The sequence below is a fragment of the Xanthobacter dioxanivorans genome (genome assembly GCF_016807805.1).
GTDB classification, from domain to species: domain Bacteria; phylum Pseudomonadota; class Alphaproteobacteria; order Rhizobiales; family Xanthobacteraceae; genus Xanthobacter; species Xanthobacter dioxanivorans.
This window is the reverse complement of sequence record NZ_CP063362.1, coordinates 6060115-6115020: the sequence shown is the minus strand read 5'-3', so window position 1 is coordinate 6115020 and position 54906 is coordinate 6060115. Positions and strand designations below refer to the sequence as shown.

At 64.8% G+C, this 54906-nt stretch carries 56 protein-coding genes and 10 pseudogenes (1 of these 66 only partly in view); 33 read left to right on the top strand and 33 right to left on the bottom strand.

The window, feature by feature from the left end:
- From EZH22_RS33195 to EZH22_RS28585, 7 genes and pseudogenes are all read right to left on the bottom strand, one after another.
- Positions 1-1033: the 5' portion of an acyl-CoA dehydrogenase family protein gene (locus tag EZH22_RS33195; RefSeq protein WP_203193684.1), read on the bottom strand. Its footprint begins 164 nt before the window's first position; only the first 1033 of its 1197 coding nucleotides appear in the window; its start codon is at positions 1031-1033; its stop codon lies off the left edge, out of view.
- Between the two features lie 105 nt (positions 1034-1138).
- Positions 1139-2266 (bottom strand): acyl-CoA dehydrogenase family protein, encoded by a 1128-nt coding sequence (locus EZH22_RS28600; RefSeq protein ID WP_203193683.1) that lies wholly within the window; start codon positions 2264-2266, stop codon positions 1139-1141.
- A 115-nt stretch (positions 2267-2381) separates the two neighbouring features.
- Positions 2382-2987, bottom strand: a pseudogene (locus EZH22_RS28595) (MmgE/PrpD family protein); the annotation flags it as partial.
- Positions 2984-3124, bottom strand: coding sequence for a hypothetical protein (locus EZH22_RS33190; RefSeq protein WP_231711203.1), 141 nt, complete (start codon positions 3122-3124; stop codon positions 2984-2986). The gene EZH22_RS33190 and the pseudogene EZH22_RS28595, both read right to left, overlap by 4 nt.
- 1 nt (position 3125) lies before the next feature.
- Positions 3126-3626 (bottom strand): aldolase/citrate lyase family protein, encoded by a 501-nt coding sequence (locus tag EZH22_RS33185; protein ID WP_269902921.1) that lies wholly within the window; start codon positions 3624-3626, stop codon positions 3126-3128.
- On the bottom strand, positions 3539-3949 hold the full coding sequence (locus EZH22_RS33180) for an aldolase/citrate lyase family protein (protein ID WP_269902899.1): 411 nt from the start codon (positions 3947-3949) through the stop codon (positions 3539-3541). Before EZH22_RS33180 ends, EZH22_RS33185 begins: the two co-directional genes overlap by 88 nt.
- A gap of 141 nt (positions 3950-4090) precedes the next feature.
- A complete protein-coding gene (locus tag EZH22_RS28585) occupies positions 4091-5146 on the bottom strand; it encodes an IclR family transcriptional regulator (protein WP_203193681.1) in 1056 nt (351 codons plus the stop codon).
- 85 nt (positions 5147-5231) lie between these two features.
- Between EZH22_RS28585 and EZH22_RS28580 the strand changes: the two genes are divergently transcribed.
- The 9 genes from EZH22_RS28580 to EZH22_RS28540 are packed head-to-tail and all read left to right on the top strand — an operon-like array spanning position 5232 to position 13923.
- Positions 5232-5606: a Zn-ribbon domain-containing OB-fold protein gene (locus tag EZH22_RS28580; protein ID WP_203193680.1), complete on the top strand. Its 375-nt coding sequence runs from the start codon at positions 5232-5234 to the stop codon at positions 5604-5606.
- A 1-nt stretch (position 5607) separates the two neighbouring features.
- Positions 5608-6759 (top strand): thiolase, encoded by a 1152-nt coding sequence (locus tag EZH22_RS28575; protein WP_203193679.1) that lies wholly within the window; start codon positions 5608-5610, stop codon positions 6757-6759.
- Positions 6756-8876 carry an acetate--CoA ligase family protein gene (locus EZH22_RS28570; protein WP_203193678.1) on the top strand — a complete coding sequence of 707 codons (2121 nt, stop codon included), beginning with the start codon at positions 6756-6758 and terminating at the stop codon, positions 8874-8876. The genes EZH22_RS28575 and EZH22_RS28570 overlap by 4 nt, the downstream gene beginning before the upstream one ends.
- Positions 8873-9718 carry a MaoC/PaaZ C-terminal domain-containing protein gene (locus EZH22_RS28565; RefSeq protein WP_231711202.1) on the top strand — a complete coding sequence of 282 codons (846 nt, stop codon included), beginning with the start codon at positions 8873-8875 and terminating at the stop codon, positions 9716-9718. Before EZH22_RS28570 ends, EZH22_RS28565 begins: the two co-directional genes overlap by 4 nt.
- A 25-nt stretch (positions 9719-9743) precedes the next feature.
- Positions 9744-10802 carry an acyl-CoA dehydrogenase family protein gene (locus EZH22_RS28560; protein ID WP_203193677.1) on the top strand — a complete coding sequence of 353 codons (1059 nt, stop codon included), beginning with the start codon at positions 9744-9746 and terminating at the stop codon, positions 10800-10802.
- 17 nt (positions 10803-10819) lie between these two features.
- Positions 10820-11389: an enoyl-CoA hydratase/isomerase family protein gene (locus EZH22_RS28555; protein ID WP_203193676.1), complete on the top strand. Its 570-nt coding sequence runs from the start codon at positions 10820-10822 to the stop codon at positions 11387-11389.
- Complete coding sequence (locus tag EZH22_RS28550; protein ID WP_203193675.1) at positions 11386-12582, top strand: acyl-CoA dehydrogenase family protein; 1197 nt, start codon at positions 11386-11388, stop codon at positions 12580-12582. The genes EZH22_RS28555 and EZH22_RS28550 overlap by 4 nt, the downstream gene beginning before the upstream one ends.
- Before the next feature lie 5 nt (positions 12583-12587).
- A complete protein-coding gene (locus EZH22_RS28545; RefSeq protein WP_203193674.1) occupies positions 12588-13511 on the top strand; it encodes an SDR family NAD(P)-dependent oxidoreductase in 924 nt (307 codons plus the stop codon).
- Between the two features lie 7 nt (positions 13512-13518).
- Positions 13519-13923 carry a hypothetical protein gene (locus tag EZH22_RS28540; protein WP_203193673.1) on the top strand — a complete coding sequence of 135 codons (405 nt, stop codon included), beginning with the start codon at positions 13519-13521 and terminating at the stop codon, positions 13921-13923.
- Here EZH22_RS28540 and EZH22_RS28535 read toward each other — a convergent pair.
- Together EZH22_RS28535 and EZH22_RS28530 are read right to left on the bottom strand one after the other, a co-directional pair.
- Positions 13839-15057: pseudogene (locus EZH22_RS28535) on the bottom strand (IS701 family transposase). The gene EZH22_RS28540 and the pseudogene EZH22_RS28535 sit on opposite strands and share 85 nt — an antisense overlap.
- Positions 14997-15734, bottom strand: coding sequence for an MmgE/PrpD family protein (locus EZH22_RS28530; protein WP_408647655.1), 738 nt, complete (start codon positions 15732-15734; stop codon positions 14997-14999). The pseudogene EZH22_RS28535 and the gene EZH22_RS28530 overlap by 61 nt, the downstream one beginning before the upstream one ends.
- A 29-nt stretch (positions 15735-15763) precedes the next feature.
- On the opposite strand from EZH22_RS28530, the gene EZH22_RS28525 reads away from it, so the two are divergent.
- From EZH22_RS28525 to EZH22_RS32150, 11 genes and pseudogenes are all read left to right on the top strand, one after another.
- Positions 15764-15973, top strand: coding sequence for a hypothetical protein (locus EZH22_RS28525; RefSeq protein ID WP_203193672.1), 210 nt, complete (start codon positions 15764-15766; stop codon positions 15971-15973).
- A 139-nt stretch (positions 15974-16112) separates the two neighbouring features.
- Positions 16113-16757 (top strand): TetR/AcrR family transcriptional regulator, encoded by a 645-nt coding sequence (locus EZH22_RS28520; protein WP_203193671.1) that lies wholly within the window; start codon positions 16113-16115, stop codon positions 16755-16757.
- Positions 16758-16760: 3 nt separating this feature from the next.
- Positions 16761-18359: an acyl-CoA carboxylase subunit beta gene (locus tag EZH22_RS28515; RefSeq protein ID WP_203193670.1), complete on the top strand. Its 1599-nt coding sequence runs from the start codon at positions 16761-16763 to the stop codon at positions 18357-18359.
- A gap of 9 nt (positions 18360-18368) precedes the next feature.
- The gene (locus EZH22_RS28510; RefSeq protein ID WP_203193669.1) at positions 18369-19166 is read left to right on the top strand and encodes a crotonase/enoyl-CoA hydratase family protein; all 798 of its coding nucleotides are present in this window, start codon (positions 18369-18371) and stop codon (positions 19164-19166) included.
- Positions 19151-20035, top strand: a complete 885-nt coding sequence (locus tag EZH22_RS32165; RefSeq protein ID WP_269902898.1) for a biotin carboxylase N-terminal domain-containing protein — start codon at positions 19151-19153, stop codon at positions 20033-20035. The genes EZH22_RS28510 and EZH22_RS32165 overlap by 16 nt, the downstream gene beginning before the upstream one ends.
- A complete protein-coding gene (locus EZH22_RS32160; protein WP_269902897.1) occupies positions 19927-21006 on the top strand; it encodes an ATP-binding protein in 1080 nt (359 codons plus the stop codon). Before EZH22_RS32165 ends, EZH22_RS32160 begins: the two co-directional genes overlap by 109 nt.
- A complete protein-coding gene (locus tag EZH22_RS32155) occupies positions 21003-21164 on the top strand; it encodes an acetyl-CoA carboxylase biotin carboxyl carrier protein subunit (protein ID WP_231711200.1) in 162 nt (53 codons plus the stop codon). The genes EZH22_RS32160 and EZH22_RS32155 overlap by 4 nt, the downstream gene beginning before the upstream one ends.
- Positions 21161-22297, top strand: coding sequence for an acyl-CoA dehydrogenase family protein (locus tag EZH22_RS28500; RefSeq protein WP_203193668.1), 1137 nt, complete (start codon positions 21161-21163; stop codon positions 22295-22297). Before EZH22_RS32155 ends, EZH22_RS28500 begins: the two co-directional genes overlap by 4 nt.
- Positions 22298-22401: 104 nt before the next feature.
- Entirely contained in the window at positions 22402-23007 is a 606-nt protein-coding gene (locus tag EZH22_RS28495; protein WP_203193667.1) for a biotin transporter BioY, read from the top strand.
- A gap of 264 nt (positions 23008-23271) precedes the next feature.
- The gene (locus EZH22_RS28490; protein ID WP_203193666.1) at positions 23272-23451 is read left to right on the top strand and encodes a CoA transferase; all 180 of its coding nucleotides are present in this window, start codon (positions 23272-23274) and stop codon (positions 23449-23451) included.
- 33 nt (positions 23452-23484) lie between these two features.
- A pseudogene (locus EZH22_RS32150) lies at positions 23485-24480 on the top strand (IS630 family transposase); the annotation flags it as partial.
- A 133-nt stretch (positions 24481-24613) separates the two neighbouring features.
- Here EZH22_RS32150 and istB read toward each other — a convergent pair.
- A complete protein-coding gene (gene istB, locus EZH22_RS28475) occupies positions 24614-25366 on the bottom strand; it encodes an IS21-like element helper ATPase IstB (protein WP_203193664.1) in 753 nt (250 codons plus the stop codon).
- A 13-nt stretch (positions 25367-25379) separates the two neighbouring features.
- Positions 25380-26693: an IS21 family transposase gene (gene istA / locus EZH22_RS28470; protein ID WP_231711199.1), complete on the bottom strand. Its 1314-nt coding sequence runs from the start codon at positions 26691-26693 to the stop codon at positions 25380-25382.
- Between the two features lie 6 nt (positions 26694-26699).
- Between istA and EZH22_RS33045 the strand changes: the two are divergent.
- Both EZH22_RS33045 and EZH22_RS33040 read left to right on the top strand, forming a co-directional pair.
- Positions 26700-26855: pseudogene (locus EZH22_RS33045) on the top strand (IS630 family transposase); the annotation flags it as partial.
- 110 nt (positions 26856-26965) lie between these two features.
- Positions 26966-27068: pseudogene (locus EZH22_RS33040) on the top strand (IS630 family transposase); the annotation flags it as partial.
- On the opposite strand, the pseudogene EZH22_RS28465 reads toward EZH22_RS33040, so the two are convergent.
- From EZH22_RS28465 to EZH22_RS32140, 14 genes and pseudogenes are all read right to left on the bottom strand, one after another.
- Positions 27055-27235: pseudogene (locus tag EZH22_RS28465) on the bottom strand (IS1380 family transposase); the annotation flags it as partial. The pseudogenes EZH22_RS33040 and EZH22_RS28465 sit on opposite strands and share 14 nt — an antisense overlap.
- Positions 27236-28000: 765 nt before the next feature.
- A complete protein-coding gene (gene virB11 / locus EZH22_RS28460) occupies positions 28001-29014 on the bottom strand; it encodes a P-type DNA transfer ATPase VirB11 (RefSeq protein ID WP_203193663.1) in 1014 nt (337 codons plus the stop codon).
- A 14-nt stretch (positions 29015-29028) separates the two neighbouring features.
- The gene (gene virB10 / locus EZH22_RS28455; protein ID WP_203193662.1) at positions 29029-30198 is read right to left on the bottom strand and encodes a type IV secretion system protein VirB10; all 1170 of its coding nucleotides are present in this window, start codon (positions 30196-30198) and stop codon (positions 29029-29031) included.
- A gap of 9 nt (positions 30199-30207) precedes the next feature.
- On the bottom strand, positions 30208-31068 hold the full coding sequence (virB9, locus tag EZH22_RS28450) for a P-type conjugative transfer protein VirB9 (RefSeq protein WP_203193661.1): 861 nt from the start codon (positions 31066-31068) through the stop codon (positions 30208-30210).
- A complete protein-coding gene (locus tag EZH22_RS28445) occupies positions 31065-31736 on the bottom strand; it encodes a virB8 family protein (RefSeq protein ID WP_203193660.1) in 672 nt (223 codons plus the stop codon). Before EZH22_RS28445 ends, virB9 begins: the two co-directional genes overlap by 4 nt.
- A complete protein-coding gene (locus EZH22_RS32145) occupies positions 31736-32017 on the bottom strand; it encodes a hypothetical protein (protein ID WP_231711198.1) in 282 nt (93 codons plus the stop codon). The genes EZH22_RS28445 and EZH22_RS32145 overlap by 1 nt, the downstream gene beginning before the upstream one ends.
- A gap of 39 nt (positions 32018-32056) precedes the next feature.
- Positions 32057-32989: a type IV secretion system protein gene (locus EZH22_RS28440; RefSeq protein WP_203193659.1), complete on the bottom strand. Its 933-nt coding sequence runs from the start codon at positions 32987-32989 to the stop codon at positions 32057-32059.
- A 3-nt stretch (positions 32990-32992) separates the two neighbouring features.
- Positions 32993-33214 carry an EexN family lipoprotein gene (locus EZH22_RS28435; protein WP_231711197.1) on the bottom strand — a complete coding sequence of 74 codons (222 nt, stop codon included), beginning with the start codon at positions 33212-33214 and terminating at the stop codon, positions 32993-32995.
- An 8-nt stretch (positions 33215-33222) separates the two neighbouring features.
- A complete protein-coding gene (gene virB5, locus EZH22_RS28430; RefSeq protein WP_203193657.1) occupies positions 33223-33918 on the bottom strand; it encodes a P-type DNA transfer protein VirB5 in 696 nt (231 codons plus the stop codon).
- On the bottom strand, positions 33918-36284 hold the full coding sequence (locus EZH22_RS28425; RefSeq protein WP_203193656.1) for a VirB4 family type IV secretion/conjugal transfer ATPase: 2367 nt from the start codon (positions 36282-36284) through the stop codon (positions 33918-33920). The genes virB5 and EZH22_RS28425 overlap by 1 nt, the downstream gene beginning before the upstream one ends.
- Positions 36277-36615 carry a type IV secretion system protein VirB3 gene (locus EZH22_RS28420; protein WP_203193655.1) on the bottom strand — a complete coding sequence of 113 codons (339 nt, stop codon included), beginning with the start codon at positions 36613-36615 and terminating at the stop codon, positions 36277-36279. Before EZH22_RS28420 ends, EZH22_RS28425 begins: the two co-directional genes overlap by 8 nt.
- A 5-nt stretch (positions 36616-36620) precedes the next feature.
- Entirely contained in the window at positions 36621-36923 is a 303-nt protein-coding gene (locus EZH22_RS28415; protein ID WP_203193654.1) for a TrbC/VirB2 family protein, read from the bottom strand.
- Positions 36924-36928: 5 nt separating this feature from the next.
- A complete protein-coding gene (locus EZH22_RS28410) occupies positions 36929-37591 on the bottom strand; it encodes a lytic transglycosylase domain-containing protein (protein WP_203193653.1) in 663 nt (220 codons plus the stop codon).
- Positions 37592-37594: 3 nt separating this feature from the next.
- Positions 37595-38110, bottom strand: coding sequence for a hypothetical protein (locus tag EZH22_RS32140; RefSeq protein ID WP_231711196.1), 516 nt, complete (start codon positions 38108-38110; stop codon positions 37595-37597).
- An 89-nt stretch (positions 38111-38199) separates the two neighbouring features.
- Between EZH22_RS32140 and EZH22_RS28405 the strand changes: the two genes are divergently transcribed.
- Together EZH22_RS28405 and EZH22_RS28400 are read left to right on the top strand one after the other, a co-directional pair.
- Entirely contained in the window at positions 38200-38553 is a 354-nt protein-coding gene (locus EZH22_RS28405) for a MarR family transcriptional regulator (protein ID WP_203193652.1), read from the top strand.
- Positions 38554-39032: 479 nt separating this feature from the next.
- Positions 39033-39947 carry a protein-L-isoaspartate O-methyltransferase family protein gene (locus tag EZH22_RS28400; RefSeq protein WP_408647654.1) on the top strand — a complete coding sequence of 305 codons (915 nt, stop codon included), beginning with the start codon at positions 39033-39035 and terminating at the stop codon, positions 39945-39947.
- Between the two features lie 5 nt (positions 39948-39952).
- On the opposite strand, the gene EZH22_RS28395 is transcribed toward EZH22_RS28400, so the two are convergent.
- The gene (locus tag EZH22_RS28395) at positions 39953-40246 is read right to left on the bottom strand and encodes a hypothetical protein (protein ID WP_203193651.1); all 294 of its coding nucleotides are present in this window, start codon (positions 40244-40246) and stop codon (positions 39953-39955) included.
- A gap of 137 nt (positions 40247-40383) precedes the next feature.
- Positions 40384-40650 (bottom strand): type II toxin-antitoxin system prevent-host-death family antitoxin, encoded by a 267-nt coding sequence (locus EZH22_RS28390; RefSeq protein WP_203193650.1) that lies wholly within the window; start codon positions 40648-40650, stop codon positions 40384-40386.
- 354 nt (positions 40651-41004) lie between these two features.
- On the opposite strand from EZH22_RS28390, the gene EZH22_RS28385 reads away from it, so the two are divergent.
- The 5 genes and pseudogenes from EZH22_RS28385 (at position 41005) to repC (EZH22_RS28365) (ending at position 46657) form a co-directional block, all read left to right on the top strand.
- Complete coding sequence (locus EZH22_RS28385) at positions 41005-42030, top strand: IS110 family RNA-guided transposase (RefSeq protein WP_203193649.1); 1026 nt, start codon at positions 41005-41007, stop codon at positions 42028-42030.
- A gap of 335 nt (positions 42031-42365) precedes the next feature.
- Positions 42366-42644 (top strand): annotated as a pseudogene (locus EZH22_RS28380) (hypothetical protein); the annotation flags it as partial.
- Between the two features lie 394 nt (positions 42645-43038).
- Positions 43039-44202, top strand: a complete 1164-nt coding sequence (gene repA, locus EZH22_RS28375; protein WP_203193648.1) for a plasmid partitioning protein RepA — start codon at positions 43039-43041, stop codon at positions 44200-44202.
- Entirely contained in the window at positions 44199-45206 is a 1008-nt protein-coding gene (gene repB / locus EZH22_RS28370) for a plasmid partitioning protein RepB (protein ID WP_203193647.1), read from the top strand. The genes repA and repB overlap by 4 nt, the downstream gene beginning before the upstream one ends.
- A gap of 179 nt (positions 45207-45385) precedes the next feature.
- A complete protein-coding gene (gene repC / locus EZH22_RS28365; protein ID WP_203193646.1) occupies positions 45386-46657 on the top strand; it encodes a plasmid replication protein RepC in 1272 nt (423 codons plus the stop codon).
- 61 nt (positions 46658-46718) lie between these two features.
- Here the strand turns inward: repC (EZH22_RS28365) and EZH22_RS28360 are convergent, their stop codons facing one another.
- Genes EZH22_RS28360 through EZH22_RS28350 form a run of 3 tightly spaced genes read right to left on the bottom strand, consistent with a single transcriptional unit; the run spans position 46719 to position 48450 of the window.
- Positions 46719-47810 (bottom strand): site-specific integrase, encoded by a 1092-nt coding sequence (locus tag EZH22_RS28360; RefSeq protein WP_203193645.1) that lies wholly within the window; start codon positions 47808-47810, stop codon positions 46719-46721.
- On the bottom strand, positions 47810-48208 hold the full coding sequence (locus EZH22_RS28355) for a type II toxin-antitoxin system VapC family toxin (protein ID WP_041577981.1): 399 nt from the start codon (positions 48206-48208) through the stop codon (positions 47810-47812). The genes EZH22_RS28360 and EZH22_RS28355 overlap by 1 nt, the downstream gene beginning before the upstream one ends.
- On the bottom strand, positions 48208-48450 hold the full coding sequence (locus EZH22_RS28350) for a type II toxin-antitoxin system VapB family antitoxin (protein ID WP_041577992.1): 243 nt from the start codon (positions 48448-48450) through the stop codon (positions 48208-48210). The genes EZH22_RS28355 and EZH22_RS28350 overlap by 1 nt, the downstream gene beginning before the upstream one ends.
- A gap of 157 nt (positions 48451-48607) precedes the next feature.
- Here EZH22_RS28350 and EZH22_RS28345 point away from each other — a divergent pair, with 157 nt between their 5' ends.
- Positions 48608-49744: an ISAs1 family transposase gene (locus EZH22_RS28345; protein ID WP_203193644.1), complete on the top strand. Its 1137-nt coding sequence runs from the start codon at positions 48608-48610 to the stop codon at positions 49742-49744.
- Between the two features lie 85 nt (positions 49745-49829).
- Complete coding sequence (gene repC, locus EZH22_RS28335) at positions 49830-50624, top strand: plasmid replication protein RepC (protein WP_333473646.1); 795 nt, start codon at positions 49830-49832, stop codon at positions 50622-50624.
- 89 nt (positions 50625-50713) lie between these two features.
- Here repC (EZH22_RS28335) and EZH22_RS28330 read toward each other — a convergent pair whose 3' ends face one another.
- From EZH22_RS28330 to EZH22_RS32710, 3 genes and pseudogenes are all read right to left on the bottom strand, one after another.
- A complete protein-coding gene (locus tag EZH22_RS28330; protein ID WP_203193643.1) occupies positions 50714-51883 on the bottom strand; it encodes an ATP-binding protein in 1170 nt (389 codons plus the stop codon).
- A gap of 104 nt (positions 51884-51987) precedes the next feature.
- Positions 51988-53072: pseudogene (locus tag EZH22_RS28325) on the bottom strand (tyrosine-type recombinase/integrase).
- Complete coding sequence (locus EZH22_RS32710) at positions 53072-53428, bottom strand: PIN domain-containing protein (protein WP_333473645.1); 357 nt, start codon at positions 53426-53428, stop codon at positions 53072-53074. The pseudogene EZH22_RS28325 and the gene EZH22_RS32710 overlap by 1 nt, the downstream one beginning before the upstream one ends.
- Here EZH22_RS32710 and EZH22_RS28315 point away from each other — a divergent pair.
- A pseudogene (locus tag EZH22_RS28315) lies at positions 53312-54166 on the top strand (TniB family NTP-binding protein); the annotation flags it as partial. The gene EZH22_RS32710 and the pseudogene EZH22_RS28315 overlap by 117 nt on opposite strands.
- 40 nt (positions 54167-54206) lie before the next feature.
- Positions 54207-54572: pseudogene (locus EZH22_RS33035) on the top strand (TniQ family protein); the annotation flags it as partial.
- Positions 54573-54906: the final 334 nt, after the last annotated feature.

Below are 54906 nucleotides of genomic sequence, written 5' to 3'. Positions count from 1 at the left end.
TCGCTGCCGCAGCCTTGAAGATTGCCGCGGCCGTCAGCTTGTGGATCTCGCCACGCCCCCCTTCGCCTTGTTCAAGCCCCTCGCACATGGCGGCGGTGCGCAGCGACAGGCTGCGAGCGGCCTCGATCGCGGTATACATCTCGGCCAGCATGGCCTGCGCCATCTGGAAATTGGCGATCGCCTTGCCGAACTGCTGGCGCGTCTTGGCATAGTCGATGGATATCTCCAATGCCCGGCGCGCGATGCCCATCGCGTTGAAGCAGACGATGGCGCGTTCAAGATCGAGCCCGGACATCGTCACCGCCACACCGCCGTCCAGTCTGCCCACCATGTTTGCCGCCGGCACCCGGCAATCCTCGAACACCAGCTCGCCCGGGCGAGCCGCGGAACCCCATCTTGTTGAGCTTCTGCGCCACCTTGAAGCCAGGATTGTCGGTCTCGACGATGAAAGCCGAGATACCCTTGTCGCCCTTTTCGGGCGAGGTCTTGGCATAGACCAGCACGATATCGGCGATCGGGCCGTTGGTGATGAAGATCTTGAGCCGTTGAGCACGTAGTGGTCGCCGTCCTTCCGGGCGGTCGTCCGCATCGAACCGAGCGCATCCGATCCCGCGCCCGGTTCCGTCAGGCCCAGGGCGCCGATCAGCGAGCCATCGCAGAGGCCTGGCAGATACTTCCGCCGCAGATCGTCATTGGCGTTGCGGTAGATGTTGTTGACGCAAAGATTGTCGTGGGCCACGTGGCTCAGACCGATCGCGGCGGAGACGCGCGACAGTTCCTCGGTGATGATGCAGGCCGAGGTGAAATCGAGCCCTGCGCCGCCATACTCCGGCGAGACGTTCAGCCCCAGATAGCCCATCTCCCCCAGCTTGGGAAAAACCCAGGCAGGCAGGTCATCGGTGTCGTCCATCTCGGCGTTCAGGTGGTGAAACTCGGAAAAGAAGAACTTGTAGGCCTGATCGGCCAGCGCCTGCTGCTCTTCTGTCAGGTAATGGGTCGGCAGGTCGGGGACGTTGAGCAATCGCTCGTTCATAGCTGGTGTCCTCGCTCAGGCGCGCAGAAGTTCTTCGGCAATGATAATTTTTCGCACCTCGCTGGTGCCTGCACCGATTTCCAGCAGCTTGTTGGCGCGGTAGAATTAGTTGATCTCGGTATCCTGCATGTAGCCCGAGCCGCCATGGATATGGCACGCTTCGGTCACGGCCTTGTTGAAAGCTTCGCCAGCGTAAAGGCAGGCTGCGGCGGTGAGCTTATGGATCTCGCCGCGTCCGCCGCCTCCCCTGGGCAGGCCGACGCAAGCCGCGAGCGCGCGATAGCCGAAGGCGCGGGCGGTTTCGACCTCGATGTAGATTTCCGCGAGCTTCGACTGCACCATCTGAAATTGGGCTATGGGCTTGCCGAACTGTTCGCGGATCCTGGCGTAGTCGAGCGCCAGCTCCAGAGCCCTTTCGGCCATCCCCACGCAAATCGAAGCGACCATCGCGCGCTCCAAGTCGAGCCCGCTCATCACCACCGAAACACCGCTGTTCTCGACCCCGATCATGGCCGAGGCGGGCACGCGGCAATCCTCGAACACCAGTTCGCCTGTGGGAGAGCCGCGGAAGCCCATCTTGTCGAGCTTCTGCGCCACCTTGAAGCCGGGATTGTCAGTCTCGACGATAAAGGCAGATATTCCCTTGGCGCCCTTTGACCTATCAGTTTTTGCATAAACCAGGATGACATCCGCGATCGGGCCGTTGGTAATGTAGATCTTTGAGCCGTTGATCACATAGTCGTTGCCGTCGCGCACGGCGCTCGTGGCCATCGAGCCCAGCGCGTCCGAGCCCGCGCCGGGCTCGGTCAGCCCAAGTGCGCCGACCAGCTTCCCCGAGCACAGGCCGGGAACGTATTTCCGCACCTGCTCTTCCGATCCGTTCCTGAGGATGTTGTTGAGGCACAAATTGTCGTGCGCGCCGTGCGAAAGTCCGACGGCCGGGTTCCATTTCGAGATGGTCTCTGACACCAGGGCCTCGGTAAATTCGTTCTGGCCGCTGCCGCCCAACTCCTCGGGCGCAGTAATGCCGAGCAGTCCGAGTTCGCCCATCTGCCGAAACAAGTCGTCGGGCCACCATTCTTCCGCATCCATCTTGTCTTGCAATGGATGAAGAATCTCGCGCGCAACCCGATCCACATGATCAACGATCTGCCGTTGTTCGGGCGTCAGCAAATAGTTGGCCTTTATGGCCTCGAGCGCGGCCATGCCTGGCCCGGCCTGGACGTTCATCATCGATCCTCCCGATGGCTGCGCGACTTGCCTATTGATCAGAATCAAACATACGTTAGAAAACGTTTCAAGTGGTGTCGAGCTGCGTGTGTCTTTTTTGGCATGCGCTTGGGAGGAAAGACTCGCTCGCGCCCACGAAATCCTCGCGGGCGAGCGACGCGGCGATCAGCCCGTTCATGGCGGCGGCGAGCCTAACGATCCGACCGGCGCCAGCGGTCGCGCCGAAGACGCCCGCGGTCGCCGTGGGATGGAAGCCGCGGGCATAGTGGACGGTCGGATCAAGCGCGTTGGCGACACGCAGCATCACCTCATACCCCGCCACGAGAGCGACGAGCAGGTCGCGGCCGCTGGCGCCGGGCATCTCGGCGGCCGCCAGGGCCGCCGGCATCACGGGCGCGCTCGGATGGGTCGAGCTCTCCGAATGGGTGTCGTTGAAATGCAGCGAGTGGCCGAGCATGCCGTTGATAAGGGCAGCGGTAGCGGGCGGATATCGGCGGTTGAGACCGAAAACGGCGGACTGCCCGGGCCCGTCCAGGCCGAGACGCCACACCACGCCCAAGAGCGACGGCGTCGAGTTCGCCTCCGCCCCCGCCCGCACGATGTTGCCGATGAAATCAATGGTCAGATCGTGCGCCCTCTGGGGCACCTCCGGCGGCAGGTCACCATACCTGATAGAGGCGGCGAACTCGGCCAGCTGCTGCGTAATTCCCTGGGCGCTCTTCATTTCGCACCTGCGTCGGCTCTGCGCATGATCTGTTCGGCGCGCTTGATGACGGGAGGGTCCACCATCGCCCCATCGACCTTCACCGCGCCGCCAGTAGCTGACGCCGTGGCGGCGAGGATGGTGCGTGGCCACGCCATTTCATCGGCGCCCGGGCGCGAAGGCTTGGCGCGCGCCGGGAACCTGCGCCGGATGAATGAGAAGCTTGCCGCCCATCCCGAGAGCACGGGCATGGCGGCAATCACCGGAAAGGGCTTCGGCATCGTTGATGGCGTCGGTCACACCATCGAGCGGCGCCGGCCGGTCTGTCGGGCGCGACGCCACAACGAGGAGCGAGCGGGCCAAAAGCAGGCTCTCACGCACATGATCGGCGCCGATGTCGGCTGCGCAATCGATGGAGCCGAAATCGATGGAGCCGAACGCCAGCCGCGTGGCGGCTTCGGCAATGGCATCGATGGCACGCAGGCCCCATACCGTCTCAATGAGGGCGAGAACCGGATGGCCGCTCGCCTTTGCGGCGTGCGCGACGCCGGCCGCAGTCTCCGCCTTGGGCATCATGATCGCCGCGAGCAGCAGCGCGGCGCAGGCGGCAAGGTCGGCCTCATGCCAGGGCGTGCCCGCGGCATTGACCCGTACCAGCACGGGCACCGCAAACGCCGACGAGGTAAAGCGTTCCGAAGCGCCTCGCGCGCCTCGCCCTTGGCCTCAGCCGGCACGGCATCTTCAAGATCGATGATAATGGCGTCGGCGCCTGCCGCAGCGGCCTTGGCACAGCGGTCGGGGGCGGTGACCGGGCACGAAAAGCGGCCGCCCGACCGCGTCGAGCGTCGATTGAGACACCGTGTCCTCCCAGTTTTGCGCCGTGGCGCTGACCAACAAGACAGCGCGGACCGCCTGGGCTGGTCGAGGCTCGCCAGCTCGCGCTCGAGCGCCCTTCCGCGGGAGATCTTCTTGCGAAACGCCACGGATCCGTCGGCACGGGCACCGTGAGCTGACAGACGTTCTTTGCCAGATTCCACCAGATGATGCTCTCTTTTCCATGGACACCTTTCCTGATGTCCAGCCGGACCTAACTAATGACCGACAGGAAATGGACATCGCGTCAGTTAACCCTTTGATTTTCCGTAGAGGTTGGCGGAAATCCGGATCGTGGCCTCATGCAGCTCGCGTGCGAGCGCCTGAAGCTCTGCTTCCGTCATCTGCCCCGTGACAGCGATGCCGCTTATTCCGAAGCGGGGCTGTCCGTCATGGTCGGCGATGACGGCGGCGGCGATGTCCAGGCCCTTGAAAAGATGGCCGCGATCGAAGGCGAAGCCGGTTTTCCGGGCATCGGCCACATCCGCCCAATATTCCTCGAAGCGCGGCGGATTTTCCCAGCGCAGCGGCTGGAAGCGGCGCTCTAGCTCAGATTTTGAAAGCTCGCGCGTGGCCGCGATGCAGCGGCCGACCGCCCCCACGAAGGCCGGAAGACGTGAGCCGACCGCCATGTCCACATGCACGACCTTGCCTTCCACCACCCGGTCCACCAGCACGATGCGGTTGTGGGGGGTGACTTTCCAAAGCCCGATCAGCGCCCGGTGCCGGCTCGCGAGCTCCTGGAGGGAAGGGTGCAGCAGGTCGATCTGGTTCACCCCGAGCAAAGGCACGGAAAACTCCAGAAGGCCGAGACCGGGACTGTATTCCTTCGAGGCCGGGTTGAAGGCGATCAAGCCTTCCTTGGCCAGCGTGCGCAAGATGTTGAAGGTGGTGGAGACGTGGATGCCACTTTGGCGGGCGATGTACGCGACGCCGGCCGGCGCATGATGATGGGTGAGGAAGCGCAGAATCGAAACGGCATTTTCCACTGCGCCTACATATTTCTGCAGGCTGCGTGGCGTGTCTTCGCCCGTCGGCTGCTGGGTGGCCGCGTCTGCCTTGGTCACTGCGCGCTCCGTTCGCCTTTTACCGGTCAAACCATAGAGCGGATGCGGATCGTTCGGAAGCAGGCAATTTTTCTCGTTGCAGAAAGTAATTCGCCATGCAAAAAATTTCTGACCAAACGAGAACGGTATGGCATGGGCAGGGTGCGACGTCGGGAAGGGCCGATCGCGCGGTGATGGCAGGTTCTCCCTCGCGGCAGGCCGGTGTGCACGGCGACCGCCGGAACATCGGCTCCTGGACATGCGAAAGAAGAGGAATTGACGGGCTAGCGCTGCGCGCGAGGCGAATTCAGCCGCGGCAGCCCTGGCCCATGAAGGAGGAAAAGGGATGGACGAGACGTCCGCTGCAACAGAAGTGGCCGGGCCGCAGGTGACCTACGAACGATTCCTGGCCGGCGGGCACTTCATGATCCAGCGTGCCCGCAAGACGGGAGAATACGTCTTCTATCCGAAGGTGATGTCTCCGTCCGGCGAGACCGATCTCGAATGGGTCGAGGCCTCCGGCAACGGCACGGTCTACGCGATCACGGTCAACCGCAAGCGCGAGGGCTCCTACAACATCGCGCTCGTCGATCTCGATGAGGGCCCGCGCATGGTGACCACCATCGTCGGCGTCGAGACGCTGCCCATCGGTACCCGCGTGAAGGCGCGTGTGGAGACGGGGGAAACCCCGCGCGTCGTGTTCGAGCCGCGGGAGAAGTGAGATGAGCCATCCCATTCGCGGAAAGACCGCCATTGTCGGCATGGGCACCGCTGGTGTGGGCGAGGCGCCCGGCTTCTCGGCCATCGAGCTTCTCGGCCTCTCCGTCCGCGCCGCGCTGGATGATTGCGGCCTGAAACTCTCAGACATCGACGCGGTGTTCGCCGCCACCAGCGGCCACGCCTTCGCCTCCATGAGCGTGACCGAATATCTCGGGCTGAAGCCGAAATATTTCGACAGCACCAATATCGGCGGCTCCAGCTTCGAGATGCACCTGCTCCAGGCCTCCCTGGCGCTGGAGGCGGGGCTCTGCGAGGTCGCGCTGATCTGCTACGGCTCCAACCAGCGCACCGCCGGCGGCCGCCTCGTCTCCATGTCCGAGCCGCAATGGCACGAGACGCCCTATTCGCCGCGTCATCCCATCACGGCCTATGCGCTCGCCACCAGCCGGCATATGCATCAGTACGGCACCACCCGCGAGATGCTCGCCGATGTGGCGGTGTCCGCCCGCCAGTGGGCCAACCTCAACCCGGACGCCTTCGCGCGCGGCCCCCTCGCCCGCGAGGACGTGCTCGCAAAGCGCATGGTCTCCGACCCGCTCACCTCCGGTGATTGCTGCCTGGTGACCGATGGCGCCGCCGCCTGCATCCTGGTGCGGGCCGACCGGGCCAAGGACTTCCCCAAGGCGCCGGTTTATTTTCTCGGCGCCGCAGGCGCGAACTGGCATCGCTCGATCCAGGCCATGCCGGACCTGACCGTCACCGCCGCCAGTGAGAGCGGGCCGCGCGCCTTCGAGATGGCCGGCCTCTCTCACGCCGACATCGACCTCGTGATGCTCTACGACGCCTTCACGATCAACACGATCCTGTTCCTTGAGGATCTCGGCTTCTGCCCCAAGGGCGAGGGTGGGCGCTTCGTTCAGGACGGGCGCATCGCGCCGGGTGGGACGCTCGCGGTCAACACCAACGGCGGCGGGCTGTCCTGCGTCCATCCCGGCATGTACGGCATGTTCCTCATTGCCGAGGGCGTGGTCCAGATCCGCAAGGAAGCGGGCGAGCGTCAGCTCAAGAAGGCTGACGTCGCCCTTCTGCACGGCAATGGCGGGACGTTGTCGAGCCAGGTCACGGCCTTCCTCGGCTCGGCGGCGACGCTGTGAACGTGACCACCCCCGAGACCTACGGATTCGCCGCCCTCCGCGCGCTGCTGGCGCCCCGCTCGGTGGCGATCATCGGCGCCTCCGCCGATCCCTCACGGATCGGCGGGCGGCCCATCGCCGCCATGCTGAGCGCCGGCTATAAGGGCCGCATCCTGCCGGTCAATCCCAGCCGGGCGGAGGTGCAGGGCCTTGCCTGCTACGCCTCCGTCGCCGACCTGCCGGAGGTGCCCGATGCCGGCATCGTCGCCGTTGCGGCGAAGCAGGTGCCGGAGGTGGTGGCCGCCCTCGGCGAGAAGGGCTGCCGCTCGATCACCTTGTTCTCCGCAGGCTTTGCGGAGAACGGCGCGGATGGCGAGAAGGCCCAGGACGAGGTCCTCGCCATTGCCCGCCGCCACGGCATGCGTGTGCTCGGCCCGAACACGCTCGGGGTCTTCAATGTGGGCCTCGGCTACTACGGCACCTTCTCCTCGTCGCTGGAGATGGCCTTTCCCCTGGCCGGCAATATCGGCATTGCCAGCCAGTCGGGAGCCTATGGGGCCCACATGGCGGCCTTGGCGCGCTTGCGCGGCATCGGCGCCTCCGTGCTCATCACCACGGGCAACGAGGCCGACGTGACGGTCGCCGACGCCATCGGCTGGATGGCGGGCAGCGACGAGGTGGACGTCATCTGCGCCTATCAGGAAGGCTTCCGCGACGGGCCGCGCATGATCGCCGCCCTCGATGCCGCCAGAGCGGCGGGAAAGCCGGTCTTCATGCTGAAGTCCGGCAGGAGCCGGCTCGGCGCGTCGGCTGCGGCGTCCCACACCGCCTCGCTCACCGGCGACGACAAGGTCGCGGGAGCGGTCCTCGCCGAGCACGGCGTGATCCGCGTGCGCGACACCGAGGAGATGCTGGATTTCGCCTATGCGGCCCATCAGCGGATCTATCCCGTCGGCAACAGCCTCGGCCTCATCACTGTCAGCGGCGGGGCGGGCATCATCGCCTCCGACGAGGCGGAGGCCGCCGGCCTGCCCATGCCGGCCATGCCGGACGAGGCGCAGGCGCGGCTGAGGGCGCTTCTGCCCTACGGCACGCCGACCAATCCGCTCGATTGCACCGCCCAGGCGCTGAACGATCTTTCCCTGTTCGAAGCCTTCACCCGCGCGGCGCTGAAGGATGGCGGCTACCGCTCGATCCTGTGCTTCCTCACTTATGTGGCGGGCGGACCGAGCCTTGCGCCGCGTCTTTTGGACACATTGCGCAAGATCCGCGGCGAGTTTCCCGATCGGCTCCTGGCGCTGTGCATCATGGCGGATGAGAAAATCACCCGCGCTTATCAGGATGCGGGCTTCCTGACCTTCGATGATCCGAGCCGGGCCGTGCGCGCCATCGCCACCATGGGGCGGGTGGGCGACATGCTGGCCGCCAAGCCGAAGGCTCTGCCCACGCCGCCTCAGGTCACGCTGCCTGCGACGCCGCCGGACGAGCACGGGGCCAAGGCGTTGCTCGCCGAGGCCGGCATCGCCGCCGCCCCGGAGCGAGTCGTGCATTCGGCCGATCAGGCCGCGGCCGCAGCCGCCGCGCTCGGTTTTCCCGTGGTGCTGAAGATTGTCTCGCCTGACGTCGTCCACAAGTCGGACATTGGCGGCGTGCGGCTCAACCTCGGCGATGCCGACCAGGTACGCGCCGCTTATGCCGGCATCATGGAAGCTGTCGGCAAGGCGGCGCCGAAGGCACGCATCGCCGGCATGCTGGTGGCTCGCCAGCTCACCGGCGGGGTGGAGTGCCTCATGGGGATCAACCGCGATCCGGCGTTCGGCCCGGTGGCGGTGTTCGGGCTCGGCGGCATCTTCGCGGAGCTTCTCGACGACGTGGCCATCCGCCCCTGCCCGTTCGACGTGGAAACGGCGCGGGAGATGATCCTCTCTATCAAGGCGGCGGGCATCCTCACCGGTGCGCGGGGCCGGGCCCCGGCCGATCTCGATGCCCTGGCCGGCATGCTCTCAAAGCTTTCGGCGCTCGCGGCCGCGGCAGGTCCCAGGCTGCGGGCCATCGACCTCAACCCCGTATTGGCCCTGCCCGATGGCGCCTATGCGCTCGACGCGGTCATCGAGATCGAAGGGGAGGATCGCCCGTGATCGACTACGACAAGCTGATGGCCTACGACATCCCGGAGGTCCGCCAGAGCTACGGCCCGCGGGAGTGCGCTTTCTATGCGCTCTCCATCGGTGTCGGGCAGGACCCCATGGATCGGGCCGACCTCAGCTTCGTCGGGGCGGGCCCATTGACCCCGTTTCCGACCCTGCCCCTGGTGCTCGGGCATCCTGGCTTCTGGCTCTCCAATCCCGACACGGGCGTCGATGCGGTCCGCCTCGTCCATGGCGGGCAGGGCATCACGCTCCATGCGCCCCTGCCTTCCGAGGGCACGGTGGTGGGCAAGACCCGCGTTGTCGGCATCATCGACAAGGGCGAAGGGCGCGGCGCGCTGCTCTATAGCGAGAAGCAGCTGCGCGATGCCGATACGGGCGCGCTCTACGCCACGACCCGCTCCACCACCTTCCTGCGCGGCGATGGCGGCTTCGGCGGCCCGGCCGGACCGGTGAAGGCCTTCCACATCGTGCCGGACACCGCGCCCGAGATCGTCCACGAGACCGTGACCCGGCCCGAGCAGGCGCTCTGGTATCGCTGGAACGGCGACAACAATCCCCTACATCTCGATCCAGACGTGGCCGCCAAGGCCGGCTTCGAGCGTCCGATCCTACATGGACTGTGCAGCCTCGGCATCGCTGCCCATGGGCTGGTCGCCACCCTGTGCGAGGGCGATCCGCAGCGGCTGAAGGGGCTCGATGCGCGGTTCACGGCAACGGTGACGCCGGGCGAGACCCTGAGGACGGAGATCTGGGGCGATGGCTCCTTCCGCACCCGCGCCGTGGAGCGCGACGTGGTTGTGATCGGCAATGGCCTCGCCCAGGTGGCATGAGCCAGCTCGAACAGGGAGGACAGGGATGGGCGCCACATTCGCGCTGGACGAGGACAGGCTCGAAGGGCTGCGCCTTCTGGTGGAGAGCGCGGCGGGCATCACGTCGCGGGATGGCGATCTGAAGAAGGTGCGCGCCCTGCGCTTCACCCGGCCGGGTATCGACCGGACCCGCTGGGCCGAGATCGCCGCCATGGGCTGGCTCGGCCTGCGCCTGCCCGAGGAGGCCGGCGGCATCGGGCTCGGCATGGCCGAATATGCCGCCCTTGCGGTCGAGGTAGGGGCGGCCTTGCTGCCCGAGCCCTTGATCGAGGCCGAGCTCGCGCTCGACCTGATGGGGAAGAACGCCCCTGCCGAAGCGATCGCGGGCGATCTTTTGGTGCTGCCGGCCTGGCAGGACGGGCCAGAGGGCCTGACGGTGGCCGGCCGGATCACCGAAGCCGGCGGGCGGATCAGCGCGACACGCGCCTTCGTGCCCATGGCGGAAGCCGCCGACGCATTCCTCATCGCCGGCCCCGATGCCTGCTTCCTGGTGGACGGGAAGGCGCCTGGCCTCAGGGTCACGTCCGAGGACACGCTCGACGGCGGCCACACCGGCATGCTGACCCTCGACAATGTGGAGGCGAAACGCCTTCCGGCGCCCGACCCCAAGGCGTTCGAGGCGGCGGCGCTGGCCACCGCGGCCGCCCTCTTCGGCATCATGGAGCGGGCCTTTGCCATCACGCTGGACTATCTGAAGACCCGCGTGCAGTTTGGCCAGCCCATCGGCAGCTTTCAGGCCCTTCAGCACCGCGCCGTCGATCTGGAGATCGAGATCTGCCTCACCCGGGCGGCGCTGCGCGATGCTGTCGCGGCCATGGATGCGGGGGAGGACTGCCGCCGCATCGTCTCCCGTGCCAAGGCGCGGGCGGCGGATGCCGCCATGCTGATTGCGCGCCAGGCCATCCAGCTTCACGGCGCCATCGGCTACACCGACGAGGCCGATATCGGCCTGTTCCTGCGCCGCGCCATGGTGCTCGCGCCGCGCTACGGCAACGCCGCCTTCCATCGCAAAAGATACCGTAGCCTGACGGAGGGCCGGCCATGAGCGGACTTGCAGCATCCTTGGAGGACGGCATCCGCATCCTCACCATCAAAGAGCCGGAGCGGCGCAACCCTCTCGACCGTCCGGCGCGGTTTTCCAACCCGTTCGTCTCAGACGTCGAGAGCTGGGTGGAAGGTGGCGGCCGTGCCATCGCGCTGGCCTGCGAGATCGCGGTCACGGCCGCAAGCACCCACCTCGCATCGCCCTTCGGCAAGATCGGGATGATCCCCGACATCGGGCTGCGGGTCATGCATTCTGCCCGCATTGAAGCGGGCCGGGCGCAGCCCGTCTTCCCCAACGCGTCGACCGTCGAGGCGAAGGAAGGCGCAAGGCTCGGCTTCGTGAACGAGCCGGTGCCGGACCGCCAAGCGCTGGCCAAGGCGCAGGTCATGGCGCAGGACTTGGCCCGCGCGGTAGCCGCCGCACCCCGGCCGCGGGCGCCCATCAAGGACTGCGTTGCTCAAGCGGTGGATCGCGCGCTCAACTTCGAAGGCCTTCCCCAGCCGACGCTCGTGTTCAGTGCCGATGTCATGGAGGGCCGCAGGGCCTTCGTCGACAAGCGCACCTGTCTCCCGGGGAGAATGACATGACCGATGCCGCTCACGCAGCTTCCGCCGCGCCGCATGCTGACCTCAACCCACTTAGCGACGCAGAATTCCGCAAGACCGTGGGCGACTGGATCGCCGCCAACTATCCGCCGGAGCTGCGCAGCCCCAGAAAGCGCCTGCACGCGGCGGAGGCGATGCCTTGGTACACTCGCCTTTCAGCGCAAGGCTGGCTGTGCCCAGGCTGGCCGCGCGAATTTGGCGGCATGGGCCTTTCGCCCGCAAAGCACCTGATCATGATCGAGGAGATGGAGCGCTACGGCTGCGCTCGCCTGCCGGACTGCGGGATCACCATGGTGGGGCCGCTGCTGATTGCCCATGGCAGCGAGGCGCAGCGCGCCTACCATCTACCGCGCATTCTCTCCGGCGAGATCATCTGGTGCCAAGGCTACAGCGAGCCGAACGCTGGCTCCGACCTTGCCGCGCTCAGGACGAGCGCCGTGCGCGAGGGCGACGAATGGGTGCTGAACGGCCAAAAGACATGGACGACGCTGGGCACCGACGCCAACTGGATCTTCGTGCTCGCCCGCACCGACCCGCAGGCGGCTAAGCAGAAGGGCATCAGCTTCTTCCTCGTGCCCATGAACACGTCGGGCCTCTCCACCCGGCCCATCATCAACATTGACCTGCATGACGAGTTTGCCGAGGTGTTCTTCGACAAAGTGCGCGTTCCCGCCGATGCCATCGTCGGCACCGTGAATGCCGGCTGGACGATGGCCAAGAACCTGCTCGGTTTCGAGCGGTTGTTCCTCGGCTCGCCCAAGCAGTCCGAGGGCGCGCTCGACCATCTGGAGCGGCTTACCGCCCATCTGGGCAAAAGCGAGGACTGTGCGGCCATGATCACCGCCCTCAGGATGGAATTGGAGGACCACAAGTCCTTCTACGCCACCTTTGCCGATCAGGTGCGCCGCGGCATCGCCCTCGGGCCTGACGTGTCGATGCTGAAAATCAATCAGACGGCGCTCTATCAGAAGATCTCCGACCGTATCCTGGAGCTGGCTGGCGATCTCGGCACGCTGGCCGGCGCCCTGCCGGGGGAGCCGATGCTCTATCCGGGCAGCGTGTTCCTTCAAGCGCGTCCCTGCACGATCTATGGCGGCTCGTCCGAGATCCAGCGCAACATCATTGCCAAGCAGGTGCTCGGACTTGGAAAACAATTCAACGCATCAGGGAAATAATAAGTATGACCGTAGATCTGGGGCTTGAAGGCAAGGTTGCCGTGGTCACCGGTGCGGGCGGCGGCATCGGCCGTGGCATCGCGCTCGAATTCGCCAAGGCGGGCGCGAAGGTGGTCATCAACGATATCGGCGTGTCCCTGGGCGGCACGGGCGAGCGCTCCGCCGCCCCCGCCGAGGAGACCAAAGCCATGATCGAGGCCCTCGGCGGCGCGGCGATCATCTCGAGTGAAAGCGTCTCGGAATGGCCGGCGGCCAAGCGCACCATCGAGATGACGCTGGATCATTTCGGCCAGGTGGACGTGCTGGTGAACAATGCCGGCATCCTGCGCGACGTCATTTTTCACAAGATGGAGCCGTCCGACTGGGAAGCGGTGATCAACGTCCACCTGAACGGCACCTTCTACATGAGCCGTGCCGCCGCCGAGCCATTTCGTGTCCAGGGGCGTGGCGCCTTCGTGCACATGACGAGCACCTCCGGCCTGATCGGCAATTTCGGCCAGGCCAACTATGCCGCCGCCAAGCTGGGGATTGTGGGCCTGTCAAAGTCCATCGCCCTCGACATGGCCCGTTTCGGCGTGCGCTCCAACTGCGTCGCCCCCTTCGCCTGGAGCCGCATGACGAGTTCCATCCCCGCCAACACGCCAGAGGAGCAGGCCCGTGTGGAGCGCCTGAAGCGCATGACGCCGGAGACCAACGCGCCACTGGTGGTCTTCCTCGCCTCCGCGGCGGCGGAAGGGGTGACGGGCCAGGTGTTCGCGGCGCGCCTCAACGAATTGTTCCTGTTCAACCCTATGCGTCCCATCCGCAGCGTCCATCACGACGAGGGCTGGACGCCGGCCCTGGTCGCCGAACGCGCTTTGCCCGCTTTCAAGGCCAGCTTCGCGCCCATGGAGCGCTCCGGCGACGTCTTCGCGTGGGATCCAATCTGAGGATGAAGTGGACGATACCGTCAGAGTAGAGGAAATCCGGCCAGCCAGAGAGCGGGCGGCGGAGGCGCCGATCTGCCTCGCCGTCATCATCTGGCTGGCCCGCGTCGTTTTCCGTCACTCCGTCACTCCGTCACGACGGCGCCCGGAGGCGCAGCTTTGCTCGCCTTCCTTGGGCTCACTTGGTAACGGCTCGGTCACGCTCGTGCCGATGGCGCTTTCCACCCTCGCCTTCGTCGGCGCGATCTGGCGGGGCGTGTCGGCCGAAGTGTTTTTTTGCCGCCACCGACCGGGCGCTGTTCCTTTCAACGCCGGCACGCAGGGGCTATTTCATCGACCTGTTATCCGGCATGATGCCGACGGTGTCTTTCTCGTCCGGCTTTTCTCTTTAGGCGGCACAGCATTGGCATGGTGACGGATGACGGCCATCATGGCGAAGGCGAGCATGACGAGCGAGACATGCCGATGCCAGCCATGCCAGGAGCGCGTCTCGTTGTGATCGAGCCCGAGCTCGTTCTTGGTGGTCTCGAAGCTGTCTTCGATCGCCCAGCGATGGCCTTCCACCGACACCAGCTTTTCCATGGGCGTGCCCTTGGGGCACCAGGTCGAGAAGAAGGCCAGATCGCCATCGGCGATGTTGCGGCGGATCAAGAGGCCGCGCGTCCATTCGCCGGAAAGGGCCTCGCTATATTCTCCGCCATCCAGATCGGCCAGTTCGACATAGGCCCAGCCATGCAGGCGCGCCTTTGGTGCCATCGCCCGCCGACAGGCGCCGCCATGCGGTCTTGGGAAGAGCTTGTGTGATCGCCGCTGCAGTCCCGCGCACGAACTGCTCCTTGCCCCAGGAGTTGAACACATGATTGGCGGCAACGCCCAGGACATAGCCCTTGCCGGCTTTGCGCAGCGCCATCTCGATGTCGCCGACGCCATAGACGCTGTCCGCCGCGACAAAGCCGAACGGCACACCGGCGGCGATGGCGCGCAGGATCATACTGCGCGCGATCTGCGGCTTGGTGGCAAAGCGCACATCCTCGGGCACATGCGCCGCCTTCAGGCGCTTGCGATCGTCCGTCCATTCTTTCGGCAGATACAGCGCCCGGTCGATGAAGGCATGGCCGTGGCGCGAGACATAGGCGGCGAACACGCCGATCTGGCAGTTTGTGATCTTGCCGGCCGAGCCCGTGTACTGGCGCGCAACGCCGCACGACGCTTTGCCCTGCTTCAGAAAACCTGTTTCGTCGATGACAAGAACCGCGTCCGCGTCGGCAAGCGTTTCCAATGCGTAGTCGCGCACGATGTCGCGCAGTGCATCGGCATCCCATCGACCACGGCCCAGCAGCGCCTGCTGGCGCCACGGGCCGCGATCGCCCGCCGCCTCCGCGCGCATCCAGCCCGTCTTGCGCGGCTCATTGCCCAAAAGTCCGTCCAGAAACTGTCCCGCCGATGCCGCAACCCGTTCCTGGCCGAACAAAGGGCGTATCCGCACCTTCACATCCCGCAGCGATGTCGCCCATAATTCCAGCGTCGTCTCGATCGATGCTCCCGCCATCCATGACCTCCCGAATCATGGCGGCCTATGGATTCAGAACTCGTGCCAAAAACAACTGTAGTGCCGTCGCCGAAGACGCCCGCGGTCGCCGTGGGATGGAAGCCGCGGGCATAGTGGACGGTCGGATCAAGCGCGTTGGCGACACGCAGCATCACCTCATACCCCGCCACGAGAGCGACGAGCAGGTCGCGGCCGCTGGCGCCGGGCATCTCGGCGGCCGCCAGGGCCGCCGGCATCACGGGCGCGCTCGGATGGGTCGAGCTCTCCGAATGGGTGTCGTTGAAATGCAGCGAGTGGCCGAGCATGCCGTTGATAAGGGCAGCGGTAGCGGGCGGATATCGGCGGTTGAGACCGAAAACGGCGGACTGCCCGGGCCCGTCCAGGCCGAGACGCCACACCACGCCCAAGAGCGACGGCGTCGAGTTCGCCTCCGCCCCCGCCCGCACGATGTTGCCGATGAAATCAATGGTCAGATCGTGCGCCCTCTGGGGCACCTCCGGCGGCAGGTCACCATACCTGATAGAGGCGGCGAACTCGGCCAGCTGCTGCGTAATTCCCTGGGCGCTCTTCATTTCGCACCTGCGTCGGCTCTGCGCATGATCTGTTCGGCGCGCTTGATGACGGGAGGGTCCACCATCGCCCCATCGACCTTCACCGCGCCGCCAGTAGCCGAGCATCCGGCCCATCGGCTCGACGAACCGCTGCCGTGGAACTGGCGCGCGCTATCGACCACCGCAATCGCGGCCTGACGATGCAGGTCAACAAGGTCCACCCCGTCCGGACCTTGGCGCTCGTTACACGAGATCTCGGTGAGGACGCGGACTGGCTTGCTGATATCGCCATCGACATGGAGCCGGAGGACGGCCTGATTCACCATCTGACCTATGCGGTCGCAAGCCCGTATGGCGGGGTTTGAACACCGCGGACTTTGTGGCCGGGCGGTACGGATACCGGCTGTTCCCCCAAAAGACTGACGGAGAATAAGCCACTTGAAGCACTGTTGACACTTCCATGGAAAGTGGCCTAACAAGTGTTAGTTATGCAGGGAGCTTAAGTTGGATCCTTCCGTGGCCGAACGCGCTTCAAGAACAATTTCAGCGGCTTCCTTTCGCAGCCCGGTCGGGCGCGCCGGCATATTGGATGTCGCGGCGCGGCTTTTTCGCGAACAGGGCTATGGCCCGGTTTCGCTCAGAAAGATCGCCGAGGCGGCAGGCATCAAGGCGGGTAGCATCTATTATCATTTCGGCTCTAAGGACGAGATTGTCGTGGCCATTCTGGATGCGGGCATCAGGGCCGTCCACGACAAGATGCGCCAAGCTGTTTTGGAGCAACCCGATGACGCCACCGCCGCCACCATTCTGCGGGCCGCGATCAGGGCACATCTGCGCGCATTGCTGGATGTCAGTGACTATTCTTCAGCCAATGTGCGGATTTTCGGGCAGGTGCCGCAATCTGTCCGCGATGCCAATCTGCCAACGCGCCGGGCCTATGAGGCCGAGTGGGACAAGCTGTTGACCCGGCTTCAGAAGGACGGAGCCTTGCGGCGCAAAGTCGATATCCGCCGTCTGCGCCTGATGCTTATCGGCGCGCTGAATGCAATGCTTGAGTGGTTCGACCCCGAACGCGGCAGCGTCGAGGCGCTGGCCTCGGCATATGCCGACGTCTTTCTCAATGGAATTTTGGAACAGAGGGAAGTCTGATTCATGACTTTACTCACGTCGGCCATATCGACCGGTTCGGAAACCTTCAGGGGCAATCTCACTGCACAGACAGCCCGCGTCGAGACATTGCGTGCGCGGATCGCCGCAGCAACCGCAGGCGGGCGCTCCGAGATGGTCGAACGCCACCGCAGCCGCGGCAAGCTTCTGGTCCGCGAACGAATCGACCTGCTGGTCGATCCCGGCACCGCCTTCATGGAGCTTTCTTCGCTGGCGGCCTACGGACAATATGGTGGAGACGTGCCCGGCGCCGGGATCGTCACCGGCATTGGCATCGTGCACGGTCTGCCGTGCATGATCATCGCCAATGATGCGACGGTGAAAGGCGGAACATTCTACCACGAAACCGTCAAGAAGCACATCCGCGCGCAGGAGATCGCGGCGGAAAACCGTCTGCCGTGTCTATACCTCGTCGATTGCGGCGGCGCTTATCTGCCAGAGCAGGACAGGGTGTTCCCCGATGCCCGGCATTTCGGCAATTCCTTCTACCGCCAGACCAACATGTCGGCCTCCGGCCTGCCGCAGATCTCGGCTGTATTCGGCGGCTGCACGGCGGGAGGCGCCTACATTCCGGCACTCTCGGACGAGGTCATCATGGTGCGCGGCAATGCGCGCATCCATCTTGGCGGCCCTTCCATCGTCAAGGTGGCGATCAATGAAGAGGTGGACGGCGAAACGCTGGGCGGGGCCGAGATGCATACCCGCATCTCGGGCGTCAGCGACCATCTGGCCGAAGACGAATATCACGCGCTGGCGCTGATGCGCGACATCGTCGGAAATCTCGGCCTGACGCGAGCGATGGCCCCGGATGCGCCCGCCGCCGCGCCCCTAAACGATCCCGAGGAGCTGTTGGGGATTATCAGCGCCGATCGCAAGCAGCCTTACGACGTGCGAGAGCTTCTGGTGCGCATGATCGATGCCGGCGAATTCCGCGAATTCAAACCGAGCTGGGGCGAGACACTCGTCTGCGGCACCGCCCGCATCCACGGCTACCGCGTCGGAATCCTCGGCAACAACGGCGCGCTTCTCTCCGACAGCTCGCTCAAGGGCGCGCATTTCGTGTCGATGTGCGACCAGCGCAACATTCCGCTTCTGTTCCTGCACAACATTTCCGGCTTCATGGTCGGCACCGAGGCCGAGCGCGGCGGCATCGCCAAGGACAGCGCCAAGCTGGTCTACGCCATGTCGGTGGCCAAGGTGCCCCGGCTGTCGGTCATCGTGGGCGGCTCCTACGGGGCCGGCAATTACGGCATGTGCGGCCGGGGGTTCGCGCCGCGCTTTCTCTTCGCCTGGCCCACAGCGGCGTTGGCCACCATGTCGGCCGACATCGCCTCGAATGTGATGCTGGAACTGCGGCGCGCGAAGGGGGGAAATCCGGCGAAAATGCAGGTCGATCTGGAACGGATCGAGGCCGAGGTGCGCGCGCAATATGCCAAACAGTCCGACCCCTATTACGCCACCTCGCGGCTCTGGGACGACGGCCTGATCGAGCCCGGCCAGACCCGCGACATCCTCGGCCTGTGCCTCGCGATTGTGACCTCGGTTCCGGCTGCGGGGCGTCGCACGCCCGTCTTCAGAATGTAAGGATAGACAATGGCTTACGATCGCTATGACACGCCGCGGATCGAGCTCGACTCGCGCGGCGTCGCCACCGTGATGCTCAACCGCCCCGACAAGCACAATTCGCTCAACGCGGCGCTGATCTCAGACCTTACCGATGCGGCGACGGCGCTCGCCGAGGACCGGGCGGTGCGCATCGTGGTGCTGACCGGGGCAGGCAGGAGCTTCTGTGCTGGGGGCGACTTCAACTGGTTCGCCTCGAACGTGCAGAAGAGCCGCGCCGAACGGGTGGAACAGAGCGCTTCGCTCGCTCGGCTCTTGCGCCGGCTCGATACCCTGCCCAAGCCGCTGATCGGGCGCATCAACGGGCCGGCCTATGGCGGGGGCGTCGGCCTGATATCGGTGTGCGACTACACGATCGGCACCGAGGGCGCGACGTTCGGCCTGACCGAGGTGCGGCTCGGCCTCCTGCCCGCCAACATCTCGCCTTACGTGGTGGCGCGCATCGGCGAGGCGGCCGCGCGCGAGACGATGCTGTCGGGCGCCCTGTTCGACACGGCGCGGGCTGAACGGATCCGACTATTGACCGAGGTGGTCGCGCCGGATGCGCTGGATGCGGCGGTGGAGCGCGTTGTCCATGCCCATCTGCAGGCCGCGCCCGGCGCGGTGGCCGACACCAAACGGCTGATCGCTTATGTCGCGAGCCACGGGATCGAAGACAGCATGATCTATACTGCCGACCGTCTCGCCGATGCTTGGGAGACCGAGGAAGGCATCGAGGGGATCAACAGCTTCCTGAACAAGGGTAAGCCCTCATGGCGGGTGAGTTGAGCTTCACCCGCGTGCTGATCGCCAACCGGGGCGAGATCGCCCGCCGGATTCAGCGCGCCTGCCGCAAGCTGGGGCTGGAAAGCGTGGCCGTCTTCTCCGAGGCTGACCGCGACGGGCCCTTCGTCGCCGAAGCCGATTATGCCGTCTGCATCGGTCCGGCCGCTCCGGCCCAAAGCTATCTGAACATCGACGCCATCCTTGCGGCCGCCCGCGCCACCGGGGCAGGCGCCATTCACCCAGGCTATGGGTTTTTGTCGGAGAATGCCGAATTCGCTGGGCGCGTGGAAGAAGCCGGACTGGTCTTCATCGGGCCTTCGCCCGAGGCCATTGCCTATATGGGGTCGAAAATCGAGGCCAAGGCCGCGGCCGCGGCCGCCGGCGTGCCGGTGCTGCCCGGTTATCACGGCGCCGACCAGTCCGACGACCGGCTTCTCAAGGAGGCGCAGGCGCTCGGCGTGCCCTTCCTGGTCAAGGCTAGCGCCGGCGGAGGCGGGCGCGGAATGCGGCTGGTCACCGATCCCGGCGCGGCGGGCGAGGCCATCGCCGCCGCGCGGGCCGAGGCGAAGAGCGCCTTTGGCGATCCGGCGGTGTTTTTGGAACGCTACACGCCGCGCGCGCGCCACGTCGAGGTGCAGGTGCTGGGCGACGCGCATGGCCATGTGCTGCATCTGGGCGATCGCGACTGCTCGCTCCAGCGCAACCACCAGAAGCTGATCGAAGAAGCGCCCGCCCCGGGTATCCCGACGCTTTGCGCTCGGGCATGCGCTATGCCGCCGTGCGGCTGGCGCGGGCCATTGGCTACCTCTCGGCGGGCACGGTGGAATATCTGTACGACCCCGCGAGGGCCGAATTCTACTTCCTCGAGATGAACACCCGCCTTCAGGTGGAGCATCCCGTGACCGAGGCCATCACCGGTATCGCTCTGGTGGAATGGCAGTTGCGCATCGCGCGCGGCGAGGCGCTGGATTTGGTTCAGGAGGACGTTTCATTTGACGGCCACGCCATCGAGGTTCGCATTGCCGCGGAGAACCCGGCCGAGAATTTCCGCCCTGAAACCGGGACGATCACGCTCTGGGCGCCGCCGGGGACCGTGCGGCTCGACAGCGGCGTGGAAGAAGGATCGGTCGTGGGACATCACTACGATTCGATGCTTGCCAAGTTGATTGTCCACGGTGCGGACCGTGACGAGGCGATCCGCCAGGCGGTCGCGGCGCTCGATGACTTTGCGGTCGGCGGAGTGGGCGTGAACCTGGCGTTTCAGCGAGCGCTGATTACACATGCCGACTTCGTCGCCGTGGCACACTATACCGCCAGCCTGGCCGAGATGTTCCCCTGCGGCTGGACCGCCCCCGTACCGGAGGACGAAACCCGCGCTCTGGCCGCGCTGGCCCTGCACCTGCATCTTGCCCCCAAGCCAGACACTCCTTGGCAGAGCCTTGGTGCCTGGCGGCTGACAGAGGCTGCGGGTCGGCCTGCCGCCGCCTATTACTCGAGCGATGACGCCGATGCGCCGATCAGGGTCGTGGGGCGGGGCGCGCGGCTAAAGGTGATAATGCCCGACGGCACCGCCCTTGGCGTCGAGGTTGCGCGCCTCGCCGCGCGGCGTCTGATCGGGCGGATGGACGGCGCGCCCTTCGCCCGGCGAGCCCACGTGCTGCGGTCGGGCGAGCGCTGGCAGGTGCACCTTTCCGCGCCAGCTGGCATGACGATGGTGCCACTTCGTACGCTCGAGGACCGGCACCTGCAACGCGCCTCAGGCGCCGCGGGCGGCGCCGACACGCTGAGAGCTCCCATGCCCGGCGCAGTGGTCGAGATCCGCGTGGCCCCGGCGAGCGGGTGAGCAAGGGCGAGACGCTGGTGGTGCTCGAAGCGATGAAACTGTTGCAAAGCCTGCCCGCGCCCGTCGCGGGCCTAGTAGCCGAGATCTGCTGCGCGCCGGGCGACACGGTCGCCGGCGGCGCGCCCCTGGTGAGACTCGATCCGGAGGACAAGACATGACCCGACATGAGACCGTCGACGCGGCCACCGGCCCGTTCGACGACGATATCCAAATGATCCGAGCTCAGCTGCGGCGCTTCATCGAAACCGAGGTGGAGCCCAAGGGCGAAGCCTGGGAAGAGAAGGGCATGGTTCCGCGCGAGGTGCTACGCCAGATGGGCGGGCTCGGCATTCTCGGCATGCGCTATAACGAACAGTATGGCGGCGCCGGGCTCGACGTTATGTCGAGCGTGATGCTGGCCGAGGAAGTCGGCCGGTCCACCTTCGGCGGGTTCTCGGCCACAGTGCTGGTGCATACGGATATGGCCTCGCCGCATCTGGAAAACGCCGGCACACCCGAGCAGAAGGCGCGCTGGATGCCCGGCATCACTGCGGGCGAGACGATCACCGCCGTCGCCGTGACCGAACCCGACGCCGGCTCGGACGTGGCCGGCATCCGCAGCCGAGCAGTAAAGGACGGCTCCGACTGGGTGCTGAACGGCACCAAGATGTTCATCACCAACGGTGTGCACGCCGATCTCTACTTCGTCGGCGCCAAGACCGACCCCGACGCCAAGGGCTCGCGCGGGATCACCATGTTCGCGGTCGAGAAGGGCACGAAGGGACTTTCAGTGGGCCGCGCGCTGAGCAAGACCGGCTGGCTCTGCTCCGACACGGCCGAGCTGATTTTCGACGAGGTGCGGGTGCCGGCCGAGAACGTGCTGGGCGAGGTGAACAGAGGCTTCTACGCGGTGATGAAAAATTTCCAGAACGAACGCATCGTTCTGGGCGCGCTGGCCTGCGCCGAGGCGCAGACCGCGCTCGACATGACGGTGGCCCATGTCAAGCAGCGCAAGGCTTTCGGCGGCGTTTTGTGGAACAAGCAGGTCGTCCGCCAGCGTCTTGCGGACCGCCAGACACGGATCGAGGCGGGCCGGCAGCTCGTCTATCACGCCGCGCGGCTCGACGCGGCTGGCGTTGAATGCGTGCGCGAGGTGTCGATGGTGAAGGCTTATTGCGGCGAGTTGGTCAACAGCGTGCTCTATGATTGTGTGCAGTTCCAAGGCGGCATGGGCTACATGCGCGAAAACCCGGTCGAGCGCATGTCGCGCGACGTTCGTGTGCAGGCTATCGGCGGGGGGCGACCGAGGTGATGCTCGAAGAAGTCGCCAAGCGCATGTGAGCCGCCAGTTGAGCCCCAACCTCTGAAAGAAACCTCTCTAAGATCCCAATCCAAAGCATGAATGGAGCCAGCAAGATGTATATCAAGATGGCATTCGTGGAACGGAATATCGTCGCAACATTGCTCGGCGAGGCGCTTATCCTGATCGCCGGTACGATACTTTTGACGGCGTCTGCGAAGGCGCAAGTTCCGTTCTATCCAGTTCCAATGACCTTGCAGACCCTGGTGGTCGTCGGGCTTGGCCTGTTCCTCGGGCCTGTCCGCGGTTCTGGCATTGTCATTGCCTATATCCTGCAGGGGCTGGCAGGCTTTCCGGTCTTCGCGGGCACGCCACCGGCGCCTTCTGGCCTGGCATATGTTGCCGGGCCGACGGGCGGCTACCTTGCGGGCTTTGCGATATCGGCCATTGCGGCTGGATGGCTGGCAAGAAACGGATATGCCAAGACAATCCTGGGCGCGGTCACAGTTGCCGTCGTCGCAACTGCGCTGATCTACGCTCCAGGGCTTGCGTGGCTGGGTGTCTTCACCGGCTACGAGGAGCGCCTCCTCGCGGCCGGCTTCTATCCGTTTCTGTTGGGTGACTTGGTCAAATCGGCCATCGCCGGTCTGCTCTTCATTGCCGCATCCACGGTCGTTCCGGGACTTGGACACATATCGGGAAAAAAGCCCGAGAAGAAATAATGGAGTATCCCTTCTCGGTCGCGAACGATGCGGACACCAAAGACGGTGTCCGCGTTTCGAGGGCGATGCTTTTCGCCTTGGCGTCCTGGCCGAAATGCCGCTGCACGGCTTCCTTCAGCCGGGGAGGTGACCCATCGAGCGAACGGGCGGTCCGGGTCGCCCGCTTCGCCCCGTCACTTTCTTGCGGCCTTCGCGTAGACTTCCTCCTTCAATCTAACATATGTTAGATTATGCTTGCTGCCGTGACGATCAGGGAGGGCTGACATGGCGATGCCGCTCGGCGATATTCGGATCATTGAACTTGGCCATGTGATCGCAGGGCCGCTGGCGGCAGCACTTCTTACGGATTTCGGTGCCGAGGTGATCAAGATCGAAGCCCCCGGCCGGGGTGACATGATGCGCGAACTTTGGCCTAATACCAAGCTCGCGGGTCGTGACTCTTGAGGGCTTGCCAGTGGCATCGGGCGCTGATTCAAGATGGCAAACGGATTGGAGTTTGCCATGCCCATCGCGCTTCGCACCGACTTCGACGCCATCGCGGTAAGGGCCGCCGCCAGACGGTCGAAGGATGGTGCGCAAGCCCGGCGCTTGCTCGCGCTGGCCGCGATCTATGAGGGGGCGAGCCGGACGGAGGCAGCGCGGATCGGCGGGGTCACGTTGCAGATCGTGCGGGACTGGGTGATGAAGTTCAACGCGGCGGGTCCTGACGGGCTGATCGACCGAAAGGCGCCAGGGCCGCAGTCGCTGTTGAAAGCTGCTCATCGCGCGGCGCTGGTCGAGGCGATCGAGCGAGGCCCCATACCCGCCGTTCACGGGGTCGTGCGTTGGCGGATCATCGATCTGGCACAGATGCTCTGGGACGACTTCTCGCTATCGGTATCGCGGCCGACGCTGAGCCGCGAGCTACGCGCGCTCGGCTACCGCAAACTTTCGGCCCGGCCCCGGCCCCATGCCCAGGATCCGGACGCGATCGAAGCCTTCAAAAAGGGGGCTTTGCCGCCGAGCTGGACAAGGTCAGGGCGTCTCTCCCGCGAGGCACTCCCATAGAGATACCAGGACGAGGCCCGGATCGGGCAGAAGAACAAGATCACGAGGCGATGGGCGAAGCGAGGAACGCGGCCCTGCGCACCGCACGACCAGCGCACCAGATCCGCATACATCTTCGGCGCGATATGCCCGCAGGAGGGAAAGGCCGCCGGCCTCGTTCTGCCGTTCTGCAACACCGACGCCATGAACCTGCACCTGGCGGAGATCGCCCTGCATATCGCCCCCGGCGCTCACGCCGTGCTGCTCATGGACCAGGCTGGCTGGCACCTGACGCCGAAGCTCGAGCTGCCTACCAACATCTCGATCGTCGCGATCCCATCGAAAAGCCCGGAGCTCAACCCGCAGGAGAACGTGTGGCAGTTCATGCGCGACAACTGGCTGTCGAACCGCGTGTTCGGCTCCTACGACGAGATCGTCGACCATTGCTCCGACTGCGGATACCGACGAAGCCGGCCATGCATTCCAATCTCAAGCCGGCCGGGTATTCCGATTTGAAGCCGGCCACCCTTGGCGTCATTCGCATGGGTCTATGGGATGATGTTTTGCGGTTCGGCGGAGGTCAAGCGGCGGGGTGAGCGATGGTGCTCTGCTTGGTCTTTCGCAGGCTCTCGCCCTTGAGGTCGATTCGGTAGGCGTTGTGGACGAGCCGGTCGAGGATGGCGTCGGCGATGGTGGGATTGCCGATGAGCTCGTACCAGCGATCGACGGGCAGCTGGCTGGTTACGATGATCGAGCGCGCCTCGTATCGATCCTCGACGATTTCGAGCAGGTCGCGACGCTGCTCGGCATCGAGGGGCTCGGGTCCCCAGTCGTCGAGGATGAGCAGATCGAGGCGGGCGATGGCGCGCAGCATTCGGGTGTAGCGCCCGTCGCCACGCGCCAGCGCCAGGGCTGCCAGGAGACGCGGCACGCGGTGATAGGCGACGGAGAAGTCTTCCCGGCAGGCCTTGTGGCCCAGCGCGCAGGAGAGCCAGCTCTTGCCGACTCCGCAGGGGCCGGTGATCAGGAGATTGTGCCGTGAGCGGATCCAGTCGCCGGCGGCGAGCTTGAGGAAGAGCGCGCGGTCGAGCCCGCGGACAGCGCGATAATCGACGTCCTCGACGCTGGCGGCATGACGCAATCTGGCGGCGCGGGCGCGGCTTTCGAAGCGCTTCTGCTGGCGCTGCGTCTTCTCCTGTTCGAGCAGCAGCGCGAGCCATTCGGCATGTTCGAGACGGCTGGCCTCGGGCTGGGCCTCGAGATCGCGGAAGCCCTTGGCCATGCCGTGGAGCCCGAGGCTGGTGAGCAGATCGAGGGTGGGATGGATCAGCATGATGGTCGTTCCTTCAATGGAAGTAGCCGGGGCCGCGGAGATTGGGGTGGTCGATGACGACGTCGTCCGTCGGCGTTTTGCGATCGGTCCTGTTGGCGATGATCGCGCTGATGCTCTTGTAGGTGAGCGCGCCGATGGCGACGGCGCGGGCGGCGACGATCTCGGCGCGTTCGGGCGCGATATCCTTGAACAGGCGCAGGATGCCCAGGCAGGTGCGGAAGCCCTGTTCGGGATGGGGCCGGTTGGCCAGGATGGCGATGACGAGCCCCTCGGTGTTGGGGCCGATCGAGGCGCCCCAGCGCCGGAAGCGCTCGGGCGTCCACTCGGCGTAGCGCCGATGCGCGCTGGGCATGTGATCGGGATCTGTGCCATGCCGGCGCCCGCCATGGCGACGCTGGTGGGCGGCGATGCGCTGGCCCCGGTGGAACAGTTCGATCGTCCGGGTCGTGGCGCGGATATCGACCTGCTCGCGGATCAGGCCATGGGGCACCGAGTAGAAGAAGCCGTCGAACTCGACATGATAATCGAGGGAAACCCGCGCCAGGCGCCATTCCGCGAACTGGTAGTCGGCGTCCGGTAGCAGCGCCAGCACGGGCCGTTCGACGGTCTCGAACAGATGCCGGCGGCTGACGCCGAGCCTGCGCATGACGTGGGCGTTGATGCGCTCCACCATGGCGGCGATCGCGGCGTTCGCCTCGGCCAGCGAGAAGAAGGTCTGCCGGCGCAGCCGCCCGAGGATATAGCTCTGGGCGAAGCGCACGCCGGCCTCGACCTTCGCCTTGTCGCGGGGCTTGCGCGGGCGGGCCGGAAGAACGCCGACGCCGTAATGGGCGGCCATCATCCCGTAGCTGCGGTTGATCTCGGGATCGTAGAACGAGGCTCTCTGGACGCCGGACTTCAGGTTATCGGGCACGACGAGGCGCGGCACGCCGCCGAGGAAGCGGAACATCCGGACATGGGCCTCGATCCAGTCGGGCAGCGTCTGCGTCCAGGTCGCCTCGGCATAGGTGTAGTTCGAGGCGCCCAGCACGGCGACGAAGATCTCGGCCTCCCGCACGACGCCGGTGGTCCGATCGACGATCGAGAGCTTCTTGCCGGAGTAGTCGACGAAGACCTTGTCGCCGGCTGGATGATCCTGGCGCATGGTCGGTGACAGGCGGCGTTCGAACTCCCGGAACAGGTCGCAGAAGCGGCTGTAGCCATAGCCGTCGGGATGAGCGTCGCGGTACTCCTCCCAGAGCACCATCAGGTTGACGCCGGGCCGCTTCAGCTCGCAGGCGAGAGAGGCCCAGTCCGGCTCGACGCGGCGGCGGAAGCCGCTCTTCACGCCGGCATGCTGGCGGCGATTGCATCTGGTCTGACACATCGTCAGGCCGGCGAGCGGTCGCGGTGAGCGCAGCCAGCGTCAGCCGCTGGCGCAAGCTGGAGCGCGAGCAGGGCGATCCCACCCCTGGGGCGCTGGGCGGCGACAGGCGCTCGCAGGGCATCGAGCGGCATGGTGCGGCTATCCTGGACATCGTCGCGGCCAACCGGGACGTCACGCTTGCCGAGATCAAGACCGCGCTGGAGGCAAGGGGCGTGAGCACCAGCATCGGCGGGCTCTGGCGGTTCTTCGACCGGCACAAGATCACGCTCAAAAAAGTCGGCGCACGCCAGCGAGCAGGATCACGCCGACATCCTGAAGCACCGCGAGGACTGGTTCGCCGATCGGGAAAGGCGCGGGCCAGCCGCTCGGCGATCCCAGACGGCGCTCGGCCATCGCCAGCAGCGTGACGCTGCCGTCCGAAGTGAGGCGGCCGCCGTCGAAATCGGCTGTTTCTTGTGCGCGACGGCTGGAAACGAGAGCGGCAGTATCGTAGCGTCGGTCATGGCGAGCGTGGCTGGCGCGATGCGCTGAAACCTATGGAGTGAGCAACCAAAGCCTACGCCCGTATCAGGCCTTTACGCCACAGTCGCCAGCCTCAAAGCACACGCCTTATGAATAGGACGGGCTAGGCGCTTTGCAAAAGCTCACGTGGACCAGCACGTTTTTTCCAACTGGATACCGCCTGGGTCGTCTCGTGAAGCTCCCGGGTAGACATGATCAAATGGATGAAAACGAGTAAAATCACAGCGAAATGGCGGAGATATTGTAGTGTATCGTGTCATTTCAGAAGCATTTATTACAAGCAAGGATCCGAAATCCATTATAATTACGCTATCTACCCAACTTGTGTCATTATGTTCAATGACGACATCGCCAGATGAGTGGATCATGAAATTTGATACAGGCCGAGCTATCATGAAGACAAATGTAAATATGCTTATGATGCGGGTCGAGGCCGCTGATCTAATCGGATCATATTCGATCAAGACAGTCATAGAGGGGCACTTATTGGAGAGTGATGGCTTCACACAAAAAACGTTGTTATGGGTGGCAGCTAGGGCTGAGCCATTTGCCTCGTTGGAAGATTACACCACCGTGATTAGGGCGCGCGCAAGGTCTCTTTGACAGCGACGGCACTAATGGCATCGCTGAGTAATTCATGTATTCGAATACACCTTGGTCCCTAATGAGTACATGCACGAACAGCGCTAATTTTGTACTGAGAGTGGTAAAGCAACTCGTGCCCACTCACCGTTCCCCAGCGGAGTCTACCCGTTCGCGTCGCTATCTTGGTGGGGGTCGAAATAGATCTCCGTCACCCGAAATTTCCCGCTTATGCGTTTACACTGAACGATGACGTCGATTGCGATCTTCAGAAGATCCCGGATGTCGCTTCGGTCGAGGTCATGCCCGCCGTCTGATTCCTTCACCAGCAGCGTGAGCTGCTCGAGCGCCAATCGAGCCGAATCCGCGTGCACAGTGGTGATCGAGCCGGGATGGCCGGAATTGACATTGCGGATGTAGTAGAAGGCGGTGCCGTCGCGGAGTTCCTGCAGCAGGACGCGGTCCGGGCGCATGCGCAGGGAAGCCTCCAACAGCTCCTTCGCTCCGATCTTGGCGAGCCCCTGCCCGTCCTTCGAATAAAACAGCCGCACATGGTTATCTTGCGGGATCACGAGCTCGGGCGTGTCCTCGATGGTGATGAGCCTCTCGTCTTCCGGGATGTGCCGGATCAGAGCCTTCGAGAGCGTCGTCTTGCCTGACCTCGTCGCACCCGAAATGATGATGTTCTTCCGGGCGAGCACCGCCTCCCGCAGGAACGGCATGTAGCTGCCGGCTTGATATAGATCGAGCAGCCTGGCGTCGGCTGCCGAGAGTTCGTCGGCGACCGGGCTGACTTCCGAGAAAAGGCCGGCGGTTTCGAGATCGTCCAGCGTCAGCGTGACCGCGGAGGGATTGCGGAGCGTGATGCTCACCGTGCCTTTGGGGGTGGCGGGCGGGATGACGATCTGGATGCGGTGCTCGTCGGGCAGGGTGGCCGAGAGCAGGGGATGGGACTCATCGATGGACTGGTGTGAATAGCTCGCCACGGCGCGCGCAAGGCGCATCAGCTTCTCGAATGTGAGATCCGGCGCTTCGTGCGTGCGCCAGCCGCCGGGACCTTCGGTGAGGACGACGCCCGGGCGGTTGATGACGATCTCGTAGAGCGTCTCGTCGCGGAGGAATTGCGCGAGGGGGAAAAGCAGGTCGCGAACGACGCCGACATCTGCCCCTTCCGTCACCCCCCTCCCCTCGCCTATTTCGTGACGAGCTTGGAGCGCCGGCTCAAGTCTCCGAGCACGCCGCGGTCGTAGATCGTCTTGCGCGGCTCGATGACGCGCAGGCCGTAAACACCCGAGAAATCGAGGTCCCGGGCGACGAAGATCGACACCAACTCGCCCTGGTGCTTCTCCAGCGTCGGCGGGATGTTGATGGATTGCTCGACCGCGATGGCGGCCGCCTGCTGTCCGGCATTGGCGCTGTTCTGGACCTGGATGTCGCCCTGCTGGAGCTGGCCTTGGGCGTAGTTGGCGGCATCGCCGACAATCGAAAGCAGGAGAGCGCTGCCAAAGCGCTCCCACCAATGCGTGTCGACATAGCCGTCCATGCCGGCCCGGCCCAAGGCGTCGGTCGCTGGCGAGGCAAGCGTGATGATCACGCCTTTCGGTGTCTTCGCCCGATTCCACAGCACGAAAAGCCGAGCCTGCCCGCGGCGTAGGCCGCCACGGTACTCGCCCACGACCTGCGTGCCCTTCTCCATCATGACAACGCGGCCGTTGTCCGAGAGCACGTCGCGATTGATGACGCAACTGGCAAAGCCGGGCTGATCCGAGGACAAGGCGGTCTCGAGGACGCACGGGATCGACGTGCCCATGGCGATGATAAAGTCCCGGTTGCCCAGGGTGCCCGCCCGTGACCCCTCAAGGTGGGTCGGCGTCATCATGCGGCCGAAGCGCTGGTCCTCGTTCTCTCCGGGCCCATTGAACCCCCCTCCCCTGCCGTTCAGAGGCACATAGTTGGAGCTGGCGTCAGCTGGAACGCCGGAAGCTTGTTGCCGGTTCTGTGGCCCCCGCTGTGCGCCGAACGCCATCACGGGGGCGCGGCGGGCGGCATCGAGCAACGGGTCTTCCGCAGGCGCGGCTTGCGGGACGACGACCGGTGTTGGCAACTGCACCTGCGGCGCGGCGGGCGGGGCCGCCGGCTGGCGGGCGGGTTCAAAATCCGTCGCCTGCCGGATGACGACGCGCTCCGGCTTCTCATTCTCGGTCTGCGGCCCTCGGTCTCGCATTGACCAAAGCGCGAAGGCAACAAATGCGATGACGGCCAGCACCACCGCGCCGCGCTTCAGCAGCGGGTTGTCCTGCCGTCGGCCGGTGACCGCCTGCCCGCGCTCTCCCGGCACGCCGCTTTCGATTTCGTCCGCCATCGCCCGCCCCTATTGCGCCCTGGGCGCCGCTTGTGGCTTCACGACCCGCTCGACCGAGGGAGATGTCGTGTTGGTGCCCGGGTTGATCCCGACCTGGTCATAGGCCTCGTTGAAGATGCAGAGCACATCACCGCCGCGTCGCAGGATGAACTTGCGGCTGATGGCCTGAACGAGCACCAGGCCGCCCTCGACAGATTTCGGCACGAGGCTCTCGGTCCCGTCCGAGTTCTCCATGTAGATCGCCGGCATCTCCTGATTGCCGGTGAAGGCAAAGGTCGTGAGCTTGCCGTTGTCGTAGACCGCTTCGGGCTCGAGGGCGGCCGAGCCCTGCGCCGAATAGCGCCAGTTTCGCGGGCCATATTGCTCGTGGAAGGTGAGCACCTTGTCGGCATAGCCGGCCCGGGCTGCCTGCGCCCGCGCAGCTGCTTCCTGGCGCCTGCGCTCCGCCTCGTCGGCCGGATAGCGGAACTTCACATAGAAGTAGGTGGGCTGACCCGAGGCGACCGAGCCGTCGCGTACGGTGAGCTCCATCTGATAGCTGCGGGTCGATCCATCGCGCCGCGTCGTCACCACAGAGATGTTCGTCACCGGCTGGTTCTCACGCGGCTTCAGGAACAGGATGTTTCCGGCGGGTGCGACCTCCCAGGCCACCGTGTTGCCGAGCGCCACATGAGCGATTTCCTCGTCCACGGCGAACTCGACCTGAACCGACGAGCGCAGCGAGCCGACGATCTTTGTGATGTTGTAAGGCTCGTAATCGACGAAGCGGACCCGGTTGTCCTGAGGCGCACTGGTGGGCGTCTCCAGTGCATACGCGGACGTCACAAGGCAGACCCAGGCCAGGACGGAGACGAGAGCGGGGCGCTTCAATTGATGGCCTCCGGATCGGCCCGGTATTCGCTCACGACGAACCCGAGGGGATTGACCAGGCGATCCGTCGAGGACATGGGCGCGTTGACATAGGCGAAGGTCAGCGTCGCCACCCAGTGGGTGGTGCGCACATCCTCTCCGCGGGTGACCGTGCGGATGTAGCGGACCGACACCACATGCGGATTGATCAACGAGATCGAGACGATGCTGATCCGGGCGGTGGCGTTGCGCCCATAGATATTCTGCGGCGACTCCGGATTGCTCCCGCGATAGAGCGCGGCGAAGCGCTGCTGCTCCGCCTGGGTGGACAGCAGGGAAACGGTGCGGAAATTCTCTTCCGCCTCGCTCCAGACATAGCTCTCCCGAGCCCGAACGTATCGAGCAGCAAAGTATTTGGTGACGGCCTCGTCATAGGTTCCCGCGGTCGAGGTCAGCGCTGAAACCACGTCGACAATGCCCGTCGAGTTATCTACCCGGACGACAAAGGGCTGCACCGTCTTCAGCGGCGTCAGGCCCGCGACGGCGGCGATGGCTGTGGCCGCGAGAATGCTAGCGACGATTGCCACGAACCAGGCGATCCGCACCGAGCGCTCCGCCCTAATCAAGCGATCCTGGTCGAAGCGCCGCGCCTTGTCGAAGTAGCTCTTGAGGCTATCGTTCGTCACCATCACCCCTGCCCCGCGCAAGATCGATACGAATGGGCGATGTCGAGATGCGCGAATGGCCCAGCCGACGACGGCGATGCCTCTTCGGTGAATGCTGTGGCACCGCCTGCGGCTGCGGGCACGGCCTCGGATTGGCGTTTGGGGCTGCCGCTCTCCTCCCACTGCCACATGGCCCGGTTGAGCGGCCGGCGGGCGTAGCCGCCGCATTTCGGCAAGGGATAGGACAGCGATGCGCATCCGCTGAGGACAGACGCCACGCCAAGCAATAGGAACACACGCAACATCCAACACCCGTCTTTGAATTCTGATCTCGGCAAATCGTGTCAGCTTGCTCCGCCCGATCGGGCGCTGCCGCCAGCGGCGCGGATGCCGCGGCCGATGGCGCGTGCGGCGCGTCTTGTGCTCCGGGCGACCGTGCTCTCATGGGCATCGCGGGCGGTGCCGTAGCCATAGGTCAGTGAAGCCCCGCCTGCCGCCAGCGCGGACGCGATCCCCGGGAGCTGGTAGAAGACGTACAGCGAGGCGAGCGCGATGGCCCCGAGCGCGATCGGCCGCATCAGCACGTCGGCATAGGAGTCCATGGTCGCGAACGTGGCATCGAGGCAGGTCACCAGCAGCGCCCCGACTGCGATGACGAGGACCTGCAGGATGACGAAGTTGGCCATCTGGCCGATCCACGCCTCGGTGAACCGGCGGGTCGACTGGAACATGGCCAGGGCGACGAAGATCGGACCTATGGCCAGGACGATCGCGAGCGCGACCCGCGCATAAAGCGACACCACATAGCCGATCGCAGCGACGATGAAGGTCATGACGATGACCACCAGCCCGGCGGCGCCGGTCAAGACGTCGACGGGCCAAGACCCTTTCGCCCAGATGTCGTTCGCTGATTTCTGGCCCTTGTCGAGGAGGGAATCGAAAGCCGAGGCGCTCGGCGCCGACCCCGTGTTGAGAGCCCCGGAGATCTCGGTGGGCAGGTCCTCGAAGAACACCTTCGTGACGTAAGTCTGATAGTTGGACGCGTTCTGCACGAGCATCAGGATGATGGCCAGCTTCATCGCCCGGAACGCGAACTCCATGATGGGCTCGGGGATCGAGCCGCGCAGGACGAGGAAGCCGTAGATGACAACGTAGAGCGTCAGGGCGACGGTCAGCGGCCCCGTCACCCAGGAGGCGATGCCCGAAGTCCCCGAGCTGATGAAGTTCTCGAGCGGGGCCTTGAACTGGTCGTCGAGGAACGAGAAGACCTGGTACATGCCCTACCCTCCGAGCGCCTTGTTCATCCGCTGGAGGCGGGCTTTGCCGTTGGCTTCGGTCGCATTCTTGCAGTTCGGCGTCTCGGCGAGCGTGCCCGGATTCTCCTGGCACTTCGCCAGCTGCGCGGCGCGCAGGGCGTCGTCGCCGAGATAGTCGCTGACCGTGCGGGTCCCCTCCCCCGGCTCAAGGCACCCGGCAAGAGGAAGCATCAGGAACAGGGCCACGATCCTCCTCATGGCAGCGCCGCCCTCATCGTATCGACGCGCCGGCGCCAGTCCTCGGCCTTGCGCTGGTCGTCCACCTGGGCCTGGGCCTGCTGCACCATGCGCAGGCCCTGCATGCGCACCACATCGATCTGAAGGAACGCCGCCTCCGCCTGAAGCCGCGCCTGCAGATCGGCTACGTCCTTCGAGGTGCCGGCCGACGAGATCTGCTGCCGGAGCTGATCGATTCCCTCGATCCGCTTCGTGGCTGCATCGTAAATCTGCTGGCCAAGGCTCATCTGGCCGGCGTTCTTGTTTTGGATTCGGGACAGCTCCTGCGCGTAGAAATCATTCGCGCTGGTCTGATAGGTGGAATTGGACTGCAGGAACTTCGAGGCGGAATCCCCGAAGGCGCCTGAGCCCGCACCGTTCAGCAGGCTTTCGATCGCATTAAAATCCTGGGGCAGCGCCTTGCGGATCGAGGGGTCGTTGAGCACGCTGGCGACGTCGGCCATGTTCGTCAGCTTGTTCAACGAGCCATAGAGCTGCTGCGCCTGCTGGAGCTGCTGGTTCAAGGTGTCGAGCTGGGATTTGAGCTGCGCGATGCTCTCCAGCTGCTTGGCCAGGGCCGCCTGGTCGATCACCGGAATGCCCTGCGCGTGGGCCGAACTGGCGGAGATGAGAAGCGCGGCCGCGGTCGCCAGCAGCGTGGTTCGTTTTGCCATCAGCCGGGGCTCCTTCTTTGCTGAAACAGTGCGAGCCAGTCCTCCCGGCCGCTGCCGACCTCCGCTCGGATCGCGTCCGCCAGCTCGACATTGGCGGTGCGGCCGGAGAGGACGGCGAGCTCGTCGTCGAAGCCGGTGAGGTTCAGCTCGGCAACGACGCTGTTGTGCCCCTGCTTGACGATGAAGCGACGGCTGTCCGGGGACAGCTCGCGCGCGATGAGCTGATATTCCCGCTCGGTGAGCTTGAAGCCTTCCACGTAATCGGCGTGGCTGCCGCGTGGGTTCGGCATGAAGATCTGGGTCGGGCACTGCTCGATGATGGTGTGGGCGATCGGCGAGGCGATGGCGTCGCGCGGGCTCTGCGTCGCGAATAGCATTAGGCCGCCCTGCTTCCGGATGGTCTTGAGCTTGTTCTGGGCGAGGTCGCGAAACCCCTCGTCCAGCAGTGCCTTCCAGAACTCGTCGATGACGATGATGATGCGGCGCCCGTCGATCAGCTGCTCCACCCGGTGAAACAGATAAGCCATGAGCGGCGTGCGGATCTCCTCGTTGTCGAGGAAGTCCGTCATGTCGTAGCCGAGGAACTTGGCACCGATGCCGATGTCGTCGGTCTCATTGTCGAAGACCCAGCCCAGCGGCCCTCCCCTCTCCCACCGCCGCAGCCGAGCGGCGATCCCCTCAGGGTCGGTGTTGTTGAGGAAGGTACGGAGCGCGCCGATGGTGCGTCGCTGGATAGGCAGGTCCGCGAGCCCATCGATGGCGCCCGCAATGTCGCGCAGCTCGCTGACCGAGAGCTCGCGCGATCTGATCCCCACGAGCTTTGCGATCCATTGCGCGAGGAACACCTTGTTCCCTGGTGTGAGCTCGAGTCCCTTCAGCGGCGCGCAGCCGGTCGGCGTTCCGTTCTTCAGAGGCAGATACGTCCCGCCTGCGGCCCGCACGAAGAGATCGGCGCCACGGTCCTTGTCGAAAAACACCATGTGAGGATCGTGCTTCTCGAGCTGCGAGAGCATGAAGTTCAGGATAACGGTCTTGCCGGATCCAGAGGGGCCGCACACGAAGGTGTTGCCGACGTCGCCGTGGTGGAAGTTGAAATAGAACGGCGAGCCGGAGGCCGTCTTGAGCATGGCGACGGCCGGCCCCCACTCATTGCCGTCCTTCCTGCCCACCGGATAGGAATGAAAGGGTGACAGCGCAGCGAAGTTGCGCGACGTGATCGCGCCAGAGCGGGCCCGGTAGCGGAAGTTGCCCGGCAGCTGTGCCCACCAGGCGGCTTCGAGACCGAGATCCTCGCGCGCCACAACGGCCCCACCGTTGGTCAGGTGAGAACGGGCCTTCGCGAGGTTGTCGGTGAGGCCCTTCACCGACGTGGCGAAGACCGACAGCGTGAGGTGATGTTCGCCCAGCACGAAGCGGTTGGATTCCAGATCATCCAGCGCGCCATCGAGTTCTTCGACCTGCGAGCTCGCCTTGTCGCCGGCGCTCACCATCTGGTTCTGCTTGCGTCCGAGAATGATCCGGGCATCGGCCTTCGAGGCAAAAGCGAAGGACTGCGTCAGGATGAGTTCGAACGGCGTGGTGAGGATGCCGGCGAGCATGCCGGGCCTCGTGCGGGCGGGATATTCCTTGAAGCTGAACACACCCGCATATCGGGTCTCGGCCTCATGGCGGATCTCCACCGTCTCACGCCCAATGATGACGCGGTCGGAATAGATCGCAGATGAAACCCGCCCCTCCGTGAGGGGCACCCGCTCCCGCCGACCTCCGATGATCTGGTGCAGCACCTCGCTCGGCTCGGAAAACAGGAGGCCGTCGTGCTCGTAGAGAGAAAGCACCCGCGGCTGGAAACGCTTGAGGCCGGCGGTCACGTCGGTGACCTTGTCGTGGAGCTGCTTTAGCGCTTCTTCGTCGAGCTCCCGTCCCGCCCTGCGCGCCCTGCGAAGGCGGGACAGGATCTTCGTCATTTTCTCAGCGGGATCGCGGGTTGGATACCAGAGCAGGGTCAGATAGAGATCGTTGCGAAACAGATCCTCCTCCACCATGCGGGCGCGATATTTTGCGTTCAGGGTCGCGGAGAAGGGATTGGTGAACGCTCCATCGGGATAGTCGTTGTCGCGGCGGCGGATGATGTGGGCCCACAGCGCAAGGCGTTCGTCGGCGAGATTGCGGTAGAGGGTGTTGAGGTCGCGGTGAAGACCGTTGAGGTCGAGCGGATCGGCGGTCTCGAACGACACGCCGTCAAGGGCGATCATGACCATCAGCGCTCGGGAATCGAGCGCGATCGTCGTCTCGTCCACGTGGCGGACATACGGGATGAAGGTTTCGGGCTCGAGCTCGCGGGCTTTGATGATGGCGACGCTAGGCAAGGCCGAGGTCCTTTTCGTTGTAGCGCCTCACGAGCTTGAGGGGCGTAAGCGTCGTGCCGGCCCAGAAGCCCCCGTTGCGTGAGCGGCCGCGGGTCTCGACCCACGCCAGCAGGACGCGGAACATGTTGTGGTCGTGCTTCACCAGGGCCTTGAAGATGAGGTGGAACACGATGCCGACCAGGGCGTAGGCGATCGAGCCCGCGAGGATGTAGAGCAGCGTCGTCAGGATGACGTTGATGCCCATGGCCTCCATGGTCACGCCCGCGACCATCGCCGGCCGCGTGCAGGCAAGGAACAGCGTGTCTTCCTCGAGGGGCACCGTCTGCGCCATGACCGTCAGCCGCCGGAGATGGTGCTGACGAGCTCGGCGGCGCCGAAGATGATGCCGATCCCCAGCACCACGTAGGCGGCCTTGCGCAGGTCGAGATAGCCGAACATCCAGGCGATGCCGACGACGATCACGGCGATCGTCGCGAGGAGCTTGGCGACGTTGCCCGTGAGCAGGGTGACGATGTTCTGAAGGACGGTCTCGATACCGCCGGACGCCTGGGCAAATGCCGGCTCGGCCATCCCAATCGCGAAGACGGCGGCCATCAGCATGATGGCTGCAACCGGACGTACGCGCATACTCTCACTCATTCGGCTCACTCCGATTGTTCGTTCTGGAAGACGAGAGCGGAAGACGTCCGCCCTGTCGCAAAGACATCCCAGGGTGCCGGTTTCGCCTCGCGCCGGGAGACGTGTGGCGTGGCAGCCGGCGGCGGCGCCGCAGCTCCCTGCCCCACTCGATCTCTTGTGGCGGACGTGGCGACCGGGTCGATCGTCAGCGAAGCCAGCGTCGGCGCGAGGCGTTTCGCCTCGGCACGCACCTGCTTGTCGTGGCCGACCATCTCGCCGAGGGAGGCGTCGCCGCGGCCGTAATAGGCTTGCAGCATGACGGTGGTCGCCTCGGCCGGGCGGGCACCGCCGCCGATAGCCGTCCGGTAGTAGCGGTCGAGCAATCGGGCGGTCGCCTTGAGGTTCAGGCAGGGATCGAATGCATCGGCAACGGTGAGCGCGAGGCGGCCGAGATCATCGGCATTGATGCCGCCAAGGCCGAGATCGACGTCCTGTCGTTCCGCGATCAGCGTGCTGGCAACCTCGATCGCCTCCGCCTTGCTCTTCGGCGGGTCGCGTAGGGGTGCGCCGCTGTTGATGCGGATGGAAAATGGTGAGAAGCCGCTTTCGAGGTTCACGATCGCCGCGAGGGTCTCGACCTGAACGGTCGGTGCGCATGTCTGCGCGAGGTCTGTGAATGCGACGGGCATAGCCTAGAACCACACCCGCTGCGTCCCGACTCCATGGATCATCACATCGACGAAATTGGGTTGCGGCCGCAGAACTGGGGGCATCGTTAGATAGGCCATGCACTGCCTCTGCCCGCCGGCGGAGACCCAACGAGGCGTTCCGTTGCCGGCGCTTGTCGCGCACTGGCTGCCGTCCACGGCTTGGCGGGAACCCGACACGCAGGCCGCTTCTTGCCCCTGGGGTCCGAACCGGGTGGTGAGGCGGTAGCCAGCCTCGCAAGAGTACGGTTCGTATCCAGGCCTGGAGGCCTGGAATCCGACTCCACTGCAGGTGGGAAAGGGGCGTCCTCTGGCGAGTTCGTTCCAAAGCCTCTGAACGGGAGGGACGCATTCGGCGAACTGCATGGGACCGCCTGGATTTGAAAGGCAGAGAAGAACCTGGCAGCCCCAATCGTCAGCTCGCGCTTTACTGCTGGAAATGCAGTAGGATGACAGCAATACGAATGCGCAGGAAAGCGCTCTGGCAGTAGGGGAATTCATGCCTTCCACCCTCCCGAAACGGTCCCGGAAAGGCTTTGCGGCCGCAATCTCATACCCGGTTAACTATCATATACAGAGCAGTTAAGCCGATGCCAAGAGCACTCGATGCCGAATGGCACAGCCTCTCGTTCTCGGCGCTTATCCTGCGGCTGATCCTCGACAATCCGCTCGACGATGAGACCCCGCAGTCGCGCTTGAAGCAAATCGGAATGATGAGCGTCCTGTATTATATGCACCAGGGCAATCAACGCCTGACACTGACGAATATAATTGAGGTGACGTCGCTAACACGCGGTGGTGTCACGGAGACGATTGATCGGCTTGTCAGTCGCAAGATCTTGACGGACGCGATGGTAAAAAACTCGATGGGGCGAGGGCAGGCGCGCGAATTCAAGATTGCGCCCGATATCTTCAAGAGGCTCCGCAACCTGCAGGGCGGCTGATGGGCGGCTCACATGGCGGCCAAGAATCGGTACCGCCCCAAACTATCGCGTTTGTGATAGTATGATGCCCTGGTCGAGAGCGGTCGGTGCTCGGTGATACGGCCGAATCGCACGTAGGCAGCTCTTGGCGGGCGAGACCAAGGGTCGTCCGAACCGGGGGGCGTCTGTTGGGCCCCTCCCCTCCTCTCCCCTTCCGGCCTGGAGCAGAGCCCGAGGAACGGTTCGTTGCGGCCGTGCGCTGGCGCGGGTTGAAGCGTCGATGAAGCAATCACGTGAGTGGCTTCCGTCATATCGACATCCAATCTCGCGTACATCTCGCTATCGATAACTGCCCCTTATCGGCTGTCATGGACAGCCGCCGGCAAATCGGCGATTCTCGTGGCCTGGAGCCCAAATATTCGCGCCCGCCGGCGCCGAGATAGGCCAGAGGACGCCGCCTGCACGCCTCCTCCCCGCTTCCGGACGAGATCCAATCCGCCTTGTCGGCCGCGGCGCTCGCCGTGGTGCGGCGGGCCTATGCCCGCCAGATGCTAGCCATCCTCGGCGTCGACAACGCCGCAATCGAAACCGCCTTTGCGACCGTACGGCGCGAGGCGTTCCTGGGGCCGCCGCCGTGGACGGCATCGTCGCCCTTCGGCGGCTACCGGCAGATTCTCGGCACTGATCCGGTGGTTCTCTACCAGGACCTCGTCGTCGGCCTCGACCCCGCCCGGGGCGTCAACAATGGCAGCCCGTCGCTGCACGCGAAGCTCCTCGAGGCGCTCGGGCCGAAGCCCGGCGAGCATATCGTCCATGTGGGTGCCGGTGCCGGCTACTACAGCGCGGTTCTGGCCGAACTGGTCGGTTCCGCTGGCCAGGTCACGGCGGTCGAGTTCGACCCTGCTCTAGCCAGGCGCGCTGCAGCGGCGCTGTCCGGTCGCCCAAACGTGCGCGTCGTCTGTGATGACGGCAGCCGCTGGCCCGAAGCGCCGGCCGACGGGGTTTACGTGAACTTCGCCGTCTCCCGTCCCGCCGATCGCTGGATCGAGGGCCTGTCGCCAGGGGGGTGCCTGGTGGTCCCGCTCGGGGTGCCTGGTCCCCAGCGTCCCAATTCCGGTGGCCGGCACAGCGCGCGTGGCGCGGTGCTGCGGATCGAACGGCGCGGCGCCGGCTTCGCGGCGCGCGCCATTAGCCCGGCCTACTTCGTCTGCGCCGAGGGCGCGGTTGGCGCAGCCGATGCGGCGGACGTCGAGCGCCTGCGCCAAAGCTTCGAGGATGGTGGCCTTGATAAAGTGCGCAGTTTGATTTGGAAGCGCCCTGCCCCGCCCGATCGCTGCTGGCTCGCGGGCGCGGATTGGGCGCTCTGCGAGGAGGAGGCGGGCGATGCGGGAGCTGACCGCATCTTGGCCCGGTGAGCGCCTCACTCCGTGCGCGGCACCCGGCGCAGGCGGCCGGCCTTGGCGAAATCCCGCAACTTCTCGCGCGCGGCCGTGGCGAGCTTCGGCGGCAGCGGCCCGTACCAGATGCTCGGCAGCGTCTGGCCGCCGGCGGCGCGCAGATCAGGCCCCGGCCAGGCGAACACGTTTGCCTCGTTGCAGACAATCCACGAGCGCTGCGCGTCGAGGCCGAGACGCGTTTTGGTCACCGCCGGGATCTCGATCGCCGTCTCGGGGTCGACCGGCGGGCTGTGCGTCACCGGGACGACGATCGCCACGATGCGGTCACCGTCGCGGCGTGTCGCCGCGACCAGGGCGCAGGGCCGGTTCTTGATCCCCTCTTCTGCCCCGCGACCGTGCTCGTCGGCTCAGAGATAGCTGTAGCTGAGGAGCCAGCCGACCTTTGGCTCAAGGCTCACTTCGCCTCGAGCTCGGCGTTCAGATGCTCGTATCCGGGCGCCATTTCGCTCGCTTCGAGGGCGGCGATGTCCTCGTCGGTCAGATCCTCGGCCCGCACCGCCCGGCGATCGCGGGCGCGCAGCCGCTCGTATTCGTCATACGACAGCACGACGTTGCGCGGCCGGCCGTGCTTGGTGATCAGCACCGGCTGGCTGAGCGAGCGGTCGAGCGCCTCGCCGACGCGATCCTGGAATTCGCTGGCGCTGAGTGTGACGGGTGCCATGAGAAATCTCCGTTTCCGCCAAAATAGCGATTTCCCGGATAAAATTCAAGAATGGCTGCCCACTGCCGATTGGGCGCACTCCTCCATCGTCATGACAATGGGTAGCTTGATCCCGAGACCACGAAACGTCACCCTCGAACAACGCCCCGCTCGGCGTCTACGAGGTGGTCGCCTTCCTCTGGATCAGGTGGTCGCCTTCGCGCGGATCAAGCGGTCGGCTTCGCCGGATTCTCCAGCAGGTCCGCTCATCGTGTGCACGGACGCGCCAGCGGCGCAGTGATTATGGGATGGCCCGCCCCACTCGGCAGCGGTCGGTTACGATCGCCTTTGAGAAACGAGGAAGGGAGCGGACCGATGTCTATCGTGGTGCTCGGAATTGATCTCGGCAAGAACGTGTGCAGCCTGGCAGGGCTGGACGAAACGGGAGCCGTGGTGCTGCGTCGTCGGATGAAGCGGGACGGCGTCGTCGATTTCGTCGCGAAGATGCCGGCGCTGATCGTGGCGATGGAAGCCTGCTGCGGGGCTCATCATCTCGGCCGGGTTCTGGCTGGCAAGGGACACACGATCCGGCTGATGTCTCCGGAATATGTGCGCCCCTATGTAAAGTCGAACAAGAACGACGATCACGATGCTGCGGCGATCGCGGAAGCCGCGACGCGGCCCACCATGCGCTTCGTCCCGGTCAAGAGCGAAGAGCAGTCGGACATCCAGTCCCTGCACCGGGCCCGCTCGCGATTGGTGTCGGAGCGCACGGCCCTGATCAACCATCTGCGCGCCCTGCTGCTGGAGCGCGGCATCGTCGTGGTGCAGGGGCGGCGCAAGCTGGAAGATGCTCTCAGCGTTTTCGCCGATGAGGAGGCCGGCAGGCTGTCACCGCGCATGCGCCAGCTGGTGGAGGACCTGAGGGCGGAATGGCGTGGCCTCGACGAGAGAATCGCGGCCTTCGATGCGGAGTTCATGGCGATGGCACGTGAGGATGCGCTCGCCCGTCGTCTTTCGACGATCCCAGGGATCGGGCCCATCAACGCCACGGCTCTTGTGGCGGCGGTCGGGGCCGCGCAGAGCTTCGGGCGAGGCCGAGACCTTGCCGCATGGCTGGGGCTCGTCCCGCGGCAGGCGACGACGGGCGGCCGGCCGAAACTGCTCGGCATATCCAAGCGCGGCAACCGACAGCTGCGGGCAAACCTGATCCACGGGGCCAGAGCGGTACTGCCGCGCGTGCTTACTCAGGACACACCTTTGGGTCGATGGGCGCGCAGCTTGTCGATGCGGGCGCACAAGAACATTGTCGTGGTGGCGCTGGCCGCCAAGCTGGCGCGCATCGCATGGGCAGTGCTGCACACGGAGCGAAGCTTCGATCCAGCGATTGCAGCGGGTTGAGAGAAATTCCGGCCAGGCGCTTCTGGCCGGACCATTGTGCGGGTGGTGGACAGAAGATGGCCTGACAGTCGAACGGCAGCCCTTGAGCCTGGAACAGTGAACGGTCGGCAAAGACCGCTGTGATTATGAGGCCTGGGCTGCGCGGATCTCCATCTTGGCCGGGACCTGAGCCCGAGACCGGATACGTTGATGCAGACTGCATGGACCAATCTTCACGATACCCCTTGCGGACGGGGCGGGCCATACGTCACGTCTGCAGTTTCCCCACGCGTAGCGCGTCGCCAGGAGTTGGAGCAGCGTGTCATCCACGCGGCTTCTTTCAGTAGCGCCGACTACGCGAGATCGGCTTCATTCCGCGGCCGCTCCGCGTGCCGCGCGAGCGCCTGAGCGCGACGGAAGGCACATCCGTACACATCCTGATGGACCGCATCGAGTCGATCGACCGTGAAGTTGGGCTTCCGGTCGGATGGTTCTTCCTGATGACCCACGGCAATTGGGTCGATTCAGATGTGGGCCAAGCCATTGCGCAAGGCTTAAAGGCTCAGCGAGCGCGCCTGCCGGATCGCGATGCCTTCGTGTTGATGCGCGGGGCGGATCGACCGTACAGCTTCTGATCTCAGAGACGGCGGCCTTGTCCAAGGGGCCTGGACTTGCCGGCCCGCGCTCTCATCTGTCCTTACCCGTGCAACAGTCCGGTCGGCGGGGCCCATAAAACGTATAATAAGGCCGCATCAGGCCGAATGGCTCATCGATCGGCCGCCGAAGGGTTCCGGCGTGGAGAGAATTGGGGGCCGCGGCGATGGAGCGGGCTTGTCTGGAGATTGAGTTGCCACCTGGCAACTCGTCTTGGTGTCATGTTGGTAAACCGGCGTTAACGTTAAAATCCTTGCCAATAAGCCCGACTCGGTTTCATTGTGTCTACGATTAAATGCCGTAGTTAGAATGGGCCTCGTAGTTATGCAGAAAGCACGTAGCTCCAAGACTCTTACATCGGGGGCGAAGCCGCTGATGACGGATGTCATCGCCGGCGACGGCGCCGCCCTGTCGGCAGAGCTGCTCGCTATGCGCGAGGCTCTTTTCCCGCCGGTCTCGAAGAAATCCCTCCGATCGTTTTCCTCGGTAGAGGCTGCGAAGCTCATTGGCATTGCCGACGCCTATTTGCGGCAGCTGTCGCTGGGAGGCAAGGGGCCGCAGCCCTCGCTCGGGGCTGGAGGGCGGCGGTCATATACACTCGAGCAAATCAATGAGCTACGCGTCACGCTAGAGGAAGGGTCGAAGGGAAAGAGGTACGTTCCGCATCGTCGTGAAGCGGAGCACTGTCAAGTGATGGCGGTAGTTAATTTCAAAGGTGGCAGCGGAAAGACCACGACGGCCGCGCATTTGGCGCAGTATCTCGCCCTCCGCGGATACCGGGTCCTGGCGGTAGATCTTGATCCCCAAGCATCGCTGACCGCGCTCCATGGCTATCAGCCTGAGTATGATATTCAAGCGAACGAGACGATGTATGCGGCGGTGCGGTACGACGAAAATCGTCGTCCGCTCAAGGATGTCATTCGCAAAACTTATTTCGCAGGCCTTGATCTGATCCCGGCTAATCTTGAGTTGATGGAATATGAGCACGATACGCCGCGGGCGCTAGCCGAGCGTGACGCGGAACCGTTCTTTGGCCGGGTTGCGGCGGCGCTTGGAGCCGTCGCAGACGACTATGACGTCATGATCCTGGATTGTCCACCTCAACTCGGCTTTCTGACGCTCGGCGCGCTATGCGCCGCGACAGGCCTTCTGATCACCGTGCATCCTCAGATGCTCGATGTGATGTCGATGTGCCAGTTCTTGCTGATGGCGTCCGATATCCTGAGTGTGGTGCAGGAGTCCGGCGGGGATCTCGACTACGATTTCATTCGATATATTGTCACCCGATTTGAGCCTGCAGACGCGCCCCAGACACAGATGGTCGCTTTCATGCGGTCGCTCTTCAGGGAGCGAGTGCTCAACAGCACGATGGTGAAATCGACGGCGATCTCTGATGCCGGCCTTTCAAAGCAGACGCTCTATGAAGTCGGGCGGGAGAATTTCGGAAAGCAAACTTATGATCGCGCAATGGAGTCGCTTGATGGCGTGAATGGCGAGCTTGAGAACCTGATGAAGCTAGCGTGGGGACGCGAAACATGAGCCGCAAGGACACGCTGAAGGCTATGCTGACCCGCCGGACGGACGAGTTGCCAGGTGGCAACTCGTCATCAGAGCCGGCTGCGCCGGCGCCAGTGGCGCATGTGAGGTCAGGCGCCGTCGGGGCTATGGGCCGTTCGCTCGGACAAATCGCGTCCGCTGCCGAGCGCGCAAGAGCGCTCGTGGCATCAGGCGCCGCCGTTGTAGATATTCCCGCTGAAAAGCTCCTGGGATCCTTTGCGCAAGATCGTCTCGACGATGCGGGCTCCGAATACGAGACACTCTTTAACGCCATTAAGGAGTCGGGCCAGAAGAGTCCAATTCTTGTCCGACCACATCCCGATAGGCCAGATCATTACCAGATCGCCTATGGCCACCGGCGCGCGAAAATTCTCGCCAAGCTCGGACGGCCAGTGCGCGCGGTGGTCCAAGACCTAACCGACGAAGAGCTTGTCGTCATTCAAGGCCAGGAGAATTCGGCCCGTAAGGACCTCAGCTACATTGAGCGCGGCCTCTTCGCCCTGACACTCGAAGATCAGGGCTTTGATCGCACGGTGATCATGTCGGCGCTAAGCATGGAAAAGACCCAGCTGTCGCGCCTTCTGGCTTTGACGAAGTCGGTTCCAAAGAATCTCATCCACGCAATCGGACCTGCCCCAAAGGCCGGCCGTCCGAGATGGACAGCGTTCGCCGAGCGGCTGTCGGAATTCCCAGACATGTCGCAGTTGGATGAAGTGCTAGCTGACCCCAAATTTCAGCAGGCTGATACCGACCAGAGGTTCGTGCGTCTGTTCAATGCCATTGCGCCCAATAGGGGAGCCGCTAAGCCGCGGAAGGTCGCGGTAAAGACAGATGCCGGCAACAAGATCGCGACAGTCGAACGAGGGGGTGACACGGTCACCATCATCGTCGACGCCGATGGTTCACGTGAGTTTGGAGAGTTCATCGCGGCGAAGCTGCTGGAGCTCTACCAACAATTCGAGGAGAACAAGGAGGCGCCCATCTAAACAGCCGCTAACCCCTTAGGCCGCAAAAGAAAAAGGCCCCGAAACAACGTCCCGGAAGCCCTTCTCAGTCCTTAAGCAAGCAGAGAATCGCACTTCCGCGAATCGCAGTCAAGAGTCCCATCGTGGGATGCGCTGTTTCGGCGAGCAGGTTTCTTTTGCCTCAACATAGGTAAAAGGAAATGCATACCCACATGCCCACGACGCCCTTCGGGCGGCGGTCGATGTCACTTGGCCTGTTGGCTAGCCAAGTGACAGCTCAGGCCGTCGCGTCCGATGTGGTGGTTCATAAATGGAAGGTCTTCCAACATATCCGGGAGGCCAGGGAAGCGATCGGCGCGACCGACCGCGCGCTCGCGATCCTCAGCGCGTTGCTGTCGTTCCACCAGGAGACGACGATGTGCGCGGATGGCGACCTCGTCGTCTTCCCGTCCAATGCACAGCTCAGCGACCGGGCGAACGGAATGTCGCCGGCGACCCTCCGCAGGCACATCGCAGTGCTCGTGCAGTGTGGCCTGATAATCCGCAGAGACAGCCCGAACGGCAAGCGATTCGCGCGCAAAGGGCCGGCGGGTGAGATCGAGCAGGCTTACGGCTTTGACCTGGCGCCCATTGTGGCCCGGGCGAATGAGTTCAAAAGACTCGCGGAGACCACGCAGGCGGAGAGAAAGGCCCTCCGGGTTCTGCGCGAACGGCTGACGATCGCACGGCGGGATGTCGTGAAGATGATCGCTGCCGGCATCGAAGAAGGGGTTCCTGGTGACTGGCGAGGATATCGCCTGGCTTACCAGGACCTCATGGACCGTCTCCCGAGGTCAGCGTCGAAGGTAACGGTGGAGATTATTCTGACCGAGCTCAGCGAGCTTCGTGCCCTTGTGCATAAAACGCTGGAGGACTTCATAAAATCACAAAATTCAAACGCCAATGAGTCTCACAATGAGCGCCACAAACAGAATTCAAATCCAGACTCTAAAACTGAATCTGAACAAAGCCATCCGAAAAAAGAAGAAGGTGAAGCGTCTGGTTCTAATAACGTCCGCACGCTCCCGCAGCGGGAGCTTCCTCTGAACATCATCCTTGATGCCTGTCCCGAAATCCGGGGCCTTGCAGCAGGGGGAGAAATTCGAACGTGGCGCGATCTGCTCGCGACCGCGCAGCTGGCCCGGGCCTATCTCGGGATCAGCCCCAGTGCCTACCAGGACGCCTGTACCGCGATGGGAGAAGGCCAAGCGGCCACGGTCATCGCTGCGATCCTGCAGCGGACGGAGCACATTTCGAGCCCCGGGGGCTATCTACGCAGCCTGACGCAACGAGCGCAGGAGAGCAAATTCTCGACTTGGCCAATGGTGATGGCGCTTCTGCGGGGGAAGCTCGAGCAACAGCGTGACGGGGCAGGGGGTGTGCATGGCCGCTCGTCGTCGGCTGACGGGACTGATCCGGTGGGCAATCGGTGATGAGCACGCGTGACCCCGAACGGGGGTGCTGGAAGGGCCCGCCTGGTTGCTTGGCTCGAGACTAGAGACCGGCCGCCTTGGTCAGGTTGACCCTGAACCGATCCCGTCGGCGCTGATAGCGGCGGGTCATTTCCGCGCTGGCATGGCCGAGCTGCCTCTGGACGTGCCGCTCGTCGACCTCGGCGGAAGAGGCGAGCCCGGCGCGCAGCGAATGGCCGGCGAATTTTTTCTCCCGTTCGCCCTCGGTGAGATCGCCGCGGACACCGGCGGCGAGCGCCGTGCGCTTGACGAGGCGTGCTACCTCGCGGTCGGTCAGGCGGTCGGGGCCAACGTCCTTGCCTTGCCGCGTCACGCGCCGGAACAGGGGTCCGTGGCCGATCTTCGCCAGCTTGAGCCAGGTTTCCAGCGCCACCACGGGGCAGGTGGCATCGGACGATCCATGCCCGACCTCGACCTCCCGCCAGCCGGTCTTGCCGCGGAGCGTCACGATCATCCCCTTGTCGAGGATCTCCACCCAACCGCGGCCGTCCTCGGTCTGGTCCCGGGCGACGTCGAGGCCGACGATCTCGGAGCGGCGCAAGCCGCCGGCGAAGCCAAGGAGCAGCATGGCGCGATCCCGCAGGCCGCGCAGCGCGCCGCGGTCGAGCGTCTCCAGCATGGCGATGACATCCTCGGGCAGGACCGCTTCCTTCTGCCGGGGCGGGGCGGCGTGGGTGTTGCGAATGCCCGTCAGCACGGTGGCGATATGCCGATCGCTCCGATCCAGCACCGCGCCGCGCTGGGTGTAGTTCCAGGAGATGGCGGACAGCCGGCGCTCGATGGTCGTGACCGCATTTGGCTCGCTACCCGGAATGGCGGCGCCCGACGCGCAGGCCGTGATGTAGAGCCCGACCACCTCCGGGGCAGGGGGGAGGGGCTCAAGGCCCTGCCGCCGGCACCAGGCGGAAAAGTGCTTCCAGTCGGAAGCATAGGCGCGACGCGTGTTGGCCGAGCTTGCGGCCTCGACGTAGTCCCGTGCGCGGTCTGCGAGGCGTTCGAGATGCGCCGGAAGGGCAGGGGAGGGGGCCTGCGATGCTACCAATGCTGTAGCCGGGTCCGGAGGGCCGTCCTCATCGCCGAGCTGGTCAGGAGCGGGGTCGCTGCTCGCCACCATCACGCGACCTCGATGTCGGTTTGTGAGAAGTCATTGCCCTTGAACAGCAGCGGCACCCGGTACGCCCGCGCGCAGGCATACGACATGCAGTCGGCGAGGTTGAGCTGGGCCGGATGGCCGCGGCCCTTGCCGAAGGTCGCGAAAGCGGCGACGGCGCGCTTGGCGATGCTGGCGTTGATGGGAATTACGGAGATCCGCGCCTCCTCCAGGACCTGCTGGATGCGCACCTCGACGTCGACGGGGTCGACCTTGAGCAGTGTCGACAGACGCATCGCCGCTTCCAGGATGACCAGACCCGAGGTGTAGCGGCGTGGCGCGTCGGTGAGCTTGTTGGCGAAGACGACGGCGTCCGGCTCGTCGGCGAGGATTGAGACGATGACCGAGGTGTCAACGAACATCAGTGGCCCCACATCTCATCGACCTCGTCCTTGGTCATCTCCCGGCCGCCGGGCTGTGCTTCGGCCGCCAGCGCCGTGGCGATCTGCTTGAGACGGCTGGCGAGCGGCTCCTTGTCCTTCTCGCGTGTCAGCTCGCCCTCCAGGGCTTGGATCACGGCTTCGGTCATCGTAACCTTGCGCCGTGCCGCCAGCTGCTCGGCCAGCACGCGGGCGCGTTCATCACGGATCTGCAGCGTTCGCATCGCGGGGCTCCTCTGTATGGACGTTCTTATCATGATGTATGGATGAAGTCATCCATACGCGCCCTGACCCGCAGGGCAATCGGGTGAAGAAGGGCGTGACATGCGGGTGAAGTGCTGAATCTGTCGAGGTCCTCTGATTCGCTAGAGGACAGGTTCGATGGATTTGGCGGCTGATGGCGACGAGGCGGTCGCCGAGACGGTTGTATTTTTGAGCTATTTCGAGGGTCTGCCGGATCCGCGCCAGCCTGGTAAGGTGATGTATCCGCTTGCCGAGGTGCTGCTCCTGTGTCTGCTGGCGGTGCTGGCCGGGGCAGAGACCATCACCGACATCGCCCGCTTTGGTGAGAAGAAGCTCGATCTTTTGCGCCGCTTCCGGCCGTTCGCCGCGGGCACGCCAGCCCATGACCACCTGGGCGACATCCTCGCCACCCTCGACGCCGAGGCGGTCCAGCGCTGCTTCGTGGCCTGGGTGGCGGCCATGATCGGGGTTCCCGTGGGTGTGGTGGCGATCGACGGCAAGACCTCTCGCCGCTCGAAGGACGCCAAGGAGGCCATCCACATGGTCTCGGCCTTCGCCGCCCGCCAGCGCCTGGTGCTGGGTCAGGTCAGGGTGTCCGACAAGGCCAACGAGATCGTCGCCATCCCCAAGCTGCTGGACATGCTGGCCATCGAAGGCGCCGTCGTGACCCTCGACGCCATGGGCTGCCAGCGCGCCATCGCCCAGAAAATCCTGGACAAGAAGGCCGACTACATCCTCGCCCTGAAGGGCAATCAAGGCTCGCTGCGCCAGGATGTCGAGCTGTTCGCCAACGAGCAGAAAGCCAATGACTTCAAGGACGCCGCCATCAGCCGGCACGAGAGCATCGACGGCGACCACGGCCGCATCGAGACCCGCGCCGTCACCGTCATTCACGACATCGGCTGGCTGCAAGAGCGTCACCAATGGCCCGGCCTGGCGAGCCTCGTCATCGTCGAGAGCACCCGCGAGACCGGCGACAAGATCGAGCGCGAAAGCCGCTTCTATATCACCTCGCTGACCCTCATGGCCGTCCACATCGGCACCTTCGTCCGCGATCACTGGGCCGTCGAGAACAGCCTCCACTGGGTCCTAGACATGGTCTTCCGCGACGACGAATGCCGCCTGCGCACCGACCACGCCCCCGCCAACTTCACCACCCTCAAACACATGGCCCTCAACCTCATCCGACGTGCCAGGTCCAAGGACTCCATCCGCCTCAGACGCAAGGTCGCCGCCTGGGACGACGAGTTCCTGATCAGCCTCATCGCCGCTTAAAGGCGTTCACCCGATTCCCCTGCCCTGACCCGGGTTTCCCAGCTCGAAGTCCCCCGCGGGGACAGACCTCGCGCGCCAGGCGCTGTTGACCGATCCGCAGCTGGCAGAGCGGTTCGAAGCCTTCCACCTGCAGCACGGGAAGAACGATGCACGCCTCGCGCAGTTGCTGGCGAGCCTGGCGACGATCCTGCCGCTGCGGCGACCCTCGAATCTCGCGGCGCCGGCGATCCGTACGCGCGTGCTCGATCTCACCGATGGCGTCACGGTGCGGATCTTCCGCCTGATCGAGACGGTTGCAGTCGAGGCGATCCGCTCCGGCGCAGAATGCATCACCATGGACAGCTTCCGAGAAAAAGGAGAAACAAGCGGCAGCGTTGCGGAAACCGACGGCGCGCGGAGCTTGCCGAAGCGGGATCTGCCCTTGGGCATGGTGCTGAGCGCTTGCCCGGATGTGCTGGATTACGCCAAGGGACGGGAAATCCGGGCTTGGCGCGATTTTGTCGCCGCGGCCGAGCAGGCCCGGCCGGCTCTGGGCATCAGCCCGAGCGCCTGGATGGAGGCGCAGGAAGCCATGGGGCCGGAAAACGCGGCGATCACCGTTGCGGCGATCCTGCAGCGGGCCGAGCGCATCAGCGGCGGCGGCTATCTGCGGAATCTGGCAGAACGCGCCCGGGCCGGGAAATTCACGGTCTGGCCGATGGTGATGGCGTTGCTGCGGGCGAAAATCGAGGGATCGAAGCCTTCTGCGAGCGCCGGCAGGGCCGGCAGGGCAGGGGGCGGCGAAATCGCTCGACCCGATGACAGCAGCGGTGGCGGAAACTCGTCCTGGACGGTGTCCCCGGCACTCCTGAAAAGCCTTGAGAAGCCAAGGCGGACATGATGGTCTCTCAATTGTCGCTCTCGTCGACACGTCCACCGAACATGTCGACGAATTGCCGGATCATCGACAGATTGGCGCGGGGTGATTGCTCAACGGCCGGAGGCCAGGAACTGGTCGCCGAGTTCCCGCAGGGGCAATACCTCGATTTTGTCGGCAAGCGGAAAGGCCTCAGTTCCCGGATAGACGACAATCCTGCGGTCGGGCAGCAGATCCTCGCAGGCATGATGGAAGCCGCGTTCGACTTTCGGACTTAGGCTTCTCTTGATCTCGATCGCCCATTTTTGGCCGCCCGGAAGCGTGATGACCAGATCGATCTCGGCGCCCGCCGAGGTACGGTAGAAATTCGACCGGCTGCCGTCGGGCAGTACCGCATGCACGGTCTCAATCACAAAGCCTTCCCAGCTCGCGCCGCTGACCGGATGACCGAGCACGTCGTCGAGCGTTTCAAGCCCGAGAAGCGTGTGAACGAGTCCGGAATCGCGAACATAGACCCGGGGCGATTTCACGAGCCGCTTGCCGGCGTTGCTGTGCCAGGGCTCGAGCCGCCGCACCAGTAGCAGATCGACCAACAGGTCGAGGTAAGAAGCGACCGTTTTGCCGTCGACGCCCAGCGAGCGCGCGAAATCCGCCGCGTTCAGCAACCCCGATTGGTGATGCGCCAACATCGTCCAGAAACGCCTCAGCGTTTCTGCGGCGATGCGAGGGCCGAGCGTCGGGATGTCGCGCTCGAGATAGGTGCGGATGAAATCGGCCCGCCAGCGCTGACTGGCGCGATCATTAGCGGCGAGAAAGCTGTCCGGGAACCCGCCGCGGATCCATAGCTTGTTGATCTCGCCGGCGTCGACCTCCAGTCCGTCGATCGGCGCCAGCTCGACATAGGCGATCCGACCGGCAAGGCTCTCGCCGGATTGCTTCAGAAGATCGATGGATGCCGAGCCCAGCAGCAGGAAGCGCCCGGAGCGCAATCCCTTGCGGCGACCGCGATCGATCAGCCCGCGCAGGTTCTGGAACAGGCCCGGCAGCCGATGGACCTCATCAAGGATGACCAGCCTGTCCTCGAACCGGCTGAGATACAACTCCGGTTCGGCGAGCTTGGCGCGGTCCGCGTCGGACTCGAGATCGAGATAGATCGACGGTCGTCGTGCTCCGATCTCCAAGGCGAGCGTTGTCTTCCCAACCTGGCGCGGTCCCAGAAGGGCGACGGCCGGGCTGGCATCAAGGAGTTCCCCGACCTGTTTGGCTTTGCGACGGTGAATCATCCTTGCAATTATGGATCGTAATTCCCGATTTGCAAGGCATCACGGCTCGATCCGACATCGCCTTGCAACTTCCGAAGGGCAGGGGAGGGCTTTCTCGTGGCCGGCTAAAGCCCGGCGAGCTTGGTGAGATTGACGCGGAAGCGATCGCGCCGGCGCTGGTAGCGCCGCGTCATCTCGGCCGAGGCATGGCCGAGCTGCTTCTGCACGTAGCGTTCGTCGACCTCGGCCAAGGAGGCGAGGCCAGCGCGCAGAGAATGGCCGGCAAACTTCATCTGCCGCTCGCCCTCGCTGAGATCGGCCCGCACGCCAACGGCGAGCGCGGTGCGCTTGACCAATCGCGCCACCTGTTGGTCGGTCAACCGATCCGGGCCAACGTCCTTGCCCTGGCCGGTGACACGCCGGAACAGCGGCCCATGACCGATCTTCGCCAGCTTGAGCCAGATCTGCAGCGCAACGACCGGGCAGGTGGAATCGGAGGAGCCGCGACCGATCTCGACCTCGCGCCAGCCGTTCTTGCCGCGCATGGTGATCACCATGCCACGGTCGAGGATCTCGATCCAGCCGCGGCCGTCCTCGGTCTGGTCGCGACCGGCATCGAGGCCGACGACCTCCGAGCGGCGCAGCCCGCCGGCGAAGCCGAGCAGCAGCATGGCGCGGTCTCGCAGGCCGCGCAGCGTGCCGCGCTCGAGCGTCTCGAGCATGGCGATGAGGTTGTCGGGCAGCACCGCTTCCTTCTGCACCGGCGGACGGCCATGGGTGTTGCAGACGCCCGCGAGGACGGTGGCGATATGGCGGTCGGCGCGGTCGAGCGGGGTGCCGCGTTGGGCAAAGTTCCAGCTGAGGGCCGAAAGGCGCCGCTCGATCGTGCCGACGGCATTCGGTTTGCGATCGGCGGTTGCCGCGCCGGACGCGCAGGCAGTGATGTAGAGCCCGACGACCTGCGGGTCCGGGGGCAGGGAAGAGCGCGCCTGACGCCGGCACCAGGCGGTAAAATGCTTCCAGTCGGAAGCATAGGCCCTGCGGGTGTTCGCCGAGCTCGCCGCCTCGACATAGCCCCGGCACGTTCGGCGAGCCGTTCGAGATGCGCCGGCAATGCAGATATCTCTGGATTCACCGGTTCGGGAAGGGCAGGGGAGGGGGGATTGTTCGGGTCTCCCTCTCGCAGCTCCAAATCGCTCTCGACCGTCATCATTCGATATCCCACGGATAGATCACCGACGCGCCGGTATCCTCGAAGTCCGCGACATTGCGGGTGACGAGAATGAGGTCGTGGACGATGGCCGTCGCCGCGATCAACCCGTCGATGTCGCCGCGCGGCCGGATCGCCGCAATCCGCCCCCACTCGAGGCCACTCTGATGGATGCGGAGCGGATCGCCTGGATCAGGGCGGATCGTTGGCTCGATCTCGATCAGGCCCGCGCCGCGCTCGGGCGTCTCGAGGATCTTCTGGCCTACCCGCCGCGGGACCGTATGCCGTGCCTGCTCCTCTACGGCGACACCGGCATGGGCAAGACCAAGATCATCCGGAAGTTCCTGCGCGACCATTCTGCCTGTTTCGACCAAGGGACCGGCATGACCACCATGCCGGTGGTCGCCATGCAGATGCCGGCCGAGCCAATCGAACGGGACATCTACAGCGAGCTGCTGACGGTGCTCGGTGCGCCCGGGCCGGCGGACGGGACGACCCACCGGCAAAAGGATCTCTGCCGCCGGCTCCTGCGCAGTATGGGCGCCCGCATGCTCATCATCGACGAGATCCACGCCATGCTCGCCGGCAGCTTCCGGCAACAGCGGGTCTTTCTGAACGCCATCCGGTTTCTGGCCAACGATCTCAGGATTCCGCTGGTTTGCGCGGGGACAGACCTCGTGCGCCAGGCGCTGTTGACCGATCCGCAGCTGGCAGAGCGGTTCGAAGCCTTCCACCTGCAGCACGGGAAGAACGATGCACGCCTCGCGCAGTTGCTGGCGAGCCTGGCGACGATCCTGCCGCTGCGGCGACCCTCGAATCTCGCGGCGCCGGCGACCGAGACACCTTGTCGATGCAATTCCAGAATCATCATCAGCTCTCCAAGTCGAACCATCGCCGCCTCCTCGCACGGAGGACATGGCGCCGATGGCAGCTCGGTTCATTCCGCCGGGGCTAGCCCCGGCGGAATGAACCGTGAGGAAGGCCAATCAGGGAATTTTCAAGGCCCACTTTCGGGGAGAATTGCAGGACCGATGACAGCATCACCATGGACAGCTTCCAGACCGAGGAACTGGTGCTGCCACTCGTCGCGATGACGTGCAAGGTCGAGGCGCGCCTTCAGCCGCGCGCCGGTCGATGACAGTGCGGCGCGAGCTTCCCCTCGCGCCCCGGCCCGAAAGCGATGAACTGCTGTCGTCTTGGCAAGGTCGCGTCGCATGCCGCTATGACCTCATCCACGACGACCTTTCGAGGTGGCTTGGCGTCCTCCGAGACGACCGCTGTGCCGGATTCACCGAGCGGGACTTCGCACCCTCGGCCGAGATGGTGCAGGCTTGGGCGGCGTCGTGCCGACTTTCGGAAGAGCGCGTGCAGGCCCTCACGCTCTCCTCGCGGCCACGGTCGCGCAGCTGGTATGTCTGGGGGGAGGGGAGGGTGCCCGGCGCTTTCCGGCGGCCGGTCTGTTTGGCCTGTCTTGATGACGATGCCGCCCCCTGCCGCGACCATCATATCCGCCGGTCGTGGGCGCTGGTGGAGACCATGGTCTGCGACCGCCATCATCGTATTCTCGACGAAGCCTGTCCGCACTGTTTCGATGATTCCGGTTTCCGCTTCGTTGTTCATGAGGCAGCAGCTCGGCTGGCCTGTGACCGATGCGGCAGGCTTGCACGAGCGGCACCCCAGGGGCGCCGCGCCGGCTCCACAGGGCTCTTTGCCACCGTGTCGGCGCTGGTGGCGGCAACGATCGACGATCAGTCTGCGGTCCGGGATCGGATGATCCATGTCGCCCGGCTGCTGTGGAAGCCGCCTCGCCCGCGCACCGGGCGTCGCACACCAT

Bases quoted from the DNA above. Each gene is read 5' to 3' on its own strand.
- EZH22_RS28580 (WP_203193680.1), top strand. From the start codon at position 5,232: ATGGACGAGACGTCCGCTGCAACAGAAGTGGCCGGGCCGCAGGTGACC.
- EZH22_RS28510 (WP_203193669.1), top strand. From the start codon at position 18,369: ATGGCTTACGATCGCTATGACACGCCGCGGATCGAGCTCGACTCGCGC.
- EZH22_RS28345 (WP_203193644.1), top strand. From the start codon at position 48,608: ATGGATTTGGCGGCTGATGGCGACGAGGCGGTCGCCGAGACGGTTGTA.
- EZH22_RS28350 (WP_041577992.1), bottom strand. From the start codon at position 48,450: ATGCGAACGCTGCAGATCCGTGATGAACGCGCCCGCGTGCTGGCCGAG.
- EZH22_RS28355 (WP_041577981.1), bottom strand. From the start codon at position 48,208: ATGTTCGTTGACACCTCGGTCATCGTCTCAATCCTCGCCGACGAGCCG.
- EZH22_RS32145 (WP_231711198.1), bottom strand. From the start codon at position 32,017: ATGTTGCGTGTGTTCCTATTGCTTGGCGTGGCGTCTGTCCTCAGCGGA.
- EZH22_RS28560 (WP_203193677.1), top strand. From the start codon at position 9,744: ATGGGCGCCACATTCGCGCTGGACGAGGACAGGCTCGAAGGGCTGCGC.
- EZH22_RS28550 (WP_203193675.1), top strand. From the start codon at position 11,386: ATGACCGATGCCGCTCACGCAGCTTCCGCCGCGCCGCATGCTGACCTC.
- EZH22_RS28490 (WP_203193666.1), top strand. From the start codon at position 23,272: ATGGCGATGCCGCTCGGCGATATTCGGATCATTGAACTTGGCCATGTG.
- EZH22_RS28445 (WP_203193660.1), bottom strand. From the start codon at position 31,736: ATGGTGACGAACGATAGCCTCAAGAGCTACTTCGACAAGGCGCGGCGC.
- EZH22_RS28420 (WP_203193655.1), bottom strand. From the start codon at position 36,615: ATGGCGCAGACGGTGCCCCTCGAGGAAGACACGCTGTTCCTTGCCTGC.
- EZH22_RS28600 (WP_203193683.1), bottom strand. From the start codon at position 2,266: ATGATGAACGTCCAGGCCGGGCCAGGCATGGCCGCGCTCGAGGCCATA.
- repC (WP_203193646.1), top strand. From the start codon at position 45,386: ATGCATACCCACATGCCCACGACGCCCTTCGGGCGGCGGTCGATGTCA.
- virB5 (WP_203193657.1), bottom strand. From the start codon at position 33,918: ATGGCAAAACGAACCACGCTGCTGGCGACCGCGGCCGCGCTTCTCATC.
- EZH22_RS28585 (WP_203193681.1), bottom strand. From the start codon at position 5,146: ATGTCCAGGAGCCGATGTTCCGGCGGTCGCCGTGCACACCGGCCTGCC.
- EZH22_RS28530 (WP_408647655.1), bottom strand. From the start codon at position 15,734: ATGCTCGGCTACTGGCGGCGCGGTGAAGGTCGATGGGGCGATGGTGGA.
- EZH22_RS28575 (WP_203193679.1), top strand. From the start codon at position 5,608: ATGAGCCATCCCATTCGCGGAAAGACCGCCATTGTCGGCATGGGCACC.
- EZH22_RS28415 (WP_203193654.1), bottom strand. From the start codon at position 36,923: ATGAGTGAGAGTATGCGCGTACGTCCGGTTGCAGCCATCATGCTGATG.
- EZH22_RS28405 (WP_203193652.1), top strand. From the start codon at position 38,200: ATGCCAAGAGCACTCGATGCCGAATGGCACAGCCTCTCGTTCTCGGCG.
- EZH22_RS28390 (WP_203193650.1), bottom strand. From the start codon at position 40,650: ATGGCACCCGTCACACTCAGCGCCAGCGAATTCCAGGATCGCGTCGGC.
- EZH22_RS28440 (WP_203193659.1), bottom strand. From the start codon at position 32,989: ATGTACCAGGTCTTCTCGTTCCTCGACGACCAGTTCAAGGCCCCGCTC.
- EZH22_RS28545 (WP_203193674.1), top strand. From the start codon at position 12,588: ATGACCGTAGATCTGGGGCTTGAAGGCAAGGTTGCCGTGGTCACCGGT.
- EZH22_RS28330 (WP_203193643.1), bottom strand. From the start codon at position 51,883: ATGATTCACCGTCGCAAAGCCAAACAGGTCGGGGAACTCCTTGATGCC.
- EZH22_RS28385 (WP_203193649.1), top strand. From the start codon at position 41,005: ATGTCTATCGTGGTGCTCGGAATTGATCTCGGCAAGAACGTGTGCAGC.
- EZH22_RS32710 (WP_333473645.1), bottom strand. From the start codon at position 53,428: ATGGTCGCGCAGGAACTTCCGGATGATCTTGGTCTTGCCCATGCCGGT.
- EZH22_RS28495 (WP_203193667.1), top strand. From the start codon at position 22,402: ATGTATATCAAGATGGCATTCGTGGAACGGAATATCGTCGCAACATTG.
- EZH22_RS28500 (WP_203193668.1), top strand. From the start codon at position 21,161: ATGACCCGACATGAGACCGTCGACGCGGCCACCGGCCCGTTCGACGAC.
- EZH22_RS32165 (WP_269902898.1), top strand. From the start codon at position 19,151: ATGGCGGGTGAGTTGAGCTTCACCCGCGTGCTGATCGCCAACCGGGGC.
- repA (WP_203193648.1), top strand. From the start codon at position 43,039: ATGACGGATGTCATCGCCGGCGACGGCGCCGCCCTGTCGGCAGAGCTG.
- istB (WP_203193664.1), bottom strand. From the start codon at position 25,366: ATGCTGATCCATCCCACCCTCGATCTGCTCACCAGCCTCGGGCTCCAC.
- EZH22_RS32160 (WP_269902897.1), top strand. From the start codon at position 19,927: ATGCGCTATGCCGCCGTGCGGCTGGCGCGGGCCATTGGCTACCTCTCG.
- EZH22_RS28360 (WP_203193645.1), bottom strand. From the start codon at position 47,810: ATGGTGGCGAGCAGCGACCCCGCTCCTGACCAGCTCGGCGATGAGGAC.
- EZH22_RS28515 (WP_203193670.1), top strand. From the start codon at position 16,761: ATGACTTTACTCACGTCGGCCATATCGACCGGTTCGGAAACCTTCAGG.
- virB10 (WP_203193662.1), bottom strand. From the start codon at position 30,198: ATGGCGGACGAAATCGAAAGCGGCGTGCCGGGAGAGCGCGGGCAGGCG.
- EZH22_RS32140 (WP_231711196.1), bottom strand. From the start codon at position 38,110: ATGAATTCCCCTACTGCCAGAGCGCTTTCCTGCGCATTCGTATTGCTG.
- repB (WP_203193647.1), top strand. From the start codon at position 44,199: ATGAGCCGCAAGGACACGCTGAAGGCTATGCTGACCCGCCGGACGGAC.
- EZH22_RS28410 (WP_203193653.1), bottom strand. From the start codon at position 37,591: ATGCCCGTCGCATTCACAGACCTCGCGCAGACATGCGCACCGACCGTT.
- EZH22_RS33190 (WP_231711203.1), bottom strand. From the start codon at position 3,124: ATGGCGTGGCCACGCACCATCCTCGCCGCCACGGCGTCAGCTACTGGC.